Here is a 57,671-nt window from a genome sequence, read left to right on the forward strand (position 1 = left end):
CTCCATGCTCACCATCAGGGACATCTTCCCAGGACACGAGCCCTTACGGGACAGCCTTTAGTCGGTTCGCGGAGTGAACCAACTAGGGAATGCGGGGAGCGGAAAGCAGAGGGACTCACCGATGGCCGGGGCGGTGAGTCATTGAGTGCGACTGGGTCAGTGGGACGAGACGAAGCCTGCTGACCGGTCGAGGTAGAACGGTGAGCCCGGGTTCTCGGGCGTCCAGCCGGCGGCGAGAGCGGTGCGGATGCCGTCAGCGACCTGGGCGGGCAGGACTGGGCTGCCTTGTGTTCCCAACCAGTTACTCGGGTGCGGCTGGTTGGTCTTGATCACCAGTATGGTGCCCGGTGTCTCGGCGTGTTCGGCGGCGTAGGTAAGGGGTGAATGGACCAGGCCCTGGTCGTAGGTCGGCCGTCCGCGGAGCCGCCACCGGTAGGTGGTGCCGTCCACGGTGATGAGCCGCGATCCCCTTTTGACGAGTGCCATGTCCACTTCCTTCCGCATGTGACAGTAGTGAACGACAGCTGGTCGTGTCGCGCCGATTCCCTCTCGGACGGTCTCAGCTTCTCCGCATCGGAACCCCCGGCAGGCTGCGCCGACATCGGCTCCCCCGACGGACGTCACACCATCGCCAGGGCCTAACTCGGACACGATGGCCAGGGCGCCGGACGGCGGAACGCTGTCTGGTCGGTGTGACTGAGCGCGCTACCTGGCCCGGGCGGACACCTTCGATGCCCAGAACCGGCCCGACGGACCCGAGCACAGCCGCCCACCGGCCGGGCCGCCGGATCAAGGTCTGTGGCTGCTGAACCTCACATCCCGCGCTGCTGCGCGCCCAGAACACCGCCGCCGCCTTCACCGTCGGCATTCAATGGGCCACCACAGCCGCGGCAGAGTCGCGGCCGGCGATCGTCGTCCGTGACCACGATCAGCCTCAGCCACGGCGCTCCAGCTCAGCCCACGGGACCATCACAGGGGCCCGGTCAAGGCAGCCGAAATCCGGTGGAGCCCACCTGCGTGACGTGGAATGCTCTTCGGCGACTGCTGACTGATGAGAAGGCTGAAACCGTGTACGTACCGTCATCTGCACGAGCTCTCGACGATGACGAGCGTGAGCTCGTGGAGCTGGCACGCCGCACCATAGACGCGCACACCGACGCCGGGCCCGACGAAGACGGGATCCACACCATGGGTGCCGCGGTCATGGCCGCCGACTACCGGATGTTCGCCGGCGTGAACCTCTACCACTTCACCGGCGGCCCCTGCGCCGAACTCGTGGCTTTGGGAGCCGCACGAGCCCAGGGCGCCCGTCAGATGCGCTGCATCGTTGCCGTCGGAAACCACGGGCGGGGGGTCGTCGGCCCGTGCGGGCGTGACCGGCAGGTCTTCGTGGACTACTACCCCACCATGCGCGTCATCGTGCCCACGCCCGCGGGGCCCAGATCCGTTCTCGCCGCCGACCTGCTGCCGCTGACTCAGCGATGGACCCCGGAAGGCATGACCGGTCTCGACCCATCGCTCTACCAAGACCCCGAGACGGCCGGCCCCCCGGTCATCCGGTTCAACCCCCGCTATCTCGAAGCCGTCCGCTCCGGCGCCAAGACCAAGACCATCCGCTTCCGGGACCCGGCCCAGCTCGGGCCGGCACGGCTGGTGTTCGAGAGCGACCCCGAAGTCGTCGTGCCGGCAGACGTGACGGACATCAGGCACTGCCTGGTCGGCGACCTCACCAACCAGGACGCCCAAGCCGAGGGGCTGACGACCGCAACCGAACTCCGGGAAAGCCTCAAGGCCCACTACCCGGATCTGGTGGGAACCGACGAGGTCGACGTAGTCACCTTCCAGATCAACGACGGGACAGGCGCCGCCTGAGAAAGCGCAGCAGATGGGAGCGGGCCGCCACAGGCCGAGGCGTCGCCAAGCCGTGTCCGCCGCCGTGCCAGTCCGGGAACAGCACCGAGTCCCCCAGGGCTCGGGGGCCGGCCCGGTGGCTGATCGTCGGGGTGCGGTAGCTTCCGCTGCGCTTGCTGCTCGACGTGCTGTCCTCGCACCGAGACTCGACCGAGAAATCCCGCTCGGTCATCGCCGGGTAGGTAATCGGGCCCTCCCGTCGCACCTCGGCACAGGTGTAGAGCGTGCCCCGGACCGCGCCGCGCACGTTCTCACCGTGACGTCCCAGTTGTCCGCCCAGGGGCCGCTGTATCCGGCGTCGTCAATGGTCTTGGTGATGCTCGCGCACTTGTAGGCGGGTGTTGCCGCGACCTCTCGGTGAGGCTGTCTGCGCCCACGGGGCAGTCGGTGACGTGTCGCAGTGAAGGCGCCGCCTATGTGTGCATGAGCCTGCACCCTGGATACGCCGCGAGACCTTCGAGGCCGGGGCTACCTGGGCAGGGGGTCGGTGCGGGCCCGCCGGCCGTTTACTGCTGTTGCGGGGCGCTCAGCAGCGCTGCTGGCAGATAGCCGGATCGGGTGCCCAGCTGCCAGCCCGTGCGCGAGGCAGGCGAGGGCCGCCAGGGTGACGACTCCCAGCGGCAGCAGGCCCCGGGCAGCCGGGTCGGGGCCGACGCTCTCGCGGTGCGCCACGAGTCGTTCCCGAAGGGCTCGCTCGAACTCGGTCTGGTCGTCGTCGAGAAGGACGCGCAACAGCCGCTGGTCCGACGTCAGCGTCTCCGCTCTGTCGAGTTGCTCGGCAGTACGCGCCCGCTCTGTGGTGTCCGGCTTGGCCAGCGGCACCGGGCCGGGGCGTTCGCCATAGGGCCCTGGATGACGCTCAGGTAGCCGCACAACGCGTCCGTCTCCGCGAGGTCGGCCGACTCGGACACCGACGCCCTCTGCGAGTGAGTCCTCGGCGCAGCGGCACGCCGCCGTACCGCATCGTGTGTCACCGGCCGGATGCTCGGCCCTGCATGCCCGTCAGGGCTTGCTCGATCCGCTGTTCTGCGACTGCGTGACGCGTCACTTCCTTGATCGTCATGCCCGTCACCCTCGCAGTGGCCACCGACAGCGCGATCCCACGCGCCTCCCCGGCCCCGTGCTGAGCCGACGGGACACGTCGTCATCCATACAGGCCAGCGCAGGTCAATGACCTGCCCCCCTCTGCCCCTCTGACCACCGCATCCGTCCAACCGCGGCGACGAGTCCGGAAGGGTCGACGTCGACGGCGCTTGACGAGCACCGTGATGCCGAGGACCAGGGCCACGACGGCGCCGAGTGCCGCCCACTGCCAAGGAACGCCCGCTTCCGCAGCCGCAGCTTTCCGAGCGAGCTACAAGACACGGCCGTTCCGGCGGCCGCCTTCCGGCCGCGCCGGCCAACGGCCGACACCGACACGCGCATGCCTGGCATTCGGCGAGGACGCCGCATTCGGGCCAGTGACCTGAGTCAGAGATTCGGTGGCAGAAGGCAGTGACGTTGTCGAGGATCTCGTCAGCTGTTTTCGTCCGGATTCGCTGTCCTGGGACAGCACGTGTCCCGTGCCACCAGAGTGTGAGCACGTGTGTCCCGTCTCACCCGATCTGGACCCAGTCTCACGTGATCTGGTCCGATTCGCTCGGCGTCTCAGGTGATCGGGTCCGTCGTACGGAGCGTGCCGCGCCGAGACTGGCTCCGCCCAGGCGGCCGCGTTGTCGTCAGCGGGCGAACTTCTCGATGGCCAGCGGTGTGACAGGGGTGAAGAAGTTGACGAGGTTGCCGTCGGGGTCACGGAGCAGGAGCGACCGGTTGCCCCAGGGCATCGTGGTGGGTTCAGTCACGAAGTCAGCGACGAAGTCGACCAGGTTCCGGTATACCCCGTCCACGTCGGAGACGAGGAATTCGATGATCACGGTGCTGTTGTCGGCCGGACGGGCGCAGCCGGGCGCGAACAGTGCCACGGTGCGGGTGCTGCCGATCGCGAGCGTTGCGCTGGGCGTCCGGAGTTCGGCGAAGTCCTCGGTGGACCAGTCCGCCCGCACTCCGGTGGCTCGCTCGTAGAAGTCCACGAGGCGCGTGATGTCCCCTGTGATGATCCGGATCGAAATGAAGTCCATGGTGCTCTCCTCAGCTGGGTGAAGCTGTTGCACCTCGGACGCTAGAACAAATAGTGGACAGAATCGGTCCAGTATCAAGGCTAGGCTTGTGGACATGGCTCGACCTACCAGTCGCGTGCTCACTCTCCTGGAACTCCTGCAGTCGGGCGGCATCAGAACGGTGGCGGAACTCGCCGACCGGCTCGGCGTCGACGGGCGCACCGTGCGGCGGTACGTGGACCACCTGGTCGACCTCGACATCCCCGTCGAGGCGGTCCGTGGCCGCTATGGCGGATACCGGCTCGCCCCCGGGTACCGCTTGCCTCCGCTCATGCTCAATGACGACGAGGCGCTCGCCGTGCTGCTCGGACTCGTCGCCGGCCGCAGGACGGGGTTGCTGACGGCGACTGAAACCGCGGGCGAGACGGCAGCGGCCAAGATCCGCCGGGCACTGCCCGAGCGTCTCGCCCGTCGGCTCGACACCGTGATGGAATCCCTCGCCTTCACGGCTGCACCCGGCGAGTTCGCCGCCCCGGATACGGGGGTCCTGCTCGCCATCTCCGATGCGGTACGGCATCGCCGCCCGATCTCGATCAGGTACACCGCCCAAGACGGCCGACGCAGCGAACGCACGCTGCACCCGTACGGGATCGTCACCCATGAGGGCCGGTGGTACGTCACGGGCACCGATCCCGAGGTCGGCCAGGACCGGACTTTCCGGCTCGATCGCATCGCGGACGCGAGGACCCTGCCAGGCTCATTCGAGCCACCCGCCGGACTCGATCCGGCAGACCGCGTCCTGTCAGGGCTCGCCCAGGCCGCCTACCGACATGAAGTGACGCTGCGGATCCACGGGACGGTCGAACAGATCCGCGCCCGACTTCCCGCCAGCGTCGCGAGCGTGACGGAGGCCGCCCCGGCGGAAGACACAGATCCGCACGCCGAGCGTTGGCTCCACGTCGAATTGAGAGCAGAGCGGCTCGACTGGTTGCCTCCCGTACTCGCCTCGCTCGACCGGCCGTTCGTCATCGAGCGACCGAACGAACTCCGAGACCTTGTCATCGCGCTCGCCGACCGGCTCACAGCCTCTGCCTGCCAAGCCTGACATCGCTGCCTCCTGCGAAAATCGCAGCCGCGGATCCGCAAGCACCCTGCCCTCGGGCCTGCACGCGTCGGGCGCCGACCAGGGACGGACCAGATCAACTGAGACAACACCCGACGTCCAGGCTTCCGGGACCAGATCGCTTGAGACTCTCAGCAGTCCGGCGTCTCAATTGATCTGGTCGCCGCAGCTCACGACCCTGGATCCGGACCAGCCGAGGGGCCTGCCGCGGAGACAACCGACGAGTTGTGCCCTCGCCAGACCGCTGAGGAATCCGGGGCAGACAACGAGCCCCCCGGGCCCTGGACGTGTGACCGGAAGCCGATCCACCCGTAAGGGGGCATGGCCATGGGCGGGCTACCGGCCGTATGTCCGGGCGCGGCAGGGGGCCTATGTCGGCGTGTCGGCCCGGGCGTGGGGACGCGTGCCGTTGGCCCGGCCCCGGGCCGCTCCGGGCGGCGAGAGCGTCGGCGACGAGGCCGGTGGTGAACGCGTACACCGCTTTTACCCCCGCCGGCGGAGGCGGCTGCCGAAAGCGCGGTCCTGGCTGGTCGACTGCGACCTCGTCAACAACGCCCTGCGCCACGCCGACGGCACCTGGAGGTCGCGACGGCGCGAGCCCTCGGCGCCACCCAGGGCACGTGCCGGGGTGCCGCGTCCCGTGCGATCGGTGAGGTGTCGCCGCCGCTCTGGTCACTGGCTGGGTCAGGCCGTGGGAGGACGGCCACCGATGACCTTTCCGCCGAGATCGCCTTCCCGCGTATGGATGGCGAGCCTTGGCGATCGACCGCCGTTACGGGGACGTCGTCGACTGCTGGGGAGTGGGGACAGCGCGGGGCTGTGTCTCATTCTCGAAGCCTTTCGCACCAGGACCATCGTTCTCAATCCTTGCGGTAGGCCCTCGGTGTACCTCGCTCGGGCAAAGACCGGGAAGGCAGTCGGTCCTTGAAGCCAGGGGCTTCTCCCGTTCCATGGTGCCCGCGGACAAAGAGGGGATGAAGCGTTCGGATTTCGGCAGGAAGAGATCGGCTTCCCAGGTCCCCGTCTGTCTGTCCACATCCGCGTAGGCGAAAGCGTATCGGCCTGAGGTAGACGTCCGTTTAGTCGCGACAACGACGACAGTATGGTCCTGCGCCAGATTGACCACATTCCCCTTGACCGAGATGAGAAGACCGCTGCCAGGGGAGGCGGGATCAGGCCGCGGTGCTGAGATCGAGGTGATGCCTACCACGGTCGCTTGAGTCGGGTTCGGCGGTACCAGAAGCACCTGTTCTGACCGATTGGGTCGGCCGCCTCCGTCGCTCTGGCCGGAGAGGACTGCCGCGACGATGGCGGCGGCAGCAGCGATCAGCGCGGCCAAAAGTGTCTGCCAGCGATACGCCCCAGACATCCATCGAGTCACACGGCTGCGGGTGCCTGCTTCAGCATCGCGGTCATGACTCCGGTCCCGAGCGGACTCTTCTTGCCCGCCGCTTGGGTTCTCGTCTGGTGGCTCTGATGGCAGTGGGGGCACTTCATGACTATCCCGTATGAATGCGCCAAACACACCTACACCCAAGAGGGCGTTTAGTGGATTTATGTGAGCTTTTGCGTGGGTATGGTCTTGTGGTTGTTCGGGGCTCATGGGGCTGGTGTCGTGTCGTTCATGATGCGGAAGTGGCCGCAAGGCGGCCGTCTTGGCCTGCCCGCTCCTGTTTTGCCCCAAGGCGCCGGGTTTCGCGCCGTGCGCTGCAGGCGCCGGTCCGCACGCCCGGGCCGGCTGGGTAGTCCGGCATCATGCCTGAACGCCGCCGATACCCGAGCGATCTGTCCGATGCCAGGTGGGAGCTTGTCGAATCGGTCCTGACCGCGTGGCGGTCGCGGCCTGGACATCGGCCGGCCACCCGACACGACCTGCGGAGCCTGCTGGACGCGGTCCTCTACGTGAACTGGACATGGCTCCCGTGGCGGTGTCTGCCGCACGACTACCTATTGGTTACGTGGAATCAGCACCGCTGGATACGAGCTTGGCGCTCACACCGGCCGCGACCTGGCTCCGTGGCCGGCCGAGATCGCGGACCGCAACGACGCCCACTTTTTCGCCAGCCTCGACCCGGCGCAGCGGCACCAGCTGGAGGAGTGGATACGCCGCCTGCTGGGCGAAGCCCACCCACAGCCCACGAGCCCACCGATGACCCCGACTGGTGGCTGATGACCACCCCGCACGGCCCCGCCAGGCTCCGCATCCGCGGCAACGCCGAACTCGGCATCCTCGACCACGACCACGACCACGACCACGACCACGACTACGTCGAGGATCAGGCGTCCTGGCAGGTCCCCGCCCGCGTCGTCGCCAACGGTACAGGCGCCGAATTCGTGATCAGCTTCGAGCTCGACACCCTCAAGCGCACCCTCGAAACCGGTGCCTGAGGCTTCGACCGTGGCTTGGGAGGCGTGGATCCAGCCCCGGACTTCGCACATGGGGCTTTTAGCCCGTCTGTTGTCTGCCCGACACTCCACGGCAGGCGGGCGGCGCGCTTCGGATCCGCCGGGGCCTGGTTGGTCGCCGGGGCCGGCCGAGCCGGACCGAACGCATGCCCGGCCCACCCGCCGGGCCCGGTGCGCGCGCCCCGGCCGCACGGACGTCCGCGCCGCCACTCCCGAGGCCATTGGGGTTCCGTGCAGGGCGCGCCTCGCGCAGCGTCGGACGATCGGCGCCGCGGCTTCGCTACGTTGGCGCATCATCCCCCGCTCCGGAAGAAGATCCGATGCGCCAGCCTGCCCCGGCCGGAATGTGTCGACGCGTCGCGTGGTTGACGACACTCCTGGCCGCCTTCGTGTTGTCCCTGGGCGTATCGCCCGCCCACGGGCATCCGGCCACCGACGACCCCCTGCCGAAACGTACGCACCAGCGGGCCGACGGGCCGTCCCACCACCCGGAACGGCACTGGCGCAAATCCCCGCACCTCCATGAGCAGGCGCGCACCGGCCACTGGGGCGGCGACAGCGGCGCCGGCCTGCCCATCGGCACGCGCCGCACCTGGCCGACCATCGACTGGGACTTCCAGGTCGTATTGCAGGAGTTCGAGCTGCGCGAGGTCGCTCCGCACATCGAGCTCTGGGTGCGGACCGGTGACATGCGGGTCGACACCAGCGACTGCAGCAGCTCGAACGCCGACGACCTCGTCGTCCCCGACCAGCAGCTGCGCTACATCGCCGAGCAGTTCGAGCGCGTCATCCGCTCGCGCGAGGGCCGGGTGTTCGGCTTCGCGACTCCGCGCGACGGGAGCAAGGCCAAGCCGGAACTGCTGGACCCGAGCATTCCGGCGGATGCCTGGCGGGGCAAGGGCGACCGGGTCGTCGCACTCGTCGACAACATCCCCAGCGGCGGGCAGTTCCTCGGGGACACCATCGACGCGGTCGACCGCAACTTCCTCATCGTCCAGGCAGCCGGGTGGAAGACCATGGTCGGTCCGAAGCCGAAGTCTCTCGGACCGGACCTGTGCCGCGTCTGGGAGGGCTTCCCGATGCCGAACTACATCGAGGGCCTCCTGGCCCACGAGTACAACCACGTGCTCTGGCACAGCAGGGCCGCGGACGTCACCGCCCCTGCCTGGATCACCGAGGGCACGGCCGAATGGGCCAGGTGGCTGGTCGGCTACGACGACCGTACCCAGGACGCCCTGAAGAACCTGAAGATCGCCTGCTTCCAAGGCCGCCAGGACGCCGCGATGCCGCCCGGCTACACGGACCCGTACGGCGACCGGAACGGAGGCCCCGAGAACTCCCTGACCGTGTGGCCCGATCCCGGCCAGAGCGTCCTCTGCGACTACGGCGGCGCCGAGACCATGATCCACACGCTCGACGAGCGTTACGGACACGGCTTCGTGAAAGACCTGCTGTTCGCGGGCGGCGGCTCCGGCTTCGACCGGCTCTCGAAAACCCTGGCGCGCCACCATGCCAAGGAATCGGCCTTCGAGATCCTGAAGGACTGGTCCGCGACGGCGGCTCTCGACGGCCTCCTGGACGACGGCGCCAAGTTCACCAGCCCCGAGGACCCCGCCCGCTTCCGGGCGAAGGCACTGCACTCGACGGTCAACCTCGACACTCCCTTCGCCTACGCCCGTCCGGGCGCCCCCTCCAACGGCGCCGACTTCGTCCGCCTGCGGGACGGCGCCGACGCCTACCTCAAGGCACGTGACCTGCGCTCCGTGCGGTTCGACTCGCCGGCGGTCTACCCGACGCGGCCGGTCGAGTGGAGCGTCGATCCGGACGGCCACGGTCCCGGCGACCCCGCCCTCTCCTCGGGCCCGCTGGGCGCAGACGTCAGCTTCGACCGCAGCATCGTCCGGTCCGTCACGGTCGACCCTGCCGACCCGACGCTGTCCTTCGACGCCCGCTGGGACATCGAGCCCGGGTACGACCTCGCCGTCGTCCAGGTGTCCACCGACGGGGGCGCCACCTTCACCTCCCGCCAGAGCGCGGGGATGGTCACCGCGCTCCCGAACGCGGTCGGCAACATCTCCTCGCAGGTACCCGGGTTCAACGGCGACTCCGGCGGCTGGACGCATCAGACGATCGACCTCTCGGACCTCGCGGGCCGGACGGTGCTGGTGGCCTTCCGCTATCTGACCGACAGCTCCCTGACCTTCCCGGGCCTGTGGATCGACAACGTCAAGGCCGGCGCCACGCTCGTCTCCGACGGCTCGACCCTGACCGGCTGGCAGACCGTCAGCGCCTACCAGATCAAGAAGATTCCGGGGATCAGCCTGCGGCTCGCCGCCTTCACCGCGGACCACAAGCAGGTCTGGACGGCCGAGGTGCCGCTCGACGGCGACCGTCACGCTGCACTGGGCCCGGACCAGCTGAGGCGACTGCTGGGGACCAGGGCCGAGACGGTCTTCGCCATCGTCGACCACTACGAGCCCACCGAGACGGTCCTCGCCCCCGCGCCTTACCGGCTCACCGTCAACGGGGTGCTCCAGCCGGGCGGCTGAGGCCCGGCAGCAGAACACGCCGGAGGGGGTGCACCCCGGAAACGGGGTGCACCTCCTCCGCTCATGACCGGGGCTACGCTCCGCGCAGCACCGCGCCCGTCCGCTCACCGGCGAGGGGGACCACCGCGTCGCGCGCGGCCGTGGACTCCTCCGCCGTCAGCGTGCGGTCCACCGCCCGGAAGCGCAGCGCGTAGGCCAGGGTCTTTCCCTCTCCCACTTGCACGCCCTCGAAGACGTCGAACAGCCGCAGCGACTCCAGCAGTTCGCCCGCGCCCTTGCGCGGCGCGGCCTCGACCGCGGCGGCCGGAACCGACGCTCGACGATCAGCGCCACGTCCTGGGTCGCCACCGGGAGGAGGAGATCCGGGGCGCCTGGAGGGCCTCGCCGCCGGCCGCCGACAGGCGGTCCAGGTCGAGCTCCATCGCGCTGGTGCGGGCCGGCAGGCCCATCGCCTTGACGACGCGCGGGTGCAGTTCTCCGGCGTGGCCGATGACCGTCTCCACCCCGTCCGGGGTGACGAGCAGCCCGGCGCAGCGGCCCGGGTGCCAGGGGCCGTACTGGCCCTGGCGCACGACCAGCTCGGCACGGTCCTCGACGGCCAGCGAGCGCGCCGCCTGGATGGCGTCGGCCCAGTCGGCCGGGTGGCCCTTGCCTTACCAGACGGCCCACGCACACGTGGCTGGTCCTGACACCCGACACCACACCACCGCTCGCGGCGGGCAGCGGCAGCACCAGGTCGCGCGCACCATCGCCGCTCTGGAGACGGCCCTGGCCCAGGAGCAGAGCCGCATTCCGCCGCCGCCTCCGCCTCCGGAAAGGCGAAGCCATCCGGACCCCCGGCGGCCCACAAGCGCTTCGCGCCCACGTCGGCGCGTGTCAAATGGGCAAGGGCAAGCCCATCGGCCGCGACCAAGTCCACAGCATCAACGCCGACGGCTTGGAACTCTGCCCTTACTGCGGTCCCGACACCGCCCTGGGCGTGCTCGGCTGACCGACACAGTCACCGCCGACACTGCCGCGGGCAGCTCGGTGGGCACGCCTCGTCGACCGGCCAGCCGCTGGAGGTCAGGGGGAGGCACGTGCGGATCATCGGCCGTCGAGGGGGTGGCCGCTTGGAGATCAACGGTTGCGCGGCAGGAAGCCGAGCCAGCCGTTTGCCCGGCGCTCGCACTCCAAGGCCGCCTGTTCCCCCGCGGCTCGCGGGCCTGGCGGGCAGCCTGGTCGGCGCGGGGATTGGCAGATGCCACACAGCCCGCCCGGAGCGGCTGCCGTGCTCCAATCGTCGCCGGGCGGGTAGACGGTGCGCCGGCACCCGGGACACGGCCAAGCCGCGGCCTCCCGGCGCCGGGGCTGCTCCTGCCGCTCGGCCGGCCGAGGAACGACCACCCACACCGCCGGCCCGCCGACCGGCCGGTTCCTCGCATTCGCACACGGCCGCTCGGCCGTGGAGGGCCACCCAGGCGGACTATTCCTCTCGGGGCAGAGATCGGCTTCGATGGCGGCACCTTCGAAGGGGGACCGATGACACTCGACGTCTGGACCAACTACGTACTCATTCGCCTGAAGGCCCTGCTCGCAATCTTTCCTCCGCTGATCGAGGAACAGCGCGCACGCAACATCGTCCCGGACGCGATAGACGGAACACTGGAGTGGACGCTCCCGTGGGGCATGGACGACGGGCTCGGACACGTCCGGCTCACCCTGATCCGCGAGCCGTCGGGCTGGGGCGTTCCGAAGCGTGTGCGCGTGGTCGTGGCCGCGAAGGCGGCGGCCTTCTCCTCCAGGGTCAACGAGGAAGTGGCCCTCCCCCGCTACGACCCCACAGCGCCCCCCGCGCCGCCGGCCGGCAAGACGCAGGAACCGTGGCGCGTCAGCACCGGCATGGCCCAGTGCCTGCTCGAACACGTCGGCGGCGACCTTGACTCGCTCCGGTACGAAGCGGACGGTTCCCGGAGTTTCACCGTTGTGGTCGCGGACTGACATTGATGATGTCCGGGGCGTGGTCGCGGAGGACGCCCGGTTCGGCCGCCCGTAGGTGACCACCTTGACGTACGCCCGCGATGAGCAGGATCACGACGTGAAGCCGGACCCCGGCCGAGAGCGTCCACCGCGGTCACCAGGGCCATGAAGGACACAGCGGCAGTGATCTCCACGTAGAACACATCGCCGACGAGGATGCGGTTGAAAGTGAACTCTCATTGAGGCGACGGCCGTTCGTCTCGTTGGCGGAGTATGTGGCGGGCGCGGGCCGCCGCACCGGAGACGCCTATTCACGCGGCGGTCACTTGGCGGTCCACTCCCAGGAGGCGCCCTTCATGTAGTCCTCGTCGGTGCCCCAGGCGAGCCGGGCGGGCGGGTTCGACGCATCGCCGGCAAAGACCGTGCAGAGGGTGCGGCTCTCGCCCATGTCCCAACGCAGGTAGATCGGTGGGACGGGGCACCCGCCGTCGACATATCCGGTGTGGACGGTCGGCCGCTCCGCGACCTTGACACCGTTCATGTCCAGGGCCGCGGCGTAGGCTCCGAGATCGACGTTGGCGGCGTGCGGCTTGCCATCCTTGAGCGTGTACGTGAAGTACACGAAGTACGGGGTGCTGCCGGCCGGTTCGCCCGCCATGCGCTTGTCCCAGTGCAGCGACTTCGCCTGCGCGGGGGTGCCCTTGACGATCTTCGTGGCGGTTACCTCGAACTTTCCGCCCATGGTCATCTCCGGCTCGTACAGGTTCGGAGCCGGCTGTCCCAACGCCAATGCGGGGCCCCACGTCGGCTTCGCGGACGGAGTCGCGGACGGGCTCGCCGACGGGGTCTGCCGAGTGGCCCGGCCGTCCGTCAGGCGCTCCTCGGAAGGACCGGACTTCGCGCCACCGCCGTCCTCTCCGCAGGCCGTGAGCGATACTGCGAGGACAGTGGCCAAGACCCCGTACAGGGCCTCAGATCGGCGGTGCATGCGTGTTTCCTTCGGCAGAAGATCCGGAGCCGGGGAACCGAGCGCTGGTGCTGCCGGGTTCCGCGTGGGACGCACGTCTCGCGCGTCGCGTACATGCTAAGCAAGACCGACACGGTGCTCGACGCCGTTCGCCCACGACGGTCCGGATTCCCGGCAGTTCGTCGGCCGGCCTGCCGGACGACCTCGCATCCCGGTAACCGGAACCAGGTCGGGTGGCTGCCGGCCGGCCTCAGGAGCCGGTGGCAGGTCCGGCAGAGGGTGGAGGCGGAAGACCTGGTCGCCGCGGCCGAAGCGCTTGTTGTCGACCACGTGCGGTGGGTGCAACGGGGCCGGGGAGCCATCCGTCGGCGGACCGCTCGACCGCTCGGTGCTCGTCGCCACGTAACGCAGGACGGACCTGACGATGCGACAGCTTGCCCCGCTGTTCGGCGTCTCGAAGTCGGCGGCGGACCGCATCCACGACGCCTGTGCCGGCCTGGTCGCGGAAGCCGAGGTGTACGAGGCGCCGGACCGGCTCCGGTTCACCCTGCGGGCAGCCGGGTGGGGTCCGCCATGATCCGGCGGACCGTCATCTGCGCCGCGCCCAGGACCGGTCCGCGCCGCCCCAAAGCCGACGAACGCAGCGCCTCGGCGGCCCAGGGCCGCACGGTGACCCGTACGGCCAGTTCGGCGCGTACCGACGGCAGTAGCCATTCGGCGAGCTCGGCGTAGGCACCACCCAGGACCAGGCCGTCCGGGTCGATGAGTTCCACTGCGGACGCGAGGGCGAGGCCCAGGGCGTGTCCTGCGCGGTCCAGGGCACGCAGGGTCGGCGCGTGCCCGGCGCCCGCCCGCTCGGCCAGCAGGGCGACCGGGTCGTCGGCGGGCCCGGAGAGGGGCTGCGCGAGACCGGCCTCGCGCAGCACGGCCGCCTCGCCCGCGTACTGCTCAAGGCAACCGCGTGCGCCGCAGGCGCAGGGGGCACCCTCCGGTTGCACGGGGATGTGCCCCAGTTCACCGGCGAAGCCGCGGGCGCCCCGGAAGAGTTGTCCGTCGATGACCAGAGCGGCACCGATTCCGGCCTCGGCGGAGACGTGCACGAACGTCTCCACGGGCTGCTCCGCGTTCCAGTATTCGGCGAGCGCCCCGAGGTTGGCCTCGTTCTCCGGCTCGGGCACGGTGTCAGGGTCGGGCCAGTGGTCGGCGAGGCGGACGGCGTGCCAGCCGAGGTTGGGCGCGCGCTCCACCAGCCCGCGCGGTGCGTTCGCCACCACCCCGGGCACGGCCAGGACCCGGCCCTCGACGCGCAGCCCGAGGGCGGCAGCCTCGGCCTCCGCCTCGGCACCCAGCGCGGAGACTTCCGCCAGCACCTGGCCGGGCGACCGGCCCGCGTTGGCCCGTTCCACCCTGCGCCACACCCGCGGCTCTCCACGCAGGTCCGCCACGCACGCGGTGAGATGCGCGACGCCGATCTCCAGACCGAGGCCCGCGGGGCCCTGACGGCTCACGGCCAGCGCACGTCCGGGGCGCCCGACCCGCCCGCCGGACGTGGTCTCCGCCTCGGTCAGCGCACCGCGGCCGATGAGCTCGTCGACCAAGGAGGAGACGGCGGGCCTGGTCAGGCCGATACGCCCGGCGACGTCCGCGCGGGACAGCGGGCCCTGTGCGGCGACTGCGGCGAGGACCAGCACGAGGTTCCGCCGGCGCATGTCCTGCTGCGAGGCGGGTCCGTCCTCCGGGCGCCACTTCGCTCTCTCGACCGCCCCCACGTGCCGCCCCTCCTACCGGTCCTGCGCCGGGGCGCCCTGCAACGCCCCCGACCGACGCAGGGTATCCGCAATCCGTTCGAGGGTGGCCTCGTCCCTGGTCACCGGCTCCAGCAGCCGGCCTTCCGCGGTCCGCCAGCGACGTGCGACGGCGTCGGCGGGCTCGCCGGTGAGCAGCGCGGCGGCCTGGGCGGCGGCCCCGAGGGCTACCAGTTCCCGCGCGGCGGGCACCTGCACCGCCCGGCCGGAGAGCCGCAGGACGGTCCGTTGCCATGCCTGACCACGGGCACCGCCACCGATCAGCAACAGCGGCACGTCAGGCGCGGGGGCCTCGCCTCCCGCGCGCAGTACGTCGTCCAGAGCGGCGACCAGGGTCTGGACCGCGCCGTCGTAGGCGGCCTGGAGCAGTTGTCCGGGGGTGGTGTCGTGGCGCAGCCCGTGGACCAGTCCGGAGGCGGCCGGCAGGTCCGGCGTGCGCTCGCCGTCCAGGTAGGGCAGGACCACGGCCGTACCGCCGCTTTCGACGTCCTCGCGGCCGCGTCCGAGGAGAGCGGCGAAGCGGTCGACGGCGAAGGTGCAGTTGAGCGTGCAGGCGAGCGGCAGCCAGCCGCCGAGGGCGTCGGCGAAGCCCGCGACGGTACCGCTCGGGTCGGCGGGCCGCGTCCGGCCGACGGCGTAGACGGTGCCGGAGGTCCCGAGGCTGAGCACCGGCTGACCGGGAAGCAGGCCCAGCCCGAGGGCGGCCGCCATGTTGTCGCCGGTCCCCGTGGCCACCGGCGCACCCTGGCGAAGCGGCAGCCCCGGACGGACGACGCCGGCCTGCGCGCCTGGCGGGAGGACCTGCGGCAGTAGTTCCGGGTCGAGACCGATGCGGGAGAGGACGCCGTGGTCGTATCCGTCCGGGCCCCACCAGCCGGTCCCCGACGCGTCCCCGCGGTCGGTCACCGCCGCGCCGCTGAGCCGCTCGGTCAGGAAGTCGTGGGGAAGGCGGACGGCCGCGACGCGGCCGGCGGCGGCGGGGTCGACGGCCCGCAGCCAGGCCCATTTGGCGGCCGTGAAGGCGGCCGTCGGCACGCTCCCGGTACGGCGGGCGATCTCCGCCACTCCGATCGCGGCCCGCAGCTCGGCAGCCTGCGGAGCGGCTCGGACGTCGTTCCACAGCAGCGCCGGGCGTACCGGCGCTCCCGCCGCGTCCAGGGTGACCAGTCCGTGCTGCTGGCCGGCGATCGAGACGGCGGCCGCACGGTCCGCCCAGCCGGTCCCGGCCCCGGCCTCCCCCAGTGCCCGCCACCACTGCTCGGGGTCGCTCTCTCGGCCGGAACCCTCGCTGACGGTGTGCGCGGCCCGGCCCTGACCGACGACGGCGCCCGTGTCGATGTCGACGGCGAGGGCCTTGGTGGACTGGGTCGAGCTGTCGAACCCGATCACGACACGCTGGGCAGCCATGTGTTTCCTCCGGTGGGGTTCCTTCTGGCGTCTCGGCATACTAATTTGTTGCTTGCCATTACAAACCCCCCGGCATGATCCGGAGCCGCTCCATGACCAGCGACCCGCTCGCTCCCCTTCCCGCGCACAAGTTCACCTTCGGCCTCTGGACCGTCGGCTGGCAGGGGCGGGACCCCTTCGGCGACGCCACCCGGGCCGCCCTCGACCCGGTCGAGAGCGTGCGACGACTGGCGGAGCTCGGCGCGTACGGCGTCACCTTCCACGACGACGACCTGATCCCCTTCGGTACGGGCGAAGCCGGGCGCGAGCTGGCGGTCAAGCGCTTCCGTTCCGCGCTGGACTCGGCGGGGCTGAAGGTGCCGATGGCCACCACCAACCTCTTCACCCACCCCGTCTTCAAGGACGGCGCGTTCACCGCCAATGACCGCGACGTGCGCCGCTACGCCCTGCGCAAAACGATCCGCAACATCGACTTGGCGGCCGAACTCGGCGCGTCGGTCTACGTCGCCTGGGGCGGGCGCGAGGGCTCCGAGTCCGGGGCGGCCAAGGACGTGCGCACGGCTCTCGACAGGTTGAAGGAGTCCTTCGACCTGCTCGGCGAGTACGTCGAACAACAAGGCTACGACCTGCGCTTCGCGATCGAGCCGAAGCCCAACGAGCCGCGCGGCGACATCCTGCTGCCCACCATCGGCCACGCCCTCGCGTTCATCAACGAGCTCGAGCGGCCCGAGCGGGTCGGACTCAACCCGGAGGTCGGCCACGAGCAGATGGCAGGACTGAACTTCCCGCACGGCATCGCTCAAACCCTGTGGCACGGCAAGCTCTTCCACATCGACCTCAACGGCCAGTCCGGGATCAAGTACGACCAGGACCTGCGCTTCGGCGCGGGAGACCTGCGGCAGGCGTTCTGGCTGGTCGACTTGCTGGAGTCGGCCGGCTACGACGGCGCGCGGCACTTCGATTTCAAGCCGCCGCGCACCGAGGACTCCGCCGGCGTCTGGGCCTCGGCGGCCGCCTGCATGCGCAACTATCTGCTGCTGGCCGAGCGTTCCCGTTCCTTCCGCGCCGACCCGGAGGTCCGGGCCGCGCTCGCCGCCTCCCGGCTGCCCGAACTAGCCCGCCCCACGGCCGAGGACGGCCTTGCCGGCCTCCTGGCGGACCGCTCCGCCTTCGAGGAGTTCGACGTCGATGCCGCCGGCGGGCGCGGCATGGCCTTCGAGCAGTTGGACCAACTGGCCCTCGAGCACCTGCTCGGAGCCCGCTGAGGACGGCGCGTCCGCGAGTCGGGGCGTGCGGGGGCGGAACGACCCGGCTCCAGAGCAGGAACGCCGTTCGTCAACGAGCCACGCGTCCTACCCCAGGGTCCGGAGCCGGGCGATGCCGTCAGCGAGGATCCGGCGGCAGAACGCGAGGCGCTCGGCCGCGAAGCCGCGGGGGGCCGCACTCGGACGAGCAGGAGGCCAAGGTAGGGCCGGCTCCGGCCGCCGCGCTCGCCGCCCCCTCCTCGCGGTCGCAGCTCTGCTGAGCGTCCACTTCCAGCGCGGCGTGGCCGGGCACGCGCCGGGCCCGCGGGATCCGGGGAGTCCTGCCGGCCATGGTGGTGGGCTACACGGTGGCCCGGCAGTGGGGGTGGCGTCGGAAAGTCCTCGCTCGCCGGTGACCCGAGCGGTCGCGCTGGGGGCGCCGCTACCCTCCGCCGTGGCGCCGTGCTGGCCGCGCCGGCCGCCAGCCGGTTCGCCGTCATGCTTGCCACCTCCATCGTCAACGCGGCGCTCCCTCAGATCCGCAACGGAGTGGGCCTTTCGGACACCGGAACCCCGTGGGCGGTCAACGCCTACGGCCTGGCGTTCCGGGCGTTGTTACCGGCGGGCGGCCGGGCGGGCCGTCTCGGCGGCGGTGCCGGCCTCGACAGCCCTCCTCGCTCTTCTCCTCACGCGCCGCACCGGCCCACGGACCACCATCGACGCGTCCCGGCCCGCCATCCCAGGCACCGCCCTCAACGACGTCCGGCCCCGGCGCTGAACGGCCGCCAAACCACCGAGCGTCCTCCCCACACGGAACAGCGGCATGACAAGAATGCGCGCGTATCAGACCACCGCCGCGGCCGCCTTGTTGACCACCGCCGCCACCACGGCATTCGCCCAGGCGCAAGAGGGCACCGACCGGCCCTTCACGGGCGGCATCGCCTGGAACGTCTGCGCCGACACCGACTTCAAGGACATGCAGTGCTGGGCGACGAGCGTGCCGGTGCGCTGGTCCCACCCCGACGCGGGCAGACTCACCGGCGCCATGGTCCGCAGACCCCCGACCATGAGGCCGACCGCCGGGGCACCTCGCTGTCCAACCTGCGGGACGGCCCATTCCCGCAGGTTGGACTTGTGCGCGGGCCACCCGCCGACCCGCCAGTCGGACGCTTGGCGGAGTCACTTCCCACCGTTCGGGCCACCGGACTCCGTCGCAGACGGGTACCCGTTCGGCGAGGAGCGCAGCGGCGGCGACCTGGCCGGGTTCGCCGGTGATGTTGCCGCTGGTCGGCCAGGGCCTTCAGGACAACCAGCGGCTCCTGTCCGGACGGGCTGGTCAGCCAGCCGACGGGTACGGTCGGCAGCTCCGTCAGGGGCTGGGGCACAGGGAGCCGGGGGACGCCGTTACGGACGCCTCACGTCTGTTCGGTCGCCGTACTGGCGCCCCAGTCCCGTGCTCGGCCAACGGGTGGGCTCGCCGGAGCGGGCCGGTGCAGGAGCGCAGGCGGGGTGTGGGGGGACCATGGACAGGTGCGAAACGTTCCAGGGCGTGACCAGGGGGCCGAGCCGCCCGAGCCCTCCGGCCCCGCCGAGGGTGTCGAGGGTGTCGAGGGGGCCGATCAGCGGGCGCTCGGCGCGGCCCTGCTCGAAGTCTGCGCGGCCACCGGGGCGTCCATCGGCATGCTCTACCTGCCCGACCCCACCCGGCGCGTCCTGCATCTGGCGATGACCCTCGGCCTGGCCCGAGAGTTCGCGCTGCCCTGGTCCCGGGTCCCCATGGACGATTCCATCCCGGTGGCCGACGCGGTTCGCGACGGGCGGTTCGTCTGGCTGGGCGGCCGGGAGGAGACGGCCCGGCGCTACCCGCGTCTCGGCCTCGTCCTGCCGTACGATTTCGCCCTCGCCGCCGCCCCGCTCGTCCCCGACCCGGTGTCCGGGGCGGAGCCCACCGGGGCCGGTCTCGTACTCCTGTGGCCGGGCTCCCACGCGCCCTACCTGACCGACCGGGAACGCGTCGCCGTGGACTCGGCCTGCGGCCGTCTCGCGAACCACCTGCGCCGGGCCGCCGAAGCCGGGTACCCCGTCCCTCCCCCGGCGCAGCCGGTCATGCTGCAACCGCTTCCCCCTCCCACGCCCGGACCGGCCGAGGCGGCCGCCGCCATGGCCTTCGTCCGCCGGCTCCCCGGAGGCAACTGCGCACTCGATCTGAACGGCACGATCACTTTCATCACCGCCGAGGCGGCCGAGCTGCTGGGCGCACCGGTCTCCCGGCTCCGAGGAGCCCTGCCCTGGGAAGCCCTGCCCTGGATGGACACCCCCGTCATCGAGGACCACTACCGGGCCGCAGCGATCAGCCGAATGCCGCGCAGCTTCACCGCCGCTCCCCCGATCGGCCACTACCTGCGCTTCGACCTCTACCCGGACGACACCGGGATCAGCGTCCGTATCACCCCGCTCACCACCGACGAGCCCGTCCCGCCGCCCGCCGCGCCGACGGCCACTCCCGCGGAGCCCTCGCCCAGCCGGGCCACCGCCCTCTACCAGCTCATGCACCTGGCGGCCGCCCTCACGGAGGCCGTCCACGCCCGCGACGTCGTCGACCAGGCCGCCGACCTGCTCGTCCCCGCGCTCGGCGCCCAGGCCCTGGCCCTTTTGGTGGCCGAGGAGCAGCGTCTGCGCATCGTCGGCTTCCGTGGTTACACAGCCGAGCTCATGGCTCGCTACGACGGCATCCCGCTCGGCGTCCACACAGCCAGCACCCATGGCCTGCGCACGGGCAAGCCGCTGTTCTTCGCGAACGCCGACGAGCTCGCCGCCGCCTTCCCGGCCGTCGTGATCGGAGATGGCATGGCAGCGTGGGCCTTCCTGCCCCTGATCGCCTCCCGCCGGCCCATCGGCACCCTCATCCTGGCCTACGCGCGTCCCCATACGTTCGTCCCCGGTGAACGGGCGGTCCTGACCTCCCTCGCCGGACTCATCGCACAGGCCCTCGACCGCGCCCGCCTCTACGACGCCACCCACCAGCTGGCCCACAGTCTGCAGACCGGCCTGCTGCCGCGCGCCCTGCCCCGCGTCCCGCACCTCGAAGTGGCCGCCAGCTACCTGCCGGCGGCGCACGGGCTCGACATCGGTGGCGACTTCTACGACCTCATCCGGATCGACGACACCACCGCCGCGGCCGCCATCGGCGACGTCCAGGGCCACAACGTGAATGCCGCCGCCCTCATGGGCCAGGTCCGCACGGCCGTCCACGCGGGCGCCGGCGCACCTCCCGAAGAGGTCCTCGCCCGCACCAACCGGCTCCTGACCGACCTCGAACCGGGGCTGTTCACCAGCTGCGTGTACGCCCACATCGACCTCGCCGGCCACACCGTCCGCCTGGCCTCCGCCGGCCATCCGCCCCCGCTGCTGCGCCATGCCGGCGGCCCGGCGAAGACGCTGAACCTGCCGCCCGGCCTGCTCCTCGGCATCGACCCGGACGCCTCCTACACGGCCGTCGAGATCCCGTTCGAGCCCGGCACTCTGCTCACCCTGTACACCGACGGGCTGGTCGAGGTTCCCGGCGAGGACCTGGACGACGGCATCGCGGCCGTAGCCGCCCGCATCACCGCGACTCACGAAGGCCACCCGGTGCGCAGGCTGGCGGACGACCTCATCGGCCAAGCACGCGGCGGCACTGCCCGTACCGACGACATCGCCCTGCTCCTGCTGCGCTTCGCCAGGGAGGGGCGGCACACGTGACGGGCCCGGAAGTCGTCGCTGTCGGCGTCGCGCCCCACCACCGCGCGCCGCTTGACTCTCTCCTCCGGGCCCAACCGGGCGTGTCCGGTCCACACGTCCCTGCTCCGCCTTCGGACTGCTTCAGGAGGAGGACCCGCTTCGCGGACGGGGGCCTCGCGCGCCCGGTCGCCGCCGACGCTCCGCTCGGACCCGAGCAGGCCGCCGCCCCGCTCCGGGTGTACCGGGCCTACTCGGGCAGCACACGCCGTGGTTGCCGCAGATACAGCCGGCACTCAGCCGTGGCAGCGGCCACCTCATGGTCGGCGCGCGACTACTCCCGCACCGCCCTGCTCCATGCCTCCAGCAGTTCCCGCTCGCGCTCGCCGCTGAGACCGGCCCGGCGAGGCCGGTCCAGACCTTGCTCCCGCTCCCAGCGCAGGGTGTCCGCCAGCAGCTCCGCCCGGGGCCGGTGTCGAAGGCCCGCCGCACCGGCCGAGGAACCGTTGCGGGCGCTGAAGCCGACCCAGTCCGGGTCGGCCATCCACATCGCGAGCGATTCCGGGCCCATGAACTGCCCCACCTCCTGCTCGAGCAGCCAGTCGGCGCCGGCCTTCACCACCGGCCCGGTGTGCCCGCCGACCTCCCGGGACAGTGCGACCCACTCACCGAACGGCACGATCGGGCCGACCGCGTCGTACACTCCGGTCGTCCCCTTCTCCGCACAGTCGAGCAACCACGCCGCGAGGTCCCGCGCGTCCACTGCCTGCGTCGCGACATCGGACGATGCGGGTACCAGCAGTGGCGCCAGCGGCTCGCGCGCCGCACGGCCGACCCAGTAGCCGGTGCGGCCGCTGTGGTCACCGGGGCCGCCGATCAGTCCGGCCCTCGCGATGAGGAGCCGATCGCCCACCGCAGCCGCCGAGGCCTCCTCACACGCCACCTTGGCCTCCCCGTACTCCTCACGGTCGACCTCGTCCCCCTTGGCCGCCGGGAGCAGAGACGCCGACTCGTTCGCGTCCACCTGCGCGTGCGAGGCGTACGCGCTGATCGAAGACACGTACGCCCAGTGGGCCGCCCTCGCCCCGAGCGCCGCCAGCGCCCCGCGGACGAAGCCCGGCTGCCACGAGACCTCGACCACGGCGTCCCAGTCCCTGCCCTCCAGGCCTTCGTACGCCGACGGGTCACGCCTGTCCGCGGCGACCAGCACCGCACCCTCGGCCACGGCGCCACTCTCCCCGCGGGCCAGGCAAGTCACCCGATGCCCACGGTCCAGTGCCTGCCGCGAAACCTCGCGGCCGACCCACGCCGTCCCGCCCAACACCAAGATATTCATCGGATCACTCAAACACGGACGACGAGCCTGGGCCCCCTGCTTCGCCCAGGGCATAGTGATCCGCCGGGAAGGCCTACTTGACGCGGTGGGCCGCGCGCGGGCACCTGCACCACGACCAGGCCGGCCACTGCCCGAGCAACCCCACCGGGCCCCGCGCCCGCCGAGGCCGGCCCGTGGCCCGGGCGACCACGACGCACAGCAGCGGGGTTTCGTCGAGCCCACGCAGGACGGGCACGATGGCCTCCGCGCCTGGCATCACGCCCGACCCGAGCCCGCGAGGTCGAGTCCCGCCACCTGCGGCCGCTCCTGGACGGACGCGAGGACACCAGGCGCCGCCAGGACCTGGACGAGCGTGCCCCCGGCGCCCGGCTGAAAGGGCAGGGGCAGGGCAGGGTCGGCGAGGCCGCTCCTGCCCCCCCTGCTCGTGCGTCACACCGGCAGCAACTGCCACTGCCTGCCACGGTGGTCGCCATCCGCCCAGCGCTGCGTGATCACCACTGGCGCGTTGGTCTCGACGCTCAGAAGCAGACCGCTGTTCCGGTTCGCGATCTCGAAGACCCGGGGGTCGTCGGCCACGCCGCCCACCGGGATCAACCGCCACTGCTGATGGTGCGCCTCGTCGCCTTCGTAGGCGCGCTGCGCGAGGACCACCCCGGCCGTCCCCCGGGCTTCGTCGACCTCCAAAACCTTCCCGCTGCGCACGTTCTCCATCGTGTACACCACGCCGCCGCCGTCGCTCGCCCCGGCTACGACCAGCCGCCAGCGCTGCGACTGGCGGGGAGCGGCAAGCGACTGCTGGATCTTGGCCCCGTCCTTGAGCGACTCGCGCGTGACCCCGATCCGCAGCCTGCTTCGGACGCTCGCCCAGGAAACGACCGTGCCTGATTCCGGCAGTCCTGCCATGGCGGCCGCCGCGACCTTCCGGACGCGGTTGTTGACGTAGTCGGCGATGTAGAGGGCGCCAACGCAGTCGACCGCGAGCCCGAACGGGTAGTTCAGCTGGGCGGAGGCGGCGGGGCCGCCGTCACCGCTGAAGCCGTCGGTGCCCGTGCCCGCGACCGTGCTGATCGTGCCGTCCCCGGCGATCCTGCGGACCCGGTGGTTGTTGTGGTCGGAGACGTAGAGGGTGCCGGTGGTGTCGGCCACCACGCCCAGGGGGAAGTCCAGCCGGGCGGAGGCCGCAGGGCCGCCGTCACCGCTGAAGCCGTCGGTGCCCGTGCCCGCGACCGTGCTGATCGTGCCGTCCCCGGTGACCCTGCGGACCCGGTGGTTCTCGGCATCGGTGATGTAGAGGTCGCCGGCGCCGTCCACCGCAACGCCGTACGGGCTGTTCAGCTGAGCGGCGGCGGCAGGCCCCCCGTCGCCGGAGAACCCCGGGGTTCCGGTCCCGGCGACTGTGCGGATCTGCCCGTCCGGTGTGACCTGCCTGACCCGGTGGTTGTCGGTATCGGTGATGTAGAGGTTGCCGGTGCCGTCCACTGCGACCCCGTACGGACAGTTCAACTCGGCGGCAACGGCGAGGCCGCCGTCACCGCTGAACCCGGCAGTGCCCGTGCCGGCGACTGTGCCGATCTGTCCGTCGGCCGTGACCTTGCGGATCCGGTGGTTCTCGGAATCGGCGATGTAGAGGTTCCCGGCACGGTCCACCGCCACCTCACGCGGGCCGTCCAGCCGGGCTGAGAGGGCCGGGCCCCGATCGCCCCCGAACCCGGCGGTGCCGGTCCCTGCCACCGTGCGGATCCTGCCGTCCGTGGTGACCCTCCGGACCCGGTGATTGTTGTAGTCGGAGAAGTAGAGGGTGCCCGTGCTGTCCATCGCGAGGCCGTAGGGACGGTCGAGCCGGGCCGCGACAGCGGGCCCGTCGTCTCCTGAGGCCCCGGCATCTCCGGTACCGGCGACCGTGGTGATCTCGGGGGCGAGGTCTTCACCCTCCGTTGCTGCTGTCTTGGCCTTGCTCATGATCATCCCCTCACCGTGTGCCGGCCGGCCGGGACGGAGGCCCTGCCGGTCGTGTCCGAAGGCCGCAGGAGCGGCAGGCGGCAAGCGCGCCCGCGCGTGGACGTCGTGGCGATCACTCGTCGACCGTGTACTGCAAGGTCGTCTGGGTACCGTTGCGCGTGATGCTCACGGGCACCGCGATTCCGGCTCGCTTACCGGCGAGGACGGCGCTGAGGGATGCCGCCGACGTGACGGGCTGACCGTCGACGGAGGTGATGATGTCCTTGTCCCTGAACCCTGCGGCGGCGGCATTCAGATCGGGGTCGACGAAACGAACCCGGGCGCCTCCTCCCCCGGGGACGCTGCTGACGTACCCGCCGAAGGCCCCGGGAGTGCCCTCAGTGATGTTGACGGTCCAGTCCACCGCCACACCTTCGAAGGTGAGAGTGCCGGTGAACCGGCCACCTGCCATGGGCGCGTCGTCTGCGGCGACAACGTCGACCTTCCAGGGCCGGCTCCACACCCAGTTGTTGCTCTGCATCGAGAAGCCGGCGGACGAGCCGTCGGGGGCGATGGACACGGGGCAGCTCATGCCGCTGCACCAGGGGTCCACCCGGACAATGCGCGTGTACTGCGGAGCCTGGATCTGCACGTGCCCCGGACTGGAGCGGACCCGCCCGTCCGGCGGGAACTCGACCGTCCTGGCCGGCCCCGGGGCATCGAGATCGGGGACAGACGACGGAGGCGTGGGCGCACGGAGCGCCGTGACCGCACCGGGAGCGGCCGCAGCAGTGGCTCCGGGCGCCAGCCCTCCGAGCAGCAAGCTCGCTCCCAGCGCGAGCACCGTACATGCCGCTGTGGACCTACGCATGGATTCTCCCCAACTTGAAATACGCCGAGTAGTTGGTCGATTGCACACGACATGGACGCATCCGTAGTCGGACGGACATCCTCTGAGTGCGCCACGGTCGTGCAGTTCGACAGCGATACCCCGAGCAGGGGCGCGCGCTGTGTCTCACCCCCAGGGGCGAGAGTCCTCGGCCCGTGTACGGGCAGCGAGACGTTCTGGGTGACCGGACCGGTGCCGTAGCACTGGGCCGGCCGGGGTGGCCGGGTTCCGCGGCGGGGGCCGCATCCATGCGCCGTACACAAGACGGCAACCTGGTGACTCGTTGTCGAGATGCCGCTGTCGGTGTTTCAACTCAGGGCCTATCGGGTTCGGAAGCGGCGGTAGAGGTTGCGGGCCACGTACACGCCCGGTCCTCCGAAGCCGACGATGTCGAGCCGGCCGTCGCCGGTGATGTCCGCGAGGAAGCGGGGGTGGTGACCGACCCGCCAGGCGCCGGCATCGTCGTTGTACCCGAAGCCGGGGCAGACCAGCTGTGCCTGCTCGAACCTGCCGTCGCCGAGGCTGTGCGACACCCAGACGCCCTCATTGCCGAAGCCGACGATGTCGGGGTTTCCGTCACCGGTGACGTCGGCGAGAAAGCGCAGGTGCTTCCTCGCGTCCCACCCCTGAGCGGTCCCGAAGTCGTTCAGGACGAGCTTCGAGGGCTCGAAGGTGCCGTCGTCGAGGCCGCGCGCGACGACGACGCCGTGGGGGCCGAAGCCGACGATGTCCGTCGCCCCGTCGCCGGTGGTCCTCAGCAGGAACCGGGGGTGCTCCTCCGCCGACGTCCACCCCTGGTCGGTCCCGAAGTCGTCGAGGACGTACAGGGGTTCGGCGAACTTTCCGTCCTCGTCCTGGAGGGAGACCCAGACGCCGTCGTCGTGGCAGCCGACGATGTCGAGCCGGCCGTCGCCGGTGGTGTCGGCCAGGAAGCGGGGATGCTTGTCCGCCAGCCACCCGCCGGCCTTCTCGTCGTGGCCGAACGCACGGAGAGCGGGCTCGTCGGGCAATGGCGCGAACTTTCCGTACTCGTCCTGGAGGGAGACCCAGACGCCGTCGTCGTGGCAGCCGACGATGTCGAGCCGGCCGTCGCCGGTGGTGTCGGCCAGAAAGCGGGGATGCTTGTCCGCCAGCCACCCGCCGGCCTGATCGCCGTGGCCGAACGCCTTGAGGGCCGGCCCGCCGCCCGCGGGCGCGAAGGTCCCGTCCTCCTCCTGGGCGGACACCCGCACACCGTCGGCTGCCAGCACCACGATGCCGGGCCTGCCTTCGCCCGTGATGTCGGCCAGGGTCCACAGGTCCGCAGCACTCGGGGAGGGCGCGGGCGGGTGCAGGACGCGTTCCTCGTCCTCGAACGTGCCGTTGCCTCGCGCGGCCGCTGTCACGGCCCCCTTGGCCGGCTTGAGCGCGACGATGTCCGCCGGCGCCTTTCCGGCGGTTTCGGCGAGGAACCGCGCGCCGAGCCCGGCCCACGAGCCCGGCTGTGCGCCGGGGCGGGGCGCGGCCCCTTCGCTCTTCCAGCCGCCGGCGTCCTGGTCGGTTCCGAACCGGTCGAGGACCAGCAGCAGATCGCTGAACGAAGGTGTCGCGTCGGATGCGGGCCGCAGCGCCGCCGAGGGGGCCAGCCGCCAGGACTGCCGTCCGTTCCAGTGCCCAAGCCGCGCCCACCGCAGCACCGGGTCGCTGACGCGCTCGGGCTCGGCCGGCACGAGACGCCACCGCTGACTCTCCGCGTCCTCGTCGTACGCGCGCACGACGACCGGGGTGCCGCTCTCACCGGAAGCATCGCGGTCGAGGTCGAGGACGGTGTCGTCAGCCGCGCTCTCGATGAAGTAGAGGGCGGCTTCGCCCTCGACGGGGACGAGGCGCCACTGCTGGGTCTTCTTGCCGTCGGCCGCCTCTTCCTGACGGACGCCGCCGCCTGCGGCGGCGGGCTGCTCAAGGGCCTTCCCGCCGGTCACGTTGCGGATCACGTAGACCCGCTCGTCCTGCGCGGACTGCACGGGAAGGATCCGCCACTGCTCCGGGGCCGGACCGTCCTCGGGGAGCTCACGGACGACGACCGGCCCGCCCTGCCCCGGTGTGGCCCTGCCGTCGAGGATCTCCCCCGTGGCGGCGTTGACGATCTCCAGTTTCAGTTCTTCCGTGGGCACGGGCATCGTGGTGCCTCTTCCAGGCGGTGCGGACGGTGGCTCGGGACGGGTGTCGTACGGCGGTGGCCGCGGATCACGTGAAGACGTGGTGGTACGGGACATTCCACTCGCTGGGCAGGCGCGGGTAGAACGTGTTGATGACCGTCCCGGTGAAGTCCCCGCCCCAGTTGTGAGTGAGGCTCACCTCGCTGTTGGCGGTCACCGCGTGGTCCTTGAAGCCGAGGATGGTGTCGGGGTGGGTGATGGGCACGAAGGTGATGCCGCCCCACGGAGTGACCGTGACGACCCAGAGCTGGGTGTCCTCGGGTGCGCCGTTCTTCCCCCGCCACTTGTCGCCGACCTTGTCGGGCAGGCCGACCTGGACGGTGTCGGCCGTGCTCTGGGGCGCGTCCTGGTGGACGGTGATGCGCCTGCGCTGCGGCTTCGGCATGCCGTCGTCGCCACGTCCGGTGTCGGTTCCGCCCGCGCCGGCGGGCTTGGGCGTCGCCTGGCCGGCGGCGCTCTCGATGAAGTACAGCGGCCGCTGCCCGAAGAAGCCGGCGGGGGTGATGTGCCAGAGGTGGCCCTTGGCCTCCTTGACGGTCTCGTCGAGGGCGGTGGCCAGTTGGACGCCCTTGTCGTGGCTCGCTTCGGCCAGCTCTGCGGGTCGCAGGTAGCCGCCGTTGAAAGCATGGACGAGCATCACCGGACGGTTTTCGACCAGCGCCGCAACGATCGCGTTGTCGTAGCTGTTCACCGCCACCGGGCCGCCGACCACCAAATTGGACATCGCCGTGCGCTCTTGGGTGTACATCGCGGAAACCTCACCTGTCCTGAATGCGGAACACGAAAACTTCGGATGCTCAACGCGACACGCAATGGAGCCGCATCGAAGCGGATCTGACCTTCGAACGGAAGCAGAATGGAGCTGGATGAACGGTCGAAAGCGAAACCACCCCTGCGGTAGCGCCTGGGGTCACGGTACCCATGAGCAAGGTTGACAAGAAGTCATCGATCGAGTGAATGCCGGTGCGGAAAGGTCACTTCACCGGCGTTTCGGAAGTGATTGCCGAAAACCGATCACTCGGTTGAGTGTGACATGCGAAAACGCCTTCCCGCGTGCGGGAGAACGCGATAATTTCGTCCGGCGAACGTGCGTAGTTTTCTTTTTGAATTCACCGAGCGCGGTTCAGCCGAATTAGTTGAGGACGGGTAGATGCCTTCCACCGCATACAGCCTGGTAGAGGCCAGGCGTCAGCCGCTGACGAAGAAGAACCTGCGGGAACTCAACATCGAGCAGATCTGGCAGGCCATTCTGAACCACCCCAACCTGGTCTACGCCGACCCCTCCGGCGTGAAGCACAAGCCGGTCGGGTTCTCCGTGAACAAGTCGAGCTTCGGCACCTTCTCGGGGACCGCGTTCGAGCGGGGCTGGCTCGCCTACATGAACCTCGGGGAGCCGCTGATCGAGGTGCGGGGCGACATCGCCCAGCCCCCGCCCGACACGTTCTCTTCCCGCAGCTACGTCAACCGCAGCGGCGCCGAGATGACCTTTGCCGACTCGGTCGACTTCACCGTCTCCAATGGGGTCACCTGGTCGCTCCAGGGGGACGCCAAACTCACCTTCGGCGGAAGCATCGGTGCCTCGCTCCAGCTACAGCTGCAAAACCAGCTCCGCCTGGACCTGCAGTCGCAGCTCGCGGCGTCGTGCCAGAACGGGACGGCGAACAAGAACGCCAACACGGTGACCAACAAGAACAGCAAGGACAGCGTCGGCGTCGACAACGCCAACACCACCGAGACGTCCGCGAGCAGCTCCGCGACGAACTCCTCGTCGAACACGATGACGAACTCGGTGGGGTTCACCACCTCGGGCAGCGCCACCGGTAACGCGTCTCTCAACGCCCAGTTGGCCTTGGGCATCGCCGCCACGGTCGGCGGCTCCCTGAACACCAGCTGGGCCTCCAAGTCGCAGATCTCCGGCAAGGTGCCGGCGAACTCCCGCGTGCAGACCGTCGTCACCCAGCGGCGCACCCGCAAGCAGTACACCTACGAGATCCCGGTGACCTTCTCCGGGCTGATCGCGGTGCAGTACGCCGTGCCGGTGGCGGTCCTGTCCCCTCCGCAGCCCGGCACCTACCCCGGCCTCAGCCACATGGTCGCCCGCGACGTCAACGACGTCGACCTGACACCCGGCGGCTTCCGAATGAAGGGACTGGCCGAGGTCGTCTCCGCCCTGGACGTCCACCACACCATGTTCGACGTTGAGGCCCTGACCGTCAGCCAGCAGACCCTTTACAAGCAGCCCTGACCACGCGGCACCGCCGCCACGACGAGGACCAGAGGTGACGACCATCGTGTTCGACAACATCTTCAACGCCGCCGGCAAGGGCGCGGGGCTCTTCTCCGTGACCACCGACAGCACGAAGCCGCAGCCAGGTGAGGACGTCGACTTCGAGGACAGCAACGACGGCACGTACGACGACACGAGCGCCAGCCTGTTCAACAACGCGATCCACGGGGCCTCCTCCCGCGCGAAGATCGTGCAGGAGACCTCCCCCGAGGCGCGGGCCGTCCTCGGCTTCCTCGGCTCCTTCATCCAGACCACCCAGGCATCCGCCGGCGCGCAGGCCCAGTACGCCCGGGACCCCGGCTCGGTCACGAACGCAGCCTCCGCCGGCATGAAGGACGCGAGCGCGACGGTGAGGCAGTACGGCGACCTTCAGAAGGACGAGGATCTGGAGAACAGGCCGAAGAAGGCCGACTTCGACAAGCCCCCCAAGACCCCGGAGGCTCCAAAGGCTCCGGAGGCACCCAAGGCGCCCAAGGCAACCGCGGAAAAGCCGTCCCGCTCCGAGTAGGCCGGAGGTGTGCGGGAAGCCCGAACTCCTCCTCGGGGACGGCGAACTGGCCATCGGTGACGGCCGGTCGCAGGGCGCGCCGCACCCATCAAGCGCAAGGCCTCCCAGAACCGCCCCGGCCGCGCCGAAACAACCCGCAGAACGCCGGAGCTGACAACACCACCGCGAAGGCACCGGCATGCACGACGACGGCCGCGCCGGCCTATGTCGTGCCCGGGATCGCCGTCCACGGCCGCGATCCCGGCCCGACCTGGCCCGCGCCCTCAACCTCGCCCACCTCGAGGGCCACCCCGCCCGGCACGACGCCGTCCTGCGGGCAGGGCTCCAACTGACCCACGAGGACCTCGCCCACCACGCCCGGGACGGCGGCACTCCCCCGACTGGCCGCACTCCACCATGGGTCTGAACCGGACGGGCCCGTTCGGCCCGGCCGGAGTATGACCGTACTGTCACAAGATCGGGTCGCGGGAACGAACGGGGAACCTCTTACATCTAGCCAATCAGCGGGCGTCTGCGGGGCCCGCCTGACGGAATCGGCAAGAACCGGCCGGGTTGGCCGGGGGCGAGTGGCAAGGCGGGGCAGGAATGAAGGCGGTAGCGGTGGCGGGCGGTTCCCCGGACACTCCGAAGTCTCCGGAGACGGAAGGGACCGAGCTCCCGGGAACGCAGAACACGCCTCCCGAACCCCCGAGCGACACCCCCCGGCCCACGCCGGACTCCACCACGGGGACGGACCCGGACAAGACGTCCGCTGACGACGCCCGGGACGCCGAGCCCCACGAGGGTCCGCGGGGTGAACCCGTGGCTGAGGCTGACGCGCCCGAGACCGTCCTCGCGGTGGGCGAGCGGGGCGGGACTGCGGCGGAAGTAGAGGCGGACGAAGAGGCGGAAGGCGAGTCGGAGGCCTCCACCGACGCCGAGGCGGAAGCCGGGACCGGACTCGAGGTCGCCACGGAGATCGGGTCCGTCGACGGAGCTCTGGCCGAAGCGGCGGCGAGGTCAGAAGCCGGGACGGAGGCCGGCGAGACCGCGCCCGGGGCTCCGGCGGCACTGCCCGACGCGATTGCCACGTGCGGGGCCGTACCCGGGACTGCGGCCGCGGAGGGGGACGTACCGGCGTCCGGTGCCGAGGCCAACGATGGGGCGGCATCCGCCCGGTCCGCGGCAGCCACCGGCGAACCCGCACCCGGGACCGAGAGGACGGCGGCCTCGGACGGGGATGCACCCGCGTCCAAAACAGCGGTTGGCGGGCCTGCATCCGAGGCCGAGGCCGGGGCCGAGGGCACCAGTGGGAGTGTCTCTGCCCCCCGGGTCGCGGACGCTGACGGGGACGTGACCAAGTCCGACGCGGTAGCCGACGGCGGGGGCACGCCCCAGGCTGAGGTTGGCGGCCGGGACGTACGCCTTGCCGCGCCCGAGCCTGCGGTCGGCGCGGATGGCGTGGATGGCGCGGGCACAGTCGACGAGCAGGACGAGGCGGCCGAGGAGTCCGCAGAGGCAGCCGGTCCGGACGACGACGCGGGCCGGGAAGACCGGCCGGTGCCGTCCTGGGCTCGGGACGACGAGGCCGACGCCGAGCGGACCAGCCAGTTCGTGGCCCTGAAGGACCTCGACGCCCCGACGGAGAAGGCACGTTTGCCGCGCGTCGTACCGCCGAACCCCGCCCCGGGCCGGACCTCGGCCACGCCCACTACCCGGCCCGGGATCCCGGCGCCGGCCCCGGGCCGGACCCCGACCCCGGGCCCGGCCCCGGCAGCGAGCCCGGGGGCCGGCCGGGCTTCGGCTCGGCCCGGGGGGCCCGCCCGTACGCCGGCGGGGACCGCGGAGCCGGCCGCCACGCCCGCCCCGGAGGGCCCCGCGCCGCACCCCGTCGTCGAGCGCACCCGCGAGGTGCCGGTCCCGCCGCGGCCCCCGCTGGATCTGCTGGCCGAGCTCACCAACAACCCGCCTCCGCCCGAGACCCCGCGCCGCACCGTCGTCCGGCGCGTGAAGATCTGGACCCCGATACTCCTGCTCCTCGCCGGCGCCGCCATCGGCGGGCAGTTGCTGCGTCCGCTGCCCGCCCCCCGGGTCGTCGCGGCCGAGCAGACGCACACCCTTGGCGGGCAGTTCTCCGTACCGTGGCCCGCCAAGGGCCAGGGTGCCGTACGCGTGCCCGGCTCCGGCGACATCGGTGCCTTCGGCGAGCAGAAGCCCGTACCCACCGCCAGCGTCGCCAAGGTCATGACGGCCTACGTCATCCTCAAGAACCACCCGCTCCGCAAGACCGAGGCAGGCCCCCAGATCGAGGTCGACGCGAAGGCCGTCACGGACGGCACCTCCGACGACGAATCCCGGATCGAGGGCTTCGTCGCCGGGGCGAAGTTCGGCCAGCAGGACATGCTGAGGATGCTCATGCTCAAGTCGGCCAACAACGTGGCCCGGCTGCTGGCGCGCTGGGACACCGGCACCGACTCCGAGTCGGCGTTCGTCGGGAAGATGAACGCCGCCGCCCGGGAACTCGGCATGCGGAACACCACGTACACCGACCCCAGCGGTCTGGACGCCGGAACCGTCAGCACCGCCGCCGACCAGCTGAAGCTGGCCGAGGCAGTGATGAAGGACGAGGCGTTCCGCGCCGTGGTCGCCCTGCCGAGCGCCGGGATCAAGGGGCTGTCCGAGACGCTCATCAACAACAACACCCTGCTCACGGTCAACGGCCTCAGTGTCCGCGGCATCAAGACCGGGTCGAACACCCCCGCGGGCGGCACGCTGATGTGGGCGGCGTACAAGTCGGTAGGCGACGAGACCCCGCTGATCCTCGGCACGCTCATGGACCAGCACGCGGACGGCCCGGACCACAACGGGGAGAACAGCCTGAAGCTCGTCCTGGCCAACAGCGAGAAGATCATCGGGTCGGTGCGGCAGGCGCTCGACTCGGCGCCGGTCATCCGCAAGGGCCAGACGGTCGGCCACGTGGACGACGGCCTCGGTGGCCGTACCCCGCTGGTGGCCACGAAAGACCTGAGTGTGATCGGCGTACCGGGCCAGCAGTTGCAGCTGGCCCTGCGGCCGGGCGCTTCCGGGACCCCGCACGCCGCGAAGGCGGGAACCGAGGTCGGCGTCCTGACGGTCGGTACCGGGGAGGGCGCGAAGTACGTCCCCGTGGCGCTCGGAACCCGGCTTGCCGAGCCCTCCTTCACGTCACGGGTCACCCGCCTGCGCTGACCGAAGGGCGCCCGCGAGCCCGGTGCCCGGTACGGACGGTACGACACCGACCCCCGTACCGGGCACCGGCGTCACGCGTCCGGCGTCCCCGGATGTGGACGGGAGCGGGCAGTACCGGACAGCCACGGCCCCCGGGTCTGAGCGCACGACGACCGCGCCGTCACTCCATGCGGCTCCTGGCCGTGCGGAGCAGGTCGAGGGCGGAGGCGACGGTGACAGTGGCCGTGGTACCGACCCCCGACGACCACACGTCCGTTGTCGTCGGTCTTGTACGCCTCGGCGTCGATCTCCGACGCGGGCCGGGATTTCGGTTCGGGGCAGTACGTCCCGGCGGTGTCCGACCTGAAGGAGACCGTCCAGAAGTCCTCGGGGGACTTCGGGGGCCGGTAGCGGCACTCGAACCCGTACCGTCCTTCCGAGCCCGCCGCCACGAGCGGAACGCCGACCGACTTCTCCACCACGGCCTTGGGCAGCATGTCGCAGGGGCGATTCCAGGAGACGGGCGCCTCGTCGCCGCCGCTGCCGCACCCGGTGAGCACGAGCGATGCGCCCATCGCCAAGGCACTCACCCGACGCCCGGTCAAGGCGCCACGCGTATCGAACGGCCGTCCGTACAGGATGTGCAACGCATGGGCCGGGTGCCCCTCGCGGCTGACTGCTAGGGCAGACCCACCAGCCCCCAACCGTGGCGCGCAGCCCCGGTGGTCACGTCGCCCCATTCACGCAGAAGCGCGGTGAAGTCCTCGAAGGTGTCCGGACGGCCTGCCCAGCCCGCGCACTCGGCGGCGAACGGGCCGCGTAGCTCCTCCAGGCGGGACTCCACCTGCGTCCAGGCGCGGGCCTTGCCAGGCAGGGCCTCGGGCGGGCACGCCAGAAGGACACGCGGGTGCCAGCGGTCATTGGGCGCCGGGAAGAACCCTTCGCCGCCAGTCAGCGCAGGATCGTCTTCCGGGTCCGCGTCCCAGATCAGATCGATGAGAAAGGTGTCCATCGCCTCGCGCACGAACCCGTCGACGAGAGGCCGCATGTCAGCCCACGCATCCCCCGCGCGGGCGTGCGGTCGGAAGGCACCAGTGGTGGTGAAGAAGTCGTACTCGGCGCACCATGCGGACTCCCGGTCCGGCAGCCACACCCAGCCGCCGCTCCGCGCGCCGGTGTGGTACTCGCCGTCAAGCTCTGGCGGCCGGAGGGCGGCATCCGCCAGTGCCTCAATCCGCTTCTCGACGGGTATGGCGCTCAAGCACTTCCAGTCCGCCATGAACAGCATGAGATCCAAACCCATGACGGCAGCATAAGCAGGCCCGGCGTGGGAACCCCAGACCGGCCGGCACTCCACGATGACGTACGCGCCGCCGACGTCGTACCGTCTCCTGATGGCCAGCCGCTCGCCGTGCTCGCCGGCTACTGCTTCACCATCCCCGATCGGGCGGCTCAGGAGAGTTCGTGCCGGGTGCCGTCGGCGACGGCGTGGAGCTTGTCGGGGTTGGCCACGTTGTGGATGGTCGAGATGCGGCCCTCCGCGTCGAAGTCGAAGGTCAGCGTCGCGATCACGCGGTCCGGGGCACGGAAGACCAGCCCCGGGCCGCCGTTGATCCAGGTGAGCTCCGCCCGCATCTGACCGGGCTCGATGCCCTGGTAGGTCACGGTGCCGAGCGCGGCGAACCAACCGGCCACGGTCTTCATGCCGACGACCGGCTTGAGGGCCTGGCGGACCTTGCCGCCACCGTCGGTCCACAGCGTCACGTCCGGGGAGAGCACCTCCATGAGGGTGTTGAGGTCGCCGCCCGTCGTCGCCGCGAAGAAACGCTCGGTGACGTGACGTTGGTGCGCTCGGTCCGTTGTGAAGCGGGGCCGGCGGGCTTGGACGTGCTCGCGGGCGCGGTGTGCGGCCTGCCGCACCGCCGCCTCAGAACGTTCCACCGCCTGGGCGATCTCCACGTAACTGAACGCGAAGACTTCCTTCAGTACGAAGACCGCGCGCTCCAGCGGACTCAGTGTCTCCAGCACCACCAGCAGGGCCATCGAGACCGAGTCCGCCGCAGCGGCGCCGTCGGCGGTGTCCGGGCCGGTGAGGATCGGCTCGGGCAGCCAGGGACCCACGTAGGTCTCGCGCTGGTGGCGGGTCGAACGAAGTCGCTCCATCGCCAGGTTGGAGACGATCCGGGTCAGATAGGCCTTGGGGTCGGCGACCTGGGAACGGTCGGCCGCCGACCACTTCAACCATGCGTCCTGGACGACGTCCTCGGCGTCGGCGGCCGTGCCGAGGATGCGGTAGCCGACGGAGAAGAGCAGGGTGCGGTACTGCTGGAAGGCGAGGTGGTCGGAACCGTCCTGCTGCGGCTGGGTCACTTCGCACTCCTGATCCGGGTGTAGCGGCCGCCGTGCGGCCAGAGGGCGCCCGCGGCGGGCATCTTCTTCATGCGGGCGAAGGTCGGCCACGGCGCTGCGGTGACCGTCTCCTTGTACTTCGCGGCCCGCTTGCCGGTCAGCACGATCCGGCGCGGGCTGTCGTCGGGACGGGTGAACTGCACGACGGCGTCGTTCCTGCCCAGGCTGACGGGGGTGTGGTAGTAGCCGAAGCGGAAGGGCTTGGGCTCCTTGCCGGCCAGCACCCGCAGGATCGACAGGGCCGCGTGCACGCCGGTGGGCATGCCGCCCTGGCAGGTCCCGTGCATCACTCCGTAGCCCTGACGGATCGCCGCCGCGTCGCCCACGGCGTATACGTCCGGGTGGGAGACCGAGCGCAGTGCGCTGTCGGTGACCACCCGGCCGCGCTCGTCCACGGTCAGGCCCGCGGCCGCGGCCAGCGGTGAGACGCGAGTGCCGCTGGTCCACAGCACCGCGGCCGCCGGGATGCTGGAGCCGTCCGCGAGCTCGACGCAGTCCGGCAGCACCTTCACCACCTCGACGCCGCTGCGCACCCGCACGCCGAGCCGGGCGAGCGCCGCGTCCAGGTGTGCCTTGGCCTTCGGGTGCATGCTCGCGCCCGGCTCCCCCCGGCCCAGCAGTACCACCTGGAGCTCCGGGTGCCGCTCGGCGATCTCCGCGGCGGCCTCGATGCCGGTGAGGCCGCTGCCGCCGATCACGACTGTCCCCCCGTCGAGCCGGGTCAGCCGGTCGGCGAGGAGAGCGGCGTCCTGCGGGCTGTTGAGGGTGTAGGCGTGGTCGTCCACGCCGGGGACGGAGGCGGTGTCCGCGATGCTGCCCAGGCCGTAGACCAGGGTGTCGTAGCGCAGGAGCCGGTCGTCGTCGATCCGGACGGTTTTGGCCTCCGTGTCCACGGCGGTGACCCAGCCGCGGACGAACTCGGCGCCGGTGCCGTCCAGCAGCTCCGGGATGTTCGGCTTGGCCGTCTCCTGGCCGGTGGCGGTCATGTGCAGCCGGAGCCGCTCGGTGAAGGTGTCGTAGGGGTTGACCAGCGTCACTCGCAGGTTGCCGCGCTTCCTGGTGCGGGCCGCGAGTTGTATCACGGTGCCGAGCCCGGCGTAGCCGGCGCCCATGACCAGGACCTCGTGCCGCGTTGTCGTGTTCATCGCTCTGCTGCCTCTTTCGTGTGGACCGTTCCCGCGTTGCGGACGACCACCAGACGCAAGCTGCCCTTCCGTTCGTGACATGGGGCCGATGTGACCCGCGTCACCTCGTGGAGAGAGGGCGGACGCAACGCGGCAACAGCCCCCCCGGAGCACCGCGACGCAGCATTCAACCATGATCGACTGGCTCTGCGCGGAAACTGACGGGGCAGCAGGAACCGCACGTCGGCCGGGGCGTCGCCGATCGCCCGTCCCCACACCTGCGCCGTCCCGCCCGCGAGAGGTTGGCGCGGGTCTTGGACGGCGACCGATCCGTGGCGGGCATGCCGGTGGGCCTATCGGGGCACACGGCTGGGCATGGCACCGAAGACCGAACACTTGATGTCCCTGCGGGCCGCACGGCAGTTGCGCCGGGTCCGGACCGTCTACATCGCGGGGGTCCTGCTGTGGGCGGCATGCGCAGCCTGGACGGGATGGACCCACCCCTGGAGCCGGCAGATGTGGGCCTGTGTGCTCCTCCTGGCGGTTTTCACCGGCCTGCTCGGCACGGCCTCGCTGTGGCTGCGGCGCCTTCAAGCCGCCCCGGGACACAAGCCGGTCCGTCACGCCGCACCGCGGCATGCAGTCACCCCGCGTCATGTGAACGCCTGAATCCGACCCGAGCAGCCCTCTTGTGGCGGAAGGCGTCTCTGGCTGTCAGGCGAGGGGCCGTGTCCCTATGTGATCGACAAACGCGTACAGGGGGCGGAGGCCAGAAAAAGGGGGCCGCGAGGAGTACACCCTCGCCGACGAGGGGCTCGCCGAACTGCGGCACCGGCTGACCGAGACCCAGCCCCAGCCCCAGCCCCAGCCCCAGCGCAACACCCGCAGCGATGTCCTGCTGAGGGTGTTCTTCCTCGGGTGCTGGAGCCGGCCGAGGCGCACGCGTACCTGGCGGACCTGATCGAGGCGACGGCGAAGCGCTGGGAGCGGCGCCGCCGACGCCGTACGGGCGCATCCCGGTCGACGTCGTCAGCCCGTGGCCCAGTTGTTCGTGAGGGTCGCGATCGCTGCCGCCGTCCGGTCGAGTCCCTCGTCGTCCCCGCGGACCGTCCTGTTCAGCTCCAGGTGCAGGAACCGTACGTTCTCCCCGGCCGCGACCTGGCCCTGTTCGTTCTCCGTCCCCGAGAGCCGGCACCGTTCGGAGTACGCCGTGCATGCCTGGCGGCCGTCGCGCCGCAGGGCCGCGGTCAACCGGGCGGCGTCCGCCACGGCCTTGTCACCGGCGCCCGTGGAGACCACCGCGTCGCGGCCGGGGAAGGACTCGTTGGCGAAGCCGTGCAACTGGATGCCCGGGAGGTCGCGGCGCATCAGCTCGTCGATCACGCCGTGGAAGACGGAGTCCGTGCGGTGGGCCATGTCGGCCGACCCGTCCTTGGCCGCGTTGCGGTGGGCCCCGGCGATCACCAGCACCCCGCCGGGCGCCCCGCGCAGCACGCGGGCGCCGAGGAGCTCGGTGCGGGCGTCGGCGATGGGGTGGGGAACCTGTACCGACCAGCGCGGGGGGTGGTCGAGGTCCACGTACACCCGGCCCCAGCCGCGGCTGCTGCGGCCCGATTCCCCCGCCCCGTCCGCGACCTCCGCGTACCGTCGGCCGCTGACGCCGTCCGTCACGGCGTGCAGGGTGAAGCCGACGGTCTCGAGCCGTGCCCGTGCGGCCTGCGGGTCACCGTCGAGCAGCAGGGCGACGCCCCGGGTGAGGGTCGATCGTTCCTCGTTCGTGGGGACGCGATAGCCCCCGCGCTCGCCGAAACCCGCGGTGAAGAGGGCGATCCGCCGCACGAGGTCATTGTCGGGGGAGGGCCGTGGCGTCGGCGCGGCCTGCCGAGGGGGCGGGGTCGCGTCCGGCCGCACCAGGAAAAGCGTCAAACCGGTACATAGCAGAGCAAACGCTGCACACAGTGCCGCAATTGTTATTCGCTTGGTCGACTGTGCGCTCATAGTCATATGAAAATAGCGGAGTGGCGCACTCCGTTTACCCGGCGGCACGACAACCCGAGCTTCCCCGGACCGCCCCCGTAACCAAGACCGTCACAATCCCTCGGCCACACCGGCTCCAGGACAGAACGAAGAGGAGCCTCTGTTGGCCGCGTCGCGATCGAGGCGGCGGCGCCGGACCCGCCGTAGGGCGGACATGTCCCTGCTGGGTGGCATCCGCCCGCCCATCGCAGCCATGTCCGCCTTGTTGCTGGCCCTCGCCGCGCTCACCGCGTTCCAACTCGGCCACGTGGGCAAGAGCACAGTACCGCCCGCCGTCCTCACTTCCCAGCAGCATTTCGCCGAGGACGGCGCCATCGCCCTGCGCGCCTCGCTCGACGAGAGCGTCACCGACATCGGCCGGACCGCTTCGCTGTTCAGCGCGGGCGAGCCCGTCTCACCGGACTCGGTGCTCGACAAGCTCGGCAACGTCTACCAGAAGTGGCGCGGCACGGCCGTGATCGAGATCAAGTCGGGACGGCTCGCAGCGCAGCGCGGCGAGAACCTGCCCCTGACCGCCCTCGACCTGACGACCCTCAACGCCCCGAACGGTCTCGCCCCCCGCATGGTGCGGCTCGAAAACGGCGAGACCCGCCTCCTGACCCTGGCCCTGCTCTCCTGGCAGGGTCACCCGCAACAGCTCCTGGTCGCCTCCAGCAGCCTGCGGGTGCCGGGCGTCAGCCTGGGCAAGAGCCGAGCCATCGCCGTGCTCGACGCCTCCGGGCAGGTCGTGGACAGCAGCGGCGTCGGCGACGCGGGACGCGAGCGCAAGCAGCTCGACGCGTTCGCGAAGACGACGGCGCAGAAGGCGAAGCAGCATCCGCTCCAGTCCAAGGAGCCGGGCTCCGGCGGCTTCCCCGGCGTCAGCGGCAGTCTGCTGGGAGACGCCGCGTCAGGTCACCGGTCCGTGGCCGGCTATGCCAAGCTCGCCGGACCGGCGCCCGGCGAGGGCACCGATGCCACCGCCCTCGGGCTCACCGTCGTCTCGTTCGTCGGCGTCACCGAACAGGGCTCCGCCGTCGGCGACTCCTTCTTCTGGCTCGCCGCCGCCGGCGCCCTGCTGGTCCTCGGCGCGATCGCGGTGGCCCTGCTCGTCGTCACCGTGCAGCGCCCGCTGCTCCAGCTGTTCCTCGAAAGCCGCCGGATCGGCCGCGGTGACCTGCACCGGCCGGTCACCCTCCCCAAGTACGGCGAGGCGGCCCGCATCGGCGCCGCCCTCGACCGGCTGCGCCGCCAGGCGCTCGGCGAGCCGGGCGCACCCGCCGACGGCCCCCGCCCGGGTCGCCGCGGTCGGATCGGAACGCGCGCCCTGATCGCGGTGTGCGCCGTGCTCCTGCTGGCATGGTCCGCGCCGCTCCTGTTGACGCTCAACCGCGCGGGAACCTCCGTCAAGGTGCCCCAGACGATCGTCGACGACCAGCGCGAGCGCACCGACACCCTCGCCGACCGGGTGCGCCGCGCCCTCAACGAAGGCCACGCCGACCTCACCTCGGTGGCCTCCGTCCTCGGCGCCAAGTCCACCCCTGCCGAGGTGACGGACCTACTGGAACGCACGCGCGCCCAGCACGCGCGGTACGCGTCGCTCTACGTGCTGAGGTCCGACGGCACCGTCATGGCCCGGGCCGGCGGCACGCCCCACCACCTCGGCGGCAAGGCACCCTCCCGCGAACCGGTGACCGTGATCGACAGCGGCCACGAGCCGGTGATCACCGAATACGCCGAGGCGCCCGCCCTGGGCGGCGCGGCGGTGGTCGGCGAGCTTCGCATCGACTTCATCAACGCACTGCTCAGGCGTCCGGGCCTGGGCACGGTCCGCGTGGTCGACGGCAAGCACCGCGTGGTCGGCGGGAACAGCGGCTACCTCGCCTTCGCGCGACTGCCGAACGACCGGCTCGACGCGCTGGTGACGAGCGCGAACCAGAAGACGGGCAAGGGCCCCGGCGCCCGCGCCGACGTCATCCGCGACGGAGGGACCTCCGTCGCCGCCGCCGCACCGCTGACCGGCGGGGGCCTGGCCCAGCCGCTCGGATGGACGGTCGTCAGCATGCAACCCGCCAAGGGCCTGGAGATCGCCGCGTACACCGCGCAGAACCGCACCGTACTGGCCGGACTGCTCGGCCTCACCGGCGCGGCGGCCTGCCTTGGATGGCTGCACATCATCGTGGTGCGACCGCTGCGCTCCCTCGCCGAGCGGGCGGAGGCCCTCGCCGACGGCGACCGCCGCACCGTGCTCTACCCCACCCACCACGACGAGGTCGGAGCCGTCACCCGCAGCCTCGAAGTCATACGTCAGCAGCTGCAGGAGCAGCGCAAGCGGGACGCCGGCGGTGGCGCCGGCCGGACCGGCGCCGCCCCGGCCGGAAGGAACTGATCCGCCGTGCTCTTCCTCTACTGCGTGCTGCTCGTCAGCTGCCTGGTCATGCTGGTCGCGGGCATCGTCGAGCAGCGGCGGCACTACGCCAACCTCGACCGGATACCCCACCGGGTCCTGGTCAACGGCATCCGCGGCAAGAGTTCGATCACCCGGCTCTGTGCCGGGGCGCTGCGCGGCGGCGGGCTGCGCACGGTCGCCAAGACCACCGGCACCGCGGCGCGCTTCATCCACCCGGACGCCACCGAGGAGCCCGTCTACCGCAAGTTCGGCATCGCCAACGTCGTCGAACAGATCGGCATCGTCCGGCGCGCCGCCGCCTACCGGCCGGACGCGCTGGTCATGGAATGCATGGCGGTCATGCCGGCACTCCAGGAGATCAACCAGTCGAAGCTGATCCAGTCGACCATCGGCGTGCTGTGCAACGTCCGCGAGGACCACGTCGCCGAGATGGGCCCCACGCTCGACGACATCGGGCGCTCCCTGTCGCGGTCGATGCCGCACGGCGGGATCTGCGTCACCGCGGAGAAGGAACGCTTCCACGTCCTCCAGAAGGAGGCGGACGCACGCGACTGCAAGCTCGTCTACGCCGACCCCGACACCGTCAGCGACGAGGAGTTGCGCGGGTTCAGCTGGTTCACCTTCAAGGAGAACGTCGCCATCGCGCTGACCGTCGCCGAGCTGCTCGGCGTCGACCGGGAGACCGCCCTCCAGGGGATGTACGACGCCCCGCCGGACCCGGGCGTGCTGTCCGTGGAACGGTACGTCGCGCCCGGCGGCAAGCGGGTGCGCTTCGCCAACGTCTTCGCCGCGAACGACCCCGAGTCCACGCTGATGAACATCAACCAGCTCCTCGACCTCGGGGCCGTCGACCGCCCGCTGAACGTGGTGATCAACTGCCGGCCGGACCGGGTCGAGCGCAACGGTCAGATGGGTCAGATCGTGCCCGACCTGATGCCCGAGAAGGTTTTCGTGATCGGGCATCCCGCCAAGAGCGCCATCGACGCGATCCCCGCCGAGTGGCGTTCGCGCGCCGTCGACCTCGGGGGCGACCAGCGCGACGGCGAGGAGTTCATGCACGAGCTGCTCGGCCACCTGGGCGAGCAGTCCTCGCTGGTCGCCATCGGCAACATCCACGGTCAGGGGGAGATCCTCCTGGAGCACCTCGCGGAACTCCCCGGCTTCGAGGACGAGCCCGCCCCCGAGCCGGTCCGGCCGGCCCGGACGCAACAGCCCCAGTACGCCCCGCACCTGGACCCGTACGCGGACCTCACCGCCGCTCAGGAGGCGCGGTACGCGCAGCCGCCCGTGCCAAGGCAGTACGTGCGGCAGCAGCCCCCCGGGGAGGCGACGCAGTACCGGCAGCCGACCGACCACCAGCCGCAGTACCCGCAGGCCGACTACCACCAGCCGCCGTACCCCGGGCCCCGGCAGCACCCGCCGCTCGAACAGCCGTGGCCGGGCCAACCGCAGCCGCACGCCCCGCAGCCGTACCCACCGCAGCCGCACCAACCGCATTCACACGACCCGCAGTCGCACGACCCGCAGTGGTACGACCCGCATTGGTACGACCCTCAGCAGCACTATCCAGGAGAGCCCCGTTGATCCCCGCAGTCCTCACCCCCGAGATCGCCGCGATCGGCATCGCACTGGGCCTGCTCTTCTCCCTGCTGTGCTACCTGACCACGAACCTCTCGCCCGGCGGCATGATCACCCCGGGATGGCTCGCCCTCACCCTCATCGAGGACCTGCAGCGGGCGGCCCTCGTCGTGGGCATCACCGTCCTGACGTACGTGCTGACGCTCGTCACGCAGAAGTTCGTGATCCTCTACGGCAAGCGGCTGTTCGCCGCCGTCGTCCTCATCGGCGTGCTCCTGCAAGCCACGGTGGTCATCGTGCTGCAGATGAAGTTCCCCCTGCTGTACGCCAACCAGACCCTCGGTTTCATCGTCCCGGGACTGATCGCCTACCAGCTGGTCCGCCAGCCCAAGGGCGCCACGCTCCTCGCCACCGGGTCCGCGACCCTCATGACCTACGTCGTCCTGACCTCGGGCATCCTGCTGGGCTTCCTGCCGCACGCCTGACCGACGCCGCGCCCGACCACCCGCAACGCCGTCCGCCGTACCGCCCGGAGCAACGATGACCGTCAAACCCGCCCGTCGCGCCCGTCCCGTCCTGCACGCCTTCGTGGTGACGAGCCTGCTGGCCGCCAGCGCCTACCTCACCTACGAGTTGCGCAAGGAGGAGCAGGCCCAGGCGCCCGCCGCCGTGCGCGTGACCGACCAGGCGGCGAAGGGTGGCGCCAAGGGCGGACAGGACGGCACCCAGAAGTGGGAGCGGCTGCAGAACCCGCAGCGCTCGGTGCTGCGCAGCGGGGACGGCGCGGTCCTCGCGACGTTCACGGACGGGGCCCGGACCGCGACGCTCACCGGCAAGAGCCGCACCTTCACCGAGCCGGCCACCACACAGACCCGGGTCGTCACCGACACCTGGGTCCGCCTCCTGCCCGAGCCCTGGCGGGTCGGCGCGGAACGCGAACAGTGGTTCCAGGACTGGTTCAAGAAGTACTACGGCAGCGAGGAGGACGACGTCTTCGCGATCGCCTTCCAGTACGGCGACAAGGCCCCGGTGAAGAAGGACGCGGCGGGCGTCCAGTACGCGGGCGACGCGGCGTTCGGGCCGATCAACCCGAGCGGCTCCGAGGGCAACGACCTGCGCCTGGAGCAGTCCGACTTCTACGACTACCTCGGCATCCCGTACACCTTCCGCGACGGCACGACGGAGCAGCCCGAGAAGGCCAAGTTCCGGGACATGGACTGTTCCGGCTTCATGCGCACCGTCTTCGGCTACCGCAGCCGCTTCCCGCTGATGGCCACCGACGCGGGCGGCACCGGGCTGCCCCGTACCGCCAACGGCATGGCCCGCTCGAAGATCGGCGTGAACGTCCTTCCGCTCAAGGGCGTCGCCGCGAAGGACCGGCCCGCCTCCATCGACGTCCTCCAGCCGGGCGACCTGGTGTTCTTCAAACTCGACGCGCGCACCGGCGAGCGGCTGGACCACACCGGCATGTACCTGGGCAACGACACGGACGGCCACAAGATCTTCATATCGAGCCGCGAGGAGGCCAACGGCCCCACCATCGGCGACAAGGGCGGCGCGTCGCGCCTCGACGGCAACGGCTACTACGCCACCACCCTGCGCAGCGCCAAGCGCCTCTGAGCCGGGCAACCGGGGAGGGGCGGCGGACGGGGGCGTCTCCTCTTGTACGCCGAGCGTGCGCACACTGCGATTCGCCCGTGAACCTGTGGGCCATCTCCGGCGTGCTGAGACACCGAAGCTCCGCTCACGCCCAGGGCCTTCGCACGTCACAGACCGGTCACAGTCACCTCACAGCCGCGGACGCCCCGCGAGCATGACCGGATGCGCACACACCACGCCATCACTCTGCTCACCGCGGCCGCAGCCCTCACCCTCACCGCATGCCAAGGCGACCTTCCCAGCATTGCCCCCACCTCGGCGGCGCCCACAGCGACCACACCGGCTGCGTCAGCCCCGGCGGCCGCGCCCCCGGCGAAGGGCAAGACCGCCACTCTCCCCAACCTCGTCGGTAAGGGCCTCCAGACCGCACAGGACGAGGCGCAGGCCAGCGGGTTCTACGCCCTCAAATCCCACGACAGCCTCGGTCGGGACCGGATGCAGGTCCTCGACCGCGACTGGAAGGTGTGCAGCCAGTCCCCGGCCGGTGGCGTGGCCATGGAGACCGGCACCACCATCGATCTCGGCGCCGTGAAGCTCGAAGAGACCTGTCCCGTCGGCGACGTCGCTGCGCCCAAGCCGGCTGGCAGCACGATGCCGAACTTCGTCGGGCAGGGCATGAAGGCCGTGCGCGGGGCGCTCCCGTCGAACGCCTCCATCACCGTCAAGGACGCCTTGCAGGGCCGCATGGTGCTCCAGGAGTCGAACTGGAAGGTGTGCACGCAGGCTCCGTCCGCCGGGACCGCGCTGTCCGGGCAGCCCGTCAGCTTCACCGTGGCCAAGACCGAAGAGACTTGTCCCTGACCCATGCGCGAGGCGGTGAGCGGGATGGGAGGAAAGGACGTCCGAAACCTGCTTGGGACGGCTGCCACGGAAGTCGGTCTGACGGCTGCGCGCGTCAGCGAAGACGGGCCACTGCCCAGTTTGTGTGCGTGAGGACGGGCTGTCCCGTCTCAGGCGGTCCGGTCCCTGCCTCGCATCATCTGGTCCGATGCGCTCGCCCTCCCGGATGATCTGGTACCGCGGGTCTGCTTCTTCGGTCTCGCCGGCCCTCGTGGCATCTGAGCTGTCCCGGGTGCTGACCGATGGGGGCGGGAGCCGGTCATAGCCGTGCGGCCGTGCGGACCAGGCCGGCCAGGGCAAGGGAGCGGCTGTGCGCGGGCCAGGCGATGTGGGTCACGACGGGAGGAGCGTCGGTCAAGGGGACGGCCGTGTGCTCGGCCCACAGCCAGGAGCGGGCCGAGTCGGGTACGACCGCCACGGTGCGTCCGAGGGCGATCAACTGGGCCAGTTGCGTCTGGTTGTGGATCTCGGGGCCGGGGCCGGGTGCGTAGGTGCCTCGGGTGGGCCAGCGGGCGAGCGGTAGATCGGGGACGTCCCTGACATCGGCCAGGGACAGGGTCCCGCGGGCGGCGAGGGGGTGCCCGGCGGGCAGGACGGCAACCTGCCCCTCGGTCGTCAGTTCCTCACTGTCGAACCCGGCGAGGGAGTTCCACGGCGTGTGCATGAGCGCGACGTCAGCGCGTCCGTCGCGCAGCAGCTCTTCCTGCTCACGAATGCCGCACGGCAGCACCTCGATCTCGGCGCTGTCGGGTTCGGCCGCGTAGGCGGCGAGAAGTCTCCGCAGCAGTTCGTGGGACGCGGCGGCCTTCACCGCGAGGACCAGCAGACCGCGGGGACCGCCAGGGCTGTCGGCACCGCCGGCGCGCCGGGTGCGGCGAGCGGCGGCAGCGATCGCGTTGAGGGCCGCCCTGCCCTCGTGCAACAGCACCTCTCCGGCACCGGTCAGGCGGACGCCACGGCGGTTGCGCTGCAGCAGGCAGACCCCGAGGCGCCGTTCGAGCTGCTGGATCGCCCGCGACAGCGGCGGCTGGGCCATGCCGAGGCGCTCGGCGGCGCGTCCGAAGTGCAGTTCCTCGGCGACGGCCACGAAGTACCTCAACTCGCGGGTCTCCAGGGTGTCCACGGCCGCAGCATACGCGGTGATACCTGGCAGGTATGACAGGACACCGTATCGGTGTTGGCCGCGCCATCCGTCCGCGAGCCAACATCATCAGCATGAGCGAAACGATGATCGCGCTGGTGACCGGCGCGAACAAGGGCATCGGGTACGAGATCGCGGCCGGGCTGGGCAACCTCGGGTACCGCGTGGGCGTGGGAGCCCGCGACGCCACCCGACGCGAAACCGCCGTTGGGAAGCTGCGCGCCGCCGGCGTGGACGCGTTCGGGGTACCGCTGGACGTGACCGACGACCAGAGCGTCACTGACGCCGCGGAACTGATCGAACTGCTGGCCGGGCGCCTGGACGCCCTGGTCAACAATGCCGGCATCTCGGGCGAGATGGACCCGGGGTGGGTGCAGGACCCGACCGCGCTCGACCTGGAGGTGCTCAGCACGGTCGTGGATACCAATGTCATGGGTGTCGTCCGGGTGACCAACGCGATGCTGCCACTGCTGCGACGCTCGACATCGCCACGCATCGTCAACGTCTCCAGCAGCGTCGGTTCCCTCGCCCGGCAGGCGGACCCAGAGACCGAGATCCCGATCATGGCGGCCTACGCGCCGTCGAAGTCGTTCCTCAACGCCCTCACCGTGCAGTACGCCCGGCAGTTCGCCGGTACGAACATCCTGATCAACGCCGCCTGCCCGGGCCTGGTCGCGACCGACTTCACAGGCTTCCACGGACCCCGCACCCCTGAACAGGGCGCGGCCACAGCGATCCGGCTCGCGACCCTGCCCGACGGCGGCCCGACCGGTTCGTTCTTCGACGACGACGGCGTCGTCCCCTGGTGATCACGATCCCGCCGTGAATCGGCGAAGCTCCGGTAGGTCCACGAAACGGTGGGCAGGGATCAGATCGACTGAGACAGCGTCGGACATTTGCCGCGGTTCGAGTAGGGGGGCATCTGGCGGCGCACCCAGCAGGAAGAGACCGTCGCCAACTCCGGCTGGCCAGGCGAGGGCGACGCGCAACGCCGCATCGTCCCTGGGAGCTGGCCTGCGCCCTGTCCCGGACACCAACCAGGCACCGGTGGTCACAGGCCGCCTCTCGGATCGGGCCGGCAGGTGCGGTGTTGGCTATGCCTGGCCTCGGTCTTTCGTGGGGGTCCGCCGACGAAGACGGCGGACCCTTTCGCCTTCCGGGGCCTTCGAATCGTGCGGACCGGATGGCCTGGAGGGCATTCTCGCCGGACGCGGCGAGGGTGTCGATCAGGCGGACGACAACACGAACGTCGCCCTGAACGCGGAAACGGGGACTAGTGACCTGATACCTGGATTCAGGTACCTGGGCGGGTCACCCGAGCGCGAAGTTCTCTGTCCAGTAGACCCGGGAGTTGTGACCCGTGGCCGTGCCCACGCCGAGCACCCTATACCTGCAGTCGAGGATCGCCAGGCGGTGGCCGAAGTTGGACGCCTCATCGTGGTGTAGCCAGTCGTCCATCGCCTGGGCGAAGGTCTGGTTGGTGCCGTAGCTCCAATTCTCCGGGCGCTGCGCGGGGGCGAAGCCGGCAGTTCGTATCCGGTCCGCGGGAAGTGTGTTGTCCGAGCCTATGTGCCCGCGCTTGGGATCGTTCCGGGGATACGCGTCGATGAGTTTCGCGTAGTTGGCGGCCAGATCCGCACTGTGTTTCCGTGCCACGTCGCTGAGCCGGGGATCGATACGCACACTCGGATCGGAGCACCTGCCTTCATCACGTCGCGCCAGGACGACCTGGTTGACCATCTGTTTGGCATCTGCGGGCATCGGCGGAAGCGGGGCGGGCTCATCACCGGTTCTCCATGCTTGGTTGACCCACCAGGGGTCACCCGTGTCCCGTGCGCACGCCCATTGCTGCAGGCCGGCGCCCTGCCTGGGCGGACTGGGAAAATCAGCGTTTCCCGCATCGAGACACTTGCCGCTGTGTTTGGAGACGATCAGGTATCCGACAGTGTTCTCAGGGCAACCGCCGGACGGCGGGCAGGACTTCGGATCCCCTATGTCGACGAACTCCCAGAGCTGGTTGGCGCCGCCATGGCAGTCCCATTGGAAGACCTGCGCCCCGTCGGACTTGGACCAGCCCGCGACATCCAGGCACTTTCCCGAATGGCGTGCGACGATCTTGTATCCGCGCCCGCCGCCCGCGTCCACGAAGTCGAACTGCTGGTTCTTTGCGGCACTGTTCTGCGGCCACAGGACGATCGCCTGTCCGTTGGCCGTCCCCGCGGCCGTGACATCCGCCGCCAACCCGGAACTCTGGTTGTAGAGGGGGATACCGCTGCCTTGGGCGCGGGCCGGGCAGGGCGTCGGCAGGCCGAGTCCCACGAGAACAGCCGCCAGCAAAGCCAGCCGGGATGCGATTCCTCCGGGGAAGGACCGAATGTTTCCCATGGCGCCGTCCACTTCACGAAGACCAATGGGCCGATATGCAAGGGGATTCCATTGCCAACGTATGCCACCGTGGGCAGGTGAGCCACTCAAACCAGACGCCCACAGCCGGCGGGACGGCCACCGCTCTCCGGCTCTGTCCGGGCCGTGGTCGACGAAACCCGTCAGCAGGTGATGCCCGTATGTCTTCTTCCAGGCCGGGGCCGCGTCCTGCTTGACCGAGTACGCGACAACGGGACTCCGTCCAGACCGATGGTCGCGCTCTCGCCCGAGGCTGCGAGGGCGTCGATGAGGCGGGAGAGGGTCGGATCGGAGGCCACCGGCCGAAAGACGGCCGGCTCGGCCCGCAGCACGGCGATGTCCGCGGGGCAGTCCCCGCTGAGCGCGACCACCAGCGCATGGTCGAGGTCGGTCTTGCCGGGGTCGTGGACGGCCCGTGGCAGGACACGCTCTGGCGGCCGGAGTACCGTGAGATGAAACAGGGCACGGAGCTCGGCAGCATGACCGCGCGCATGGGGTGGACGTCACGTCGCCGCGATGCCCGGCAGCTCGGCGAGGCAGAGCACCCGCAGACACGACGCCTCGCGTACCGCCGCCACCAGCGTCCTCGCAGCAGTGCGCATCTTTACACCAGCGGTGGGCGGCGAGGACGACGCCCGCGATGGCCAACCGACGGCGAGCGTGAAAATCGCTGTCCGATCACCGGAGTACGGTGATAGACATTCGGCGTGGAGAAGACTCTTGAGTTCCCTGACCTGCTGCGACTGATCGATGAACGGTCGACCGCCTTCCGCACCGCGGTCGCCTCCGCGCCCAGTCTCGACGCACAGGTGCCAACCTGCCCCGAGTGGACGCTGTTCGATCTGGTGAAGCACCTGGGTGGGGGAGACCGTTTTTGGGCCGCCATCGTCGGCGCGGGGCCTGCCGACGCTCCCCCGGCCGAGGCCGTCGCTGCGCGAGCCGCTCTGGAAGTGCCGCGAGAGCGTGAGGCCCTGCTGGCCTGGCTGGCCGCGTCGACGCAGCTTCTGCTGAGCGCCCTGCGCGAGGCGGGCCCGGACGCCGGCTGCTGGGCCTGGTGGAGTCCGTTGCAGACGCCGCGGGCCTCCGGCGGAGTCGCCCGGCACCGGGCCCAGGAGACCGCGGTGCACACGTACGACGCCCAGCTCACCGGTGGCGCCCCACAGCCGCTGCCGATTGAGGTGGCGGTCGACGGTGTGGAGGAGTTCCTGTTCACCTGCGTCGCGACGCCCAGTGCCTGGCCGCACAAGCCCACGGCCTTCGACTTCCACACCACTGAGGGCCGCTCCTGGCGCCTCACGGTCGACGGTGACGGCGCACGCTCCACCCGCATCCCCACGCCCGGCGAGGACTCGGACGCAGCCGGTGTCTCCGTCCACGGCACGGCCAGTGAGCTGGTCCTCTACCTGTACGACCGCATCCCGGCCGACTCCTTGCACGTTGACGGAGACGCTGGGCTGCTCGACCTGCTCCGCGCCTGGGAGCCTGAGGAGTAGGACGCACCCGGGTGGCGGGGCGCGGCGGCGACGGATGTGCGTCGAGGCCGGGAACGCAACAGTCCCGTACGGGGACGCGGGAGGCCAGGGCGCTGGAACGGACCAAGGTGTCGGCGGGGTTGAAGGCGGCCGCCGCGACCCGGATCCGGATCTGGCCGTCACCCGGCTGAGGGGTCGGCGCTTGGGCGACGCGGAGCACGTCGGAGCCGCCATATTCGGGCACGACGACAGCACGCATCGATACGTATTCTCTCTCGACGAGCCCTGTCCGGGCGGGACCTGGGGAGCTGTTCCTGCAACCCGGACGACCGGCTTCTCCTGTCTTCCGGTCATCTGCGGGGGGCGGTCCACGCGGGCCCCATGCCCAGGGTCGGCGGCGGTCGGGGCGCACACCGTGGTTAGGCGCCGGCGTACGGGTCGGGGGAAGCGGGCACGGCCGGGACGGCGGACGACCAGTCGGCGGCCGGCCGGCCGGCCGGGCGGCCGCTTGATCGTTTGACATCGAGTGCACTCCAAGTCCTAGCGTCGTGGGCAGATGGTTTTCCAGCTCGGGAGGCAGCAGAATGATCGACGTACGCATCCGACACTTGGGTGAACTCACCGTGTCCGCGCAGGGGTTGGGCTGCATGGGGATGAGTCACGGCTACGGGGACTCGGACGACGCACAGTCGATCGAGACCCTCAACCGCGCCCTCGACCTCGGGGTGACGCTCCTGGACACCGCCGACTTCTACGGTGCCGGGCACAACGAGGAACTGGTCGGTCGGGCCATCGCCGGGCGGCGCGACGACGCGGTGGTCGCGACGAAGTTCGGCTTCGCCAACCGTCTGGGCGAGCCCACCGTCATTCGCGGCGACGCCCCCTACGTGCGCCAGGCGTGCGAGGCGTCGCTGCGCCGGCTCGGGGTCGACCACATCGACCTCTACTACCAGCACCGGGTCGACCCGCGGGTGCCGATCGAGGAGACCGTCGGCGCCATGGCCGAGCTGGTACAGGCCGGCAAGGTCCGCCACCTCGGGCTGTCGGAGGCAAGTCCGGAAACGATCCGTCGGGCACACGCCGTGCACCCGATCACGGCGCTGCAGAGCGAGTGGTCCCTCTGGAGCCGCGACCTGGAGGCGGAGGCCGCCCCGGTCTGCCGTGAGCTCGGCATCGGCTTGGTCCCGTTCTCCCCGCTCGGGCGGGGCTTTCTGACCGGACGCTACAACTCGGTGGAGGGCCTGGCGAAGAACGACGTGCGGCGCACGCAGCCGCGGTTCGCCGACGGCAACCTCGACCGGAACCTGGCGATCGTCGCGAAGCTGGAGGAGCTGGCTGCCGCCAAGGGCGTCACCGCCGGGCAGCTCGCACTGGCCTGGGTGCAGCACCGGGGCGAGGACGTCGTACCGATCCCCGGCACCCGGCGCCGGCGGTACCTGGAAGAAAACCTCGCGGCCCTGTCCGTAGAGCTGACACCGGAGGACCTTGCCGCCATCGAGGCCGCGGCTCCGCGCGAGGAGATCGCGGGCGCCCGCTACGACGCGACGAGCCTGAGCTTCGTCGACCACTGACGGAGTCGGGAGTACGCGTGTTCGGACGTGGGCTGAGCCGGACGTCGGCCGGCCGGGGGGTGCTGGCGCTGGAACAGGCCCTCCGTGCCCGGTGGGGGCGGCGTCGGTGAGGAGTCGGCGGAGGACGAGGCCCCGCACCGGCCTGCCCTCCTCCGGATGGGCTCGTACGCCCGCCCACCCCCACACCGGGGCGGGTAGGGCCGGCACCCGGCCGCAGTAACCGGTCGCCCGGCCGCGCGTTGGGATCTGCGTGACCCTCGACGACCTCTACACCGACATCGTGGCCGAAGAACTCGACGCCGACGCCGCCCCCCAGCGGCTGGCGATCCTCACCCACCGGGAGGCCGAACTCGCCCTCGCCCTCCTCGCCGCCGTCGTCAACGGCGACACCGGTGAGGAGGTACGCACCACCGCCCGCGCCCTGAGCACCCGCCTCGGCATGCGCCTGCCCGCCACCTGAGCGTCCCGGTGCACCGAGCCCGGCCGCCGGCTGCGGCCGATCGAGGACGAGCCGTGGGGCGTCCCGGGTGAACGCGCTGCTCGCTGCCGGTCGACGCCGAGAACGGCGGCCGATGCGGCTACGGCCGGTGGCCCTCCCTACGGTGTCGCGGGCGCGCTCGGGCCAGGTGCGTCGTGGAGCAGCAATGCGACCGCAGCCTCGACGTAGTCGTTCAGCCCGTCCTGCGTTCCGAGCGGGAGCAAGCCCGGCAGCCGTACGGCCAGTTGGTTGTGTCCGACGTAGGCCGTGAGCCCCAGAACGGCACGCTGTACCGCCACCTCGGGCGGGAATCCGAGCTCCTCGAAGAGGCTCACGACGTAGGCCATGCGCCGTTCCATCACGCGCCGCACCACGGGTGCGACGAGTGCGTGGTCGGCGGAGGCGAGCACGCTGACAGCCGCGGGATTGTGTTCCGCGTCCCTGCTGACACGCGTGAAGAGCATCCGCAGTCGGGCTGCCGGTTCGGGTTCGGCGGCCAGGGCGGAGATGGTCGCCTCGGTGAAGCGCTGTTCCCAGAGTGAGAGCGCCGCCTCGATGAGCGCCTCTCGATTCGCGAAGTGCCAGTAGAAACTGCCTTTGGTCGTGCCCAGTGCCGTCGCGAGCGGCTCGACCGCGACAGCGGCCACTCCGCCCTTGCCGAGGGCGCTGAGCGCGGCTTCGGCCCAATCGTTCGCGGACAACCGACGACGTTCTCGTTCCATCTCCATACGGTAGCGTACGGTCATTCCATACGCACCCGTATGGAGTGCGTCCAGGTGAGCGCCTACGAGCCCGGCAGCCGGAGATCCGCTTCATCTTCACCCCCGGACCGGGCCTGGTGGGTCACCACGAATTCGTCATCGTCCCCAACGGGCCGGCACGCTGTCAGGTCGTCCACACCATCACCGCGCGTGCGGCCGGGGTGATGCGCCTGCTGTGGCCTCTCGCAGCCCGCTGGCTCCACAAAGCGCTCCTCACCGACCTGCTCGACACCATCGAGCGGGAAGCGACAGGCCGCGTCGACTTCTCCTGCCGGCCCCCACCCCGTCCGTCGCCCCGGCAGCCTGAACGCAGCGGCGCGACCGCGAGTGCAGAACGCCCGGGGGCCGCGCCGAAGCGCAAGACCTGGCCGTCATCGAACTCCAGACGAAGCGTCATCCTGGTCACGCTCACGGCCGGGACCCGAGCCTGAACCTGCACCGGGAAGCGGATGGGCGGCGCTGCCACGTCCGCCGCCCGCCTGCATACGCCCTTCGGGTGAACCCGACGGTACGGACCCAGCCACGCGCCCGAGGGGAGCGAAGACGGTGCGAGGGCCCGGAGCGTCCGGGCATGCCCCGCGCACGTGCGAAGTGGTGCGCATACCTTTTGGAGGCAGTTGTGACTGGTCTGTTCAAGAGCGCCGCGGTCGCGTTGGCCGCGGGGGTGGCCGTGGTCGGCGGGGCGTTCGTCGCGTTGGCCGATGCCGGGGCCCAGGGTGTGGCCGCGTATTCGCCCGGGGTGGGCTCGGGCAACGTGATTCAGATCCCGATCCACATCCCGGTCAACGCGTGCGGGAACAGTGTGAGCGTGATCGGACTGCTCAACCCGGCCTTCGGGAACACCTGCGTCAACTCCTGACCGCCCACGCTTCCAGGGCTCCGGTCCGAGCGCCGGTGACGGGCCGACGGCGGGCCGGATGACCTCGATCCCTTCGGTGTGTGACACGGCCGGTTGGGCGCCGGACGCCGGGGGTGAGCAAGTGCGGACGCGGTGCTCGACGTCACCGGCGGAGACGTGAACCACGAACTGCTACGGGCACGCGACACCGTTTCACAGCTCACCGGAACGCCGGGCCGCACGTTCCGGCAGTGGCCCGCAGAGAACGCCGACGCCGTTCGTTGACGCGCCTGACCGCGGCCCGGTCGCGACCTGAGCACGTTCGTGGGGGTCCGCTCCGTCGGGCCGCCGAAGCGGCTGCCGGGTATCAGGACCTCCCGGAGAGTTCCGACAGGTAGCCCGGCCAAGGCCCTGGGCTCGGGGCTGCCGCGACTCGCCGCGGAACCGCGGCAGGCGCACCGCCCGCACAGCAGAAGGGAGTCACGGGAACGCCGGCAACGGAGGTACTTGCATCCCATGCTCACGGGGCCCCCGCCGCACCTGCGCGTCGTTGGTAGAGGACGTGTCGGGACCGTCGGGTGCGCGTCACGAGCCCGGCGCGGTACAGGATTTGCAGGTGGTACGAGACGGTGGCCGGGCTCAGGTAGAGGCGCTGGGCGATTTCCGTCGTGGAACGCGGTTGGTGCAACTCGGCCAGGAGCCTTTGTCGCATCTCACCGATCAACGGGTGCTCCTGGATCTGCGGGAGAGCGTCGATCCGTACGGTTGGGTAGACGATCAGCGGGGTGCGTGGGTTCGGCGCACCAGCCGGCTCGGCGGCGCAGAAGACGGCCCGGTCGATGAAGACGCTCGGTGTCATGATCACTGCATTCGCGTCCAGCGTCATCTGGTGCGCGCTACCCGAGCGGAGGTGAACAAGCAGCTCACCGTCTAACCATTGCAGGTTGGGAGCCAGATGGTTGAGCGTCTCGGCGAGGCCGTATCGGGCGATCTCGGAGGCCCGTGCGGTGACATCGGCTTCCAGACGTGCCTGGACGGCCGGCCACGACGGCGCCAACACCGCGTGCCAGAACTGTGCCATCTCATCGGCCAGGCGTTGCGCGAAGTGGCCTTCTCCGCGTGCGAGCGCCTGGAGGAGCTGCCGCGGGGCCGGGCGGGTGGAATGCGGATCCCAGGAGTGGCCACTGATGGCACTTCCCAACTCGTAGCGGATCCGCTCGTGGGGCGTCGTGGCGATCCGGTGTAGTTCGCTGTCCGTCTCGTTCTGGAAGGTCTGGGGCTCAGGCCGGAGGAAGTCCGGAGCGTAACCTCGCGGTCCGCATGCGCCGACCACAGCCAGCAGTCCCAGTCGGTGCAGGGTCAGCGCTTGGGTGGTCCTGGCGCGCCACGATGCGTCCAGGCCGGCGGGATTGGAGCCGATGGTGCTGAGCAGGTCCTTGGCTGAGCCGAGGGGCGAAACGGCGAACCTGACGCTCCCCAGGCCTTGAGTCCCCAGGCGGATCCGGATCACAAGCGCTGCCCCTTCGCCAGTTCCTTCGAAAGCAATCGAATCATTCGGTCCGTCGATCGACACGGTGTTCGCTGAAATCACCGCACCGACCGGTGCGAGGGAAACGAAGCAGTCCGTGAACGTCCATGGGAGCCGACCGCAGCACAGCCACGAACGCGGTGCACGCCCCGGGACGGGCAATCGGGTACCACCGACGGAGAGAAGGACGAACACATGCGACGCTCTGCTCGAACCCGCCGAGGCACGGCGAGGACAGCCGCGATCCTGACGGCGGTGGCCACCGTCCTCGCAGGCGGACTGGCCACTGCTGAAAGCGCCTCGGCGAACACAAGCCCCGGGGGTTGCCGTACGACCGGCTGGGCATCCGAGCCCGGCGGCGTCCAGCTGTGGCCGTGCAGCAGCGGTGACGGGAGCGTCGGCATCAACGCGACCGTCCACATCCGCAACCCGAACGCGATCGACATCTTCCCCTGCGCGCAGCTGTTGCAAGTCAACTCCAACGGCACCACGACCCAGGTCGGCGACTTCGGATGCATCGGGGCGTGGACGAACGGTGCCCCGGACCTGAGGAAGGGGCCGATCGGCGTGCACCAGGGCACCTACGTGGTGGTGTCCGGATTCTGGGCCACGATCGACGGCCACTACGGCTACTACGGGGGCGCCCAGAGCGCCACCATCAAGGTGTTCTGAGACCGTGTCCTGTCCGGCTGCGCCTACGGCGGCCGTCCGTGCCGGACAGGACCGCGAGCACGCTGACGATCTCCACCCGGGCCGTTTCGGGACTCGGGTGGAGATTCAATGCCCGTCGTGCTGCATCGCCTGCTCGCAAAGGGTGCGGATGAGCGTCGTGACACGGGGCCGGTCACGGCCGCCGATCGTGGCGACGCCGATGTGCCGGACCGGGCCCGGCGACTTGATCGGGACGGTGCGCAGGCCCGGGATTCCGGGAGTGAGGGCGATGGAGGGGATCAGGGAGACTCCCATGCCTGCCGCGACGAGGGAGCGGGCGAAGAAGTAGTCGGAGGTGGTCCCGCGGATTTCCGGATCGAAGCCGGCGCGTTCGGCGAAGCGGCGCAGGTATGCCTCGGTCTTCATGCAGCCGAGCACCCAGGGTTCGGCTGCCAGATCGGCGAGGTCGAGCGCGTCGTGGTCGGCGAGTCGGTGCCCCTGCGGCAGGACGACGTGCAGGGGGTCTTCCAGGAGCGGCGTCCACTCCAGGCGGGAGCTGGGGCCCGGTCCGACGGGGAGCGGGCCGTCGAAGTGGTAGGCGAGGGCAAGGTCCACGGCACCTTGACGGACGAGTGGAAGGGTGTCCTCGGGTTCACCCTCCCTGACATGGAGCACGGTGCGCGGATGGACTGCCATGAGCCGGGTGAGAGCGGCGGGCAGCAGGAGCCTGCCGCCGCTGGTGAAGGTGGCGACGGTGAGTTGGGTGCGGCCAGTGCTGAGCGCGGCGACCCGTTGTCGTGCATGTTCGAGCTCCGCGGCGACGGATTCGGCGGCGCCGACCATGATGTGGCCCGCCCGTGTGAGGGTGACGCCCCGGGTGCTGCGCGCGACGACCTGGACACCGAGGCTGCGTTCCAGTGCAGCCACCTGCTGGGAGACGGCCGAGGGGGTGAGGCGGAGAGCCGCGGCCGCCTGGTTGAAGCTGCCGAACTCCGCCACCGCCCGCAGGACGCGAAGCCGCTGCACATCGATCAACAGTTTTCCTTAATCCCGATCAAGTAAGTCAGCACTTCTGCTGATGACGATAGGTCTGCAGGCTTGGGGCATGCAAAGGATCTGCGTCATCGGCGGAAGCCGGTACTTCGGAAAGCTCCTCGTAGAGCGGCTACAGGCTGCGGGCCACCAGGTCACTTTGATCAACCGCGGCTCCGGCCCGCCGCCCGTCGGCGTCGAGCACCTCGTCGTCGACCGCAACGACGAGGCCGC

Annotated in this window: 47 protein-coding genes and 4 pseudogenes (1 of these 51 running past the window's edge); 28 read left to right on the forward strand and 23 right to left on the reverse strand. The window is 70.7% G+C overall.

Annotated elements, in window-relative coordinates; translation table 11 throughout:
* Positions 1 to 156: 156 nt before the first annotated feature.
* Positions 157 to 486 carry a hypothetical protein gene (locus tag IE207_RS28925; protein ID WP_190187278.1) on the reverse strand — a complete coding sequence of 110 codons (330 nt, stop codon included), beginning with the start codon at positions 484 to 486 and terminating at the stop codon, positions 157 to 159.
* A gap of 633 nt (positions 487 to 1,119) precedes the next feature.
* Between IE207_RS28925 and IE207_RS34215 the strand changes: the two genes are divergently transcribed.
* Complete coding sequence (locus IE207_RS34215) at positions 1,120 to 1,872, forward strand: ASCH domain-containing protein (RefSeq protein ID WP_373304785.1); 753 nt, start codon at positions 1,120 to 1,122, stop codon at positions 1,870 to 1,872.
* A 507-nt stretch (positions 1,873 to 2,379) separates the two neighbouring features.
* Here IE207_RS34215 and IE207_RS33495 read toward each other — a convergent pair.
* Positions 2,380 to 2,784: an Imm49 family immunity protein gene (locus IE207_RS33495; protein WP_308433677.1), complete on the reverse strand. Its 405-nt coding sequence runs from the start codon at positions 2,782 to 2,784 to the stop codon at positions 2,380 to 2,382.
* A gap of 845 nt (positions 2,785 to 3,629) precedes the next feature.
* Positions 3,630 to 4,028, reverse strand: coding sequence for a VOC family protein (locus IE207_RS28940; RefSeq protein ID WP_190187279.1), 399 nt, complete (start codon positions 4,026 to 4,028; stop codon positions 3,630 to 3,632).
* 94 nt (positions 4,029 to 4,122) lie between these two features.
* Here IE207_RS28940 and IE207_RS28945 point away from each other — a divergent pair, with 94 nt between their 5' ends.
* The 3 genes from IE207_RS28945 (at position 4,123) to IE207_RS28960 (ending at position 10,085) form a co-directional block, all read left to right on the forward strand.
* Positions 4,123 to 5,112 (forward strand): helix-turn-helix transcriptional regulator, encoded by a 990-nt coding sequence (locus tag IE207_RS28945; RefSeq protein ID WP_190187280.1) that lies wholly within the window; start codon positions 4,123 to 4,125, stop codon positions 5,110 to 5,112.
* A 1,773-nt stretch (positions 5,113 to 6,885) separates the two neighbouring features.
* Positions 6,886 to 7,518 (forward strand): transposase, encoded by a 633-nt coding sequence (locus IE207_RS33855; protein ID WP_268250210.1) that lies wholly within the window; start codon positions 6,886 to 6,888, stop codon positions 7,516 to 7,518.
* 383 nt (positions 7,519 to 7,901) lie between these two features.
* Positions 7,902 to 10,085, forward strand: a complete 2,184-nt coding sequence (locus IE207_RS28960) for a choice-of-anchor J domain-containing protein (protein ID WP_190187281.1) — start codon at positions 7,902 to 7,904, stop codon at positions 10,083 to 10,085.
* Between the two features lie 73 nt (positions 10,086 to 10,158).
* Here IE207_RS28960 and IE207_RS28965 read toward each other — a convergent pair.
* A pseudogene (locus IE207_RS28965) lies at positions 10,159 to 10,738 on the reverse strand (phenylalanine--tRNA ligase subunit beta-related protein); the annotation flags it as partial.
* Positions 10,739 to 10,911: 173 nt separating this feature from the next.
* Here IE207_RS28965 and IE207_RS34220 point away from each other — a divergent pair.
* Positions 10,912 to 11,076 carry a DUF6233 domain-containing protein gene (locus tag IE207_RS34220; protein WP_373304789.1) on the forward strand — a complete coding sequence of 55 codons (165 nt, stop codon included), beginning with the start codon at positions 10,912 to 10,914 and terminating at the stop codon, positions 11,074 to 11,076.
* A gap of 530 nt (positions 11,077 to 11,606) precedes the next feature.
* Positions 11,607 to 12,065, forward strand: coding sequence for a hypothetical protein (locus tag IE207_RS28970; RefSeq protein ID WP_190187282.1), 459 nt, complete (start codon positions 11,607 to 11,609; stop codon positions 12,063 to 12,065).
* 301 nt (positions 12,066 to 12,366) lie between these two features.
* Here the strand turns inward: IE207_RS28970 and IE207_RS28975 are convergent, their stop codons facing one another.
* Positions 12,367 to 13,032: a hypothetical protein gene (locus IE207_RS28975; RefSeq protein ID WP_190187283.1), complete on the reverse strand. Its 666-nt coding sequence runs from the start codon at positions 13,030 to 13,032 to the stop codon at positions 12,367 to 12,369.
* Between the two features lie 388 nt (positions 13,033 to 13,420).
* On the opposite strand from IE207_RS28975, the pseudogene IE207_RS28980 reads away from it, so the two are divergent.
* Positions 13,421 to 13,516: pseudogene (locus IE207_RS28980) on the forward strand (IS5/IS1182 family transposase); the annotation flags it as partial.
* 37 nt (positions 13,517 to 13,553) lie between these two features.
* Here the strand turns inward: IE207_RS28980 and IE207_RS28985 are convergent.
* Both IE207_RS28985 and xylB read right to left on the reverse strand, forming a co-directional pair.
* Entirely contained in the window at positions 13,554 to 14,720 is a 1,167-nt protein-coding gene (locus IE207_RS28985) for an ROK family protein (RefSeq protein ID WP_190187339.1), read from the reverse strand.
* A 72-nt stretch (positions 14,721 to 14,792) separates the two neighbouring features.
* Entirely contained in the window at positions 14,793 to 16,223 is a 1,431-nt protein-coding gene (gene xylB, locus IE207_RS28990) for a xylulokinase (RefSeq protein WP_190187284.1), read from the reverse strand.
* 92 nt (positions 16,224 to 16,315) lie between these two features.
* On the opposite strand from xylB, the gene xylA reads away from it, so the two are divergent.
* A complete protein-coding gene (xylA, locus tag IE207_RS28995; RefSeq protein WP_190187285.1) occupies positions 16,316 to 17,488 on the forward strand; it encodes a xylose isomerase in 1,173 nt (390 codons plus the stop codon).
* 822 nt (positions 17,489 to 18,310) lie between these two features.
* Here xylA and IE207_RS29000 read toward each other — a convergent pair.
* A complete protein-coding gene (locus IE207_RS29000; RefSeq protein WP_190187286.1) occupies positions 18,311 to 18,505 on the reverse strand; it encodes a type III secretion system chaperone family protein in 195 nt (64 codons plus the stop codon).
* A 492-nt stretch (positions 18,506 to 18,997) separates the two neighbouring features.
* On the opposite strand from IE207_RS29000, the gene IE207_RS29005 reads away from it, so the two are divergent.
* Positions 18,998 to 21,208, forward strand: a complete 2,211-nt coding sequence (locus IE207_RS29005; protein ID WP_308433678.1) for a PP2C family protein-serine/threonine phosphatase — start codon at positions 18,998 to 19,000, stop codon at positions 21,206 to 21,208.
* 310 nt (positions 21,209 to 21,518) lie between these two features.
* Here the strand turns inward: IE207_RS29005 and IE207_RS29010 are convergent, their stop codons facing one another.
* The 5 genes from IE207_RS29010 to IE207_RS29030 form a co-directional block, all read right to left on the reverse strand.
* On the reverse strand, positions 21,519 to 22,520 hold the full coding sequence (locus tag IE207_RS29010; RefSeq protein WP_190187287.1) for an NAD-dependent epimerase/dehydratase family protein: 1,002 nt from the start codon (positions 22,518 to 22,520) through the stop codon (positions 21,519 to 21,521).
* A 429-nt stretch (positions 22,521 to 22,949) separates the two neighbouring features.
* Positions 22,950 to 24,479: an NHL domain-containing protein gene (locus IE207_RS29015; protein WP_190187288.1), complete on the reverse strand. Its 1,530-nt coding sequence runs from the start codon at positions 24,477 to 24,479 to the stop codon at positions 22,950 to 22,952.
* A 112-nt stretch (positions 24,480 to 24,591) separates the two neighbouring features.
* On the reverse strand, positions 24,592 to 25,050 hold the full coding sequence (locus IE207_RS29020) for a PDZ domain-containing protein (protein ID WP_190187289.1): 459 nt from the start codon (positions 25,048 to 25,050) through the stop codon (positions 24,592 to 24,594).
* A 617-nt stretch (positions 25,051 to 25,667) separates the two neighbouring features.
* Positions 25,668 to 27,506: an FG-GAP-like repeat-containing protein gene (locus IE207_RS29025; RefSeq protein ID WP_190187290.1), complete on the reverse strand. Its 1,839-nt coding sequence runs from the start codon at positions 27,504 to 27,506 to the stop codon at positions 25,668 to 25,670.
* 67 nt (positions 27,507 to 27,573) lie between these two features.
* Positions 27,574 to 28,293, reverse strand: a complete 720-nt coding sequence (locus IE207_RS29030; RefSeq protein ID WP_190187291.1) for a hypothetical protein — start codon at positions 28,291 to 28,293, stop codon at positions 27,574 to 27,576.
* A 402-nt stretch (positions 28,294 to 28,695) separates the two neighbouring features.
* On the opposite strand from IE207_RS29030, the gene IE207_RS29035 reads away from it, so the two are divergent.
* From IE207_RS29035 to IE207_RS33865, 4 genes are all read left to right on the forward strand, one after another.
* On the forward strand, positions 28,696 to 29,790 hold the full coding sequence (locus IE207_RS29035; RefSeq protein WP_190187292.1) for a hypothetical protein: 1,095 nt from the start codon (positions 28,696 to 28,698) through the stop codon (positions 29,788 to 29,790).
* Positions 29,791 to 29,833: 43 nt separating this feature from the next.
* Positions 29,834 to 30,340: a hypothetical protein gene (locus IE207_RS29040; protein WP_190187341.1), complete on the forward strand. Its 507-nt coding sequence runs from the start codon at positions 29,834 to 29,836 to the stop codon at positions 30,338 to 30,340.
* A gap of 1,332 nt (positions 30,341 to 31,672) precedes the next feature.
* Complete coding sequence (locus IE207_RS33860; protein WP_268250211.1) at positions 31,673 to 33,547, forward strand: D-alanyl-D-alanine carboxypeptidase; 1,875 nt, start codon at positions 31,673 to 31,675, stop codon at positions 33,545 to 33,547.
* Between the two features lie 255 nt (positions 33,548 to 33,802).
* Positions 33,803 to 33,937 carry a hypothetical protein gene (locus tag IE207_RS33865; RefSeq protein WP_268250212.1) on the forward strand — a complete coding sequence of 45 codons (135 nt, stop codon included), beginning with the start codon at positions 33,803 to 33,805 and terminating at the stop codon, positions 33,935 to 33,937.
* 268 nt (positions 33,938 to 34,205) lie between these two features.
* Here the strand turns inward: IE207_RS33865 and IE207_RS29050 are convergent, their stop codons facing one another.
* The 3 genes from IE207_RS29050 to IE207_RS29060 all read right to left on the reverse strand — a co-directional run bounded on the left by IE207_RS29050 (position 34,206) and on the right by IE207_RS29060 (position 37,080).
* Positions 34,206 to 34,829, reverse strand: coding sequence for a hypothetical protein (locus IE207_RS29050; protein ID WP_190187293.1), 624 nt, complete (start codon positions 34,827 to 34,829; stop codon positions 34,206 to 34,208).
* 149 nt (positions 34,830 to 34,978) lie between these two features.
* A complete protein-coding gene (locus tag IE207_RS29055) occupies positions 34,979 to 35,896 on the reverse strand; it encodes an RNA polymerase sigma-70 factor (RefSeq protein ID WP_190187294.1) in 918 nt (305 codons plus the stop codon).
* On the reverse strand, positions 35,893 to 37,080 hold the full coding sequence (locus tag IE207_RS29060) for an NAD(P)/FAD-dependent oxidoreductase (protein WP_190187295.1): 1,188 nt from the start codon (positions 37,078 to 37,080) through the stop codon (positions 35,893 to 35,895). Before IE207_RS29060 ends, IE207_RS29055 begins: the two co-directional genes overlap by 4 nt.
* Positions 37,081 to 37,434: 354 nt before the next feature.
* On the opposite strand from IE207_RS29060, the gene IE207_RS29065 reads away from it, so the two are divergent.
* The gene (locus IE207_RS29065) at positions 37,435 to 37,728 is read left to right on the forward strand and encodes a hypothetical protein (protein ID WP_190187296.1); all 294 of its coding nucleotides are present in this window, start codon (positions 37,435 to 37,437) and stop codon (positions 37,726 to 37,728) included.
* Positions 37,729 to 38,088: 360 nt separating this feature from the next.
* Here the strand turns inward: IE207_RS29065 and IE207_RS29070 are convergent, their stop codons facing one another.
* Entirely contained in the window at positions 38,089 to 38,898 is an 810-nt protein-coding gene (locus IE207_RS29070) for a hypothetical protein (RefSeq protein WP_229874112.1), read from the reverse strand.
* A gap of 352 nt (positions 38,899 to 39,250) precedes the next feature.
* Between IE207_RS29070 and IE207_RS29075 the strand changes: the two genes are divergently transcribed.
* The 5 genes from IE207_RS29075 (at position 39,251) to IE207_RS29095 (ending at position 45,523) form a co-directional block, all read left to right on the forward strand.
* The gene (locus IE207_RS29075; RefSeq protein WP_190187298.1) at positions 39,251 to 41,464 is read left to right on the forward strand and encodes a HAMP domain-containing protein; all 2,214 of its coding nucleotides are present in this window, start codon (positions 39,251 to 39,253) and stop codon (positions 41,462 to 41,464) included.
* Positions 41,465 to 41,470: 6 nt separating this feature from the next.
* Positions 41,471 to 43,069, forward strand: coding sequence for a poly-gamma-glutamate synthase PgsB (gene pgsB / locus IE207_RS29080; RefSeq protein WP_229874114.1), 1,599 nt, complete (start codon positions 41,471 to 41,473; stop codon positions 43,067 to 43,069).
* A complete protein-coding gene (locus IE207_RS29085) occupies positions 43,066 to 43,548 on the forward strand; it encodes a poly-gamma-glutamate biosynthesis protein PgsC/CapC (protein WP_136213015.1) in 483 nt (160 codons plus the stop codon). The genes pgsB and IE207_RS29085 overlap by 4 nt, the downstream gene beginning before the upstream one ends.
* Positions 43,549 to 43,603: 55 nt before the next feature.
* Positions 43,604 to 44,683, forward strand: a complete 1,080-nt coding sequence (locus IE207_RS29090; protein ID WP_190187299.1) for a C40 family peptidase — start codon at positions 43,604 to 43,606, stop codon at positions 44,681 to 44,683.
* Between the two features lie 201 nt (positions 44,684 to 44,884).
* Positions 44,885 to 45,523, forward strand: coding sequence for a PASTA domain-containing protein (locus IE207_RS29095; protein ID WP_190187300.1), 639 nt, complete (start codon positions 44,885 to 44,887; stop codon positions 45,521 to 45,523).
* 298 nt (positions 45,524 to 45,821) lie between these two features.
* Here IE207_RS29095 and IE207_RS29100 read toward each other — a convergent pair whose 3' ends face one another.
* Positions 45,822 to 46,685, reverse strand: a complete 864-nt coding sequence (locus IE207_RS29100; RefSeq protein WP_190187301.1) for a LysR family transcriptional regulator — start codon at positions 46,683 to 46,685, stop codon at positions 45,822 to 45,824.
* 92 nt (positions 46,686 to 46,777) lie between these two features.
* On the opposite strand from IE207_RS29100, the gene IE207_RS29105 reads away from it, so the two are divergent.
* A complete protein-coding gene (locus IE207_RS29105; RefSeq protein WP_190187302.1) occupies positions 46,778 to 47,512 on the forward strand; it encodes an SDR family oxidoreductase in 735 nt (244 codons plus the stop codon).
* Between the two features lie 502 nt (positions 47,513 to 48,014).
* Here IE207_RS29105 and IE207_RS29110 read toward each other — a convergent pair.
* Together IE207_RS29110 and IE207_RS29115 are read right to left on the reverse strand one after the other, a co-directional pair.
* Positions 48,015 to 49,088: an RICIN domain-containing protein gene (locus tag IE207_RS29110; protein WP_190187343.1), complete on the reverse strand. Its 1,074-nt coding sequence runs from the start codon at positions 49,086 to 49,088 to the stop codon at positions 48,015 to 48,017.
* A 78-nt stretch (positions 49,089 to 49,166) separates the two neighbouring features.
* Positions 49,167 to 49,525 (reverse strand): annotated as a pseudogene (locus IE207_RS29115) (IS1380 family transposase); the annotation flags it as partial.
* 288 nt (positions 49,526 to 49,813) lie between these two features.
* Between IE207_RS29115 and IE207_RS29120 the strand changes: the two are divergent.
* The 3 genes from IE207_RS29120 (at position 49,814) to IE207_RS29130 (ending at position 52,609) form a co-directional block, all read left to right on the forward strand.
* On the forward strand, positions 49,814 to 50,599 hold the full coding sequence (locus tag IE207_RS29120) for a maleylpyruvate isomerase family mycothiol-dependent enzyme (protein ID WP_190187303.1): 786 nt from the start codon (positions 49,814 to 49,816) through the stop codon (positions 50,597 to 50,599).
* A gap of 563 nt (positions 50,600 to 51,162) precedes the next feature.
* The gene (locus tag IE207_RS29125; protein ID WP_190187304.1) at positions 51,163 to 52,149 is read left to right on the forward strand and encodes an aldo/keto reductase; all 987 of its coding nucleotides are present in this window, start codon (positions 51,163 to 51,165) and stop codon (positions 52,147 to 52,149) included.
* Positions 52,150 to 52,399: 250 nt separating this feature from the next.
* The gene (locus IE207_RS29130; RefSeq protein ID WP_190187305.1) at positions 52,400 to 52,609 is read left to right on the forward strand and encodes a hypothetical protein; all 210 of its coding nucleotides are present in this window, start codon (positions 52,400 to 52,402) and stop codon (positions 52,607 to 52,609) included.
* 137 nt (positions 52,610 to 52,746) lie between these two features.
* Here the strand turns inward: IE207_RS29130 and IE207_RS29135 are convergent, their stop codons facing one another.
* On the reverse strand, positions 52,747 to 53,328 hold the full coding sequence (locus IE207_RS29135) for a TetR/AcrR family transcriptional regulator (RefSeq protein WP_229874116.1): 582 nt from the start codon (positions 53,326 to 53,328) through the stop codon (positions 52,747 to 52,749).
* Positions 53,329 to 53,393: 65 nt separating this feature from the next.
* Between IE207_RS29135 and IE207_RS29140 the strand changes: the two genes are divergently transcribed.
* The 3 genes and pseudogenes from IE207_RS29140 to IE207_RS33505 all read left to right on the forward strand — a co-directional run.
* The gene (locus IE207_RS29140) at positions 53,394 to 53,819 is read left to right on the forward strand and encodes a hypothetical protein (RefSeq protein ID WP_190187307.1); all 426 of its coding nucleotides are present in this window, start codon (positions 53,394 to 53,396) and stop codon (positions 53,817 to 53,819) included.
* Between the two features lie 188 nt (positions 53,820 to 54,007).
* Positions 54,008 to 54,247: a chaplin gene (locus IE207_RS29145; RefSeq protein ID WP_229874118.1), complete on the forward strand. Its 240-nt coding sequence runs from the start codon at positions 54,008 to 54,010 to the stop codon at positions 54,245 to 54,247.
* A 120-nt stretch (positions 54,248 to 54,367) separates the two neighbouring features.
* A pseudogene (locus IE207_RS33505) lies at positions 54,368 to 54,511 on the forward strand (capsule biosynthesis protein CapD); the annotation flags it as partial.
* Positions 54,512 to 54,746: 235 nt separating this feature from the next.
* Here IE207_RS33505 and IE207_RS29150 read toward each other — a convergent pair.
* Positions 54,747 to 55,799 carry an ArsR/SmtB family transcription factor gene (locus tag IE207_RS29150; RefSeq protein WP_190187309.1) on the reverse strand — a complete coding sequence of 351 codons (1,053 nt, stop codon included), beginning with the start codon at positions 55,797 to 55,799 and terminating at the stop codon, positions 54,747 to 54,749.
* A 210-nt stretch (positions 55,800 to 56,009) separates the two neighbouring features.
* Here IE207_RS29150 and IE207_RS29155 point away from each other — a divergent pair, with 210 nt between their 5' ends.
* Positions 56,010 to 56,426, forward strand: coding sequence for a hypothetical protein (locus IE207_RS29155; RefSeq protein ID WP_190187310.1), 417 nt, complete (start codon positions 56,010 to 56,012; stop codon positions 56,424 to 56,426).
* A gap of 105 nt (positions 56,427 to 56,531) precedes the next feature.
* On the opposite strand, the gene IE207_RS29160 is transcribed toward IE207_RS29155, so the two are convergent.
* Positions 56,532 to 57,440 carry a LysR family transcriptional regulator gene (locus IE207_RS29160; protein WP_190187311.1) on the reverse strand — a complete coding sequence of 303 codons (909 nt, stop codon included), beginning with the start codon at positions 57,438 to 57,440 and terminating at the stop codon, positions 56,532 to 56,534.
* A gap of 70 nt (positions 57,441 to 57,510) precedes the next feature.
* Here IE207_RS29160 and IE207_RS29165 point away from each other — a divergent pair, with 70 nt between their 5' ends.
* A protein-coding gene (locus IE207_RS29165; protein WP_190187312.1) for an NAD-dependent epimerase/dehydratase family protein crosses the window boundary here: on the forward strand, positions 57,511 to 57,671 show its 5' portion. The gene runs 778 nt beyond the window's last position; only the first 161 of its 939 coding nucleotides appear in the window; the start codon lies at positions 57,511 to 57,513; its stop codon lies beyond the right edge, outside the window.

This window comes from Streptomyces cirratus (genome assembly GCF_014650775.1).
Lineage (GTDB): Bacteria > Actinomycetota > Actinomycetes > Streptomycetales > Streptomycetaceae > Streptomyces > Streptomyces cirratus.

Excerpts from the sequence above, each read along its gene's own strand:
- IE207_RS29030 (WP_190187291.1), bottom strand. The coding sequence starts at position 28,293 with ATGTACACCCAAGAGCGCACGGCGATGTCCAATTTGGTGGTCGGCGGC.
- IE207_RS29090 (WP_190187299.1), top strand. The coding sequence starts at position 43,604 with ATGACCGTCAAACCCGCCCGTCGCGCCCGTCCCGTCCTGCACGCCTTC.
- IE207_RS33855 (WP_268250210.1), top strand. The coding sequence starts at position 6,886 with ATGCCTGAACGCCGCCGATACCCGAGCGATCTGTCCGATGCCAGGTGG.
- IE207_RS29015 (WP_190187288.1), bottom strand. The coding sequence starts at position 24,479 with ATGAGCAAGGCCAAGACAGCAGCAACGGAGGGTGAAGACCTCGCCCCC.
- IE207_RS28975 (WP_190187283.1), bottom strand. The coding sequence starts at position 13,032 with ATGCACCGCCGATCTGAGGCCCTGTACGGGGTCTTGGCCACTGTCCTC.
- IE207_RS29060 (WP_190187295.1), bottom strand. The coding sequence starts at position 37,080 with ATGAACACGACAACGCGGCACGAGGTCCTGGTCATGGGCGCCGGCTAC.
- IE207_RS29020 (WP_190187289.1), bottom strand. The coding sequence starts at position 25,050 with ATGAGCTGCCCCGTGTCCATCGCCCCCGACGGCTCGTCCGCCGGCTTC.
- IE207_RS29095 (WP_190187300.1), top strand. The coding sequence starts at position 44,885 with ATGCGCACACACCACGCCATCACTCTGCTCACCGCGGCCGCAGCCCTC.
- IE207_RS28945 (WP_190187280.1), top strand. The coding sequence starts at position 4,123 with ATGGCTCGACCTACCAGTCGCGTGCTCACTCTCCTGGAACTCCTGCAG.
- IE207_RS29075 (WP_190187298.1), top strand. The coding sequence starts at position 39,251 with ATGTCCCTGCTGGGTGGCATCCGCCCGCCCATCGCAGCCATGTCCGCC.
- IE207_RS29035 (WP_190187292.1), top strand. The coding sequence starts at position 28,696 with ATGCCTTCCACCGCATACAGCCTGGTAGAGGCCAGGCGTCAGCCGCTG.
- IE207_RS28985 (WP_190187339.1), bottom strand. The coding sequence starts at position 14,720 with ATGCGCCGGCGGAACCTCGTGCTGGTCCTCGCCGCAGTCGCCGCACAG.
- IE207_RS29010 (WP_190187287.1), bottom strand. The coding sequence starts at position 22,520 with ATGAATATCTTGGTGTTGGGCGGGACGGCGTGGGTCGGCCGCGAGGTT.
- IE207_RS29025 (WP_190187290.1), bottom strand. The coding sequence starts at position 27,506 with ATGCCCGTGCCCACGGAAGAACTGAAACTGGAGATCGTCAACGCCGCC.
- xylB (WP_190187284.1), bottom strand. The coding sequence starts at position 16,223 with ATGGCTGCCCAGCGTGTCGTGATCGGGTTCGACAGCTCGACCCAGTCC.
- IE207_RS28940 (WP_190187279.1), bottom strand. The coding sequence starts at position 4,028 with ATGGACTTCATTTCGATCCGGATCATCACAGGGGACATCACGCGCCTC.
- IE207_RS29125 (WP_190187304.1), top strand. The coding sequence starts at position 51,163 with ATGATCGACGTACGCATCCGACACTTGGGTGAACTCACCGTGTCCGCG.
- IE207_RS29105 (WP_190187302.1), top strand. The coding sequence starts at position 46,778 with ATGAGCGAAACGATGATCGCGCTGGTGACCGGCGCGAACAAGGGCATC.
- IE207_RS29050 (WP_190187293.1), bottom strand. The coding sequence starts at position 34,829 with ATGGGTTTGGATCTCATGCTGTTCATGGCGGACTGGAAGTGCTTGAGC.
- IE207_RS28970 (WP_190187282.1), top strand. The coding sequence starts at position 11,607 with ATGACACTCGACGTCTGGACCAACTACGTACTCATTCGCCTGAAGGCC.
- IE207_RS29065 (WP_190187296.1), top strand. The coding sequence starts at position 37,435 with ATGGCACCGAAGACCGAACACTTGATGTCCCTGCGGGCCGCACGGCAG.
- IE207_RS29110 (WP_190187343.1), bottom strand. The coding sequence starts at position 49,088 with ATGGGAAACATTCGGTCCTTCCCCGGAGGAATCGCATCCCGGCTGGCT.
- IE207_RS28925 (WP_190187278.1), bottom strand. The coding sequence starts at position 486 with ATGGCACTCGTCAAAAGGGGATCGCGGCTCATCACCGTGGACGGCACC.
- xylA (WP_190187285.1), top strand. The coding sequence starts at position 16,316 with ATGACCAGCGACCCGCTCGCTCCCCTTCCCGCGCACAAGTTCACCTTC.